General features: G+C 63.1%; 55 protein-coding genes and 1 riboswitch (2 of these 56 only partly in view). Of the genes, 27 read left to right on the forward strand and 28 right to left on the reverse strand.

Annotated elements, in window-relative coordinates; translation table 11 throughout:
- On the reverse strand, positions 1-93 hold the beginning of the coding sequence (locus AWB75_RS01335) for an SDR family oxidoreductase (protein ID WP_061122264.1). Its footprint begins 585 nt before the window's first position; 93 of the gene's 678 nt are visible here — the first part of the coding sequence; its start codon is at positions 91-93; its stop codon lies off the left edge, out of view.
- An 88-nt stretch (positions 94-181) separates the two neighbouring features.
- On the opposite strand from AWB75_RS01335, the gene AWB75_RS01340 reads away from it, so the two are divergent.
- The 3 genes from AWB75_RS01340 (at position 182) to AWB75_RS01350 (ending at position 1808) form a co-directional block, all read left to right on the forward strand.
- Positions 182-1057, forward strand: a complete 876-nt coding sequence (locus AWB75_RS01340) for an FAD-dependent monooxygenase (protein WP_268807804.1) — start codon at positions 182-184, stop codon at positions 1055-1057.
- Positions 1058-1144: 87 nt separating this feature from the next.
- Entirely contained in the window at positions 1145-1405 is a 261-nt protein-coding gene (locus AWB75_RS01345; protein WP_143746390.1) for a hypothetical protein, read from the forward strand.
- Positions 1392-1808 (forward strand): type II toxin-antitoxin system VapC family toxin, encoded by a 417-nt coding sequence (locus tag AWB75_RS01350; protein ID WP_061122266.1) that lies wholly within the window; start codon positions 1392-1394, stop codon positions 1806-1808. Before AWB75_RS01345 ends, AWB75_RS01350 begins: the two co-directional genes overlap by 14 nt.
- Positions 1809-1850: 42 nt before the next feature.
- Here AWB75_RS01350 and AWB75_RS01355 read toward each other — a convergent pair whose 3' ends face one another.
- Genes AWB75_RS01355 through AWB75_RS01370 form a run of 4 tightly spaced genes read right to left on the reverse strand, consistent with a single transcriptional unit; the run spans position 1851 to position 6129 of the window.
- The gene (locus AWB75_RS01355) at positions 1851-3056 is read right to left on the reverse strand and encodes an acetyl-CoA C-acetyltransferase (RefSeq protein ID WP_061122267.1); all 1206 of its coding nucleotides are present in this window, start codon (positions 3054-3056) and stop codon (positions 1851-1853) included.
- Complete coding sequence (gene can, locus AWB75_RS01360) at positions 3049-3837, reverse strand: carbonate dehydratase (protein WP_061122268.1); 789 nt, start codon at positions 3835-3837, stop codon at positions 3049-3051. The genes AWB75_RS01355 and can overlap by 8 nt, the downstream gene beginning before the upstream one ends.
- 24 nt (positions 3838-3861) lie before the next feature.
- Positions 3862-5664 (reverse strand): bifunctional isocitrate dehydrogenase kinase/phosphatase, encoded by a 1803-nt coding sequence (gene aceK, locus AWB75_RS01365; RefSeq protein WP_061122440.1) that lies wholly within the window; start codon positions 5662-5664, stop codon positions 3862-3864.
- A 42-nt stretch (positions 5665-5706) separates the two neighbouring features.
- A complete protein-coding gene (locus AWB75_RS01370) occupies positions 5707-6129 on the reverse strand; it encodes a MerR family transcriptional regulator (protein WP_061122269.1) in 423 nt (140 codons plus the stop codon).
- 105 nt (positions 6130-6234) lie between these two features.
- On the opposite strand from AWB75_RS01370, the gene AWB75_RS01375 reads away from it, so the two are divergent.
- The gene (locus tag AWB75_RS01375) at positions 6235-7308 is read left to right on the forward strand and encodes an MBL fold metallo-hydrolase (protein ID WP_061122270.1); all 1074 of its coding nucleotides are present in this window, start codon (positions 6235-6237) and stop codon (positions 7306-7308) included.
- Between the two features lie 4 nt (positions 7309-7312).
- On the opposite strand, the gene AWB75_RS01380 is transcribed toward AWB75_RS01375, so the two are convergent.
- The gene (locus AWB75_RS01380; protein WP_061122441.1) at positions 7313-8908 is read right to left on the reverse strand and encodes an ABC transporter substrate-binding protein; all 1596 of its coding nucleotides are present in this window, start codon (positions 8906-8908) and stop codon (positions 7313-7315) included.
- Between the two features lie 185 nt (positions 8909-9093).
- Positions 9094-9263, forward strand: a riboswitch (yybP-ykoY riboswitch).
- A 93-nt stretch (positions 9264-9356) separates the two neighbouring features.
- Here AWB75_RS01380 and AWB75_RS01385 point away from each other — a divergent pair.
- Positions 9357-10367, forward strand: coding sequence for a sodium:calcium antiporter (locus tag AWB75_RS01385; RefSeq protein WP_061122271.1), 1011 nt, complete (start codon positions 9357-9359; stop codon positions 10365-10367).
- A gap of 378 nt (positions 10368-10745) precedes the next feature.
- The gene (locus tag AWB75_RS01390; protein WP_061122272.1) at positions 10746-13037 is read left to right on the forward strand and encodes a tetratricopeptide repeat protein; all 2292 of its coding nucleotides are present in this window, start codon (positions 10746-10748) and stop codon (positions 13035-13037) included.
- Positions 13038-13305: 268 nt separating this feature from the next.
- Here the strand turns inward: AWB75_RS01390 and AWB75_RS01395 are convergent, their stop codons facing one another.
- The 5 genes from AWB75_RS01395 to AWB75_RS01415 form a co-directional block, all read right to left on the reverse strand.
- Complete coding sequence (locus AWB75_RS01395; RefSeq protein ID WP_061122273.1) at positions 13306-13689, reverse strand: hypothetical protein; 384 nt, start codon at positions 13687-13689, stop codon at positions 13306-13308.
- 26 nt (positions 13690-13715) lie between these two features.
- Positions 13716-15932, reverse strand: a complete 2217-nt coding sequence (locus AWB75_RS01400) for an FkbM family methyltransferase (protein ID WP_143746391.1) — start codon at positions 15930-15932, stop codon at positions 13716-13718.
- Positions 15933-16173: 241 nt separating this feature from the next.
- Positions 16174-16473 (reverse strand): hypothetical protein, encoded by a 300-nt coding sequence (locus AWB75_RS01405; protein WP_061122275.1) that lies wholly within the window; start codon positions 16471-16473, stop codon positions 16174-16176.
- A 21-nt stretch (positions 16474-16494) separates the two neighbouring features.
- On the reverse strand, positions 16495-18033 hold the full coding sequence (gene fliD, locus AWB75_RS01410) for a flagellar filament capping protein FliD (RefSeq protein WP_061122276.1): 1539 nt from the start codon (positions 18031-18033) through the stop codon (positions 16495-16497).
- A 182-nt stretch (positions 18034-18215) separates the two neighbouring features.
- Positions 18216-19331 (reverse strand): flagellin, encoded by a 1116-nt coding sequence (locus tag AWB75_RS01415; RefSeq protein WP_061122277.1) that lies wholly within the window; start codon positions 19329-19331, stop codon positions 18216-18218.
- Positions 19332-19572: 241 nt separating this feature from the next.
- Between AWB75_RS01415 and AWB75_RS01420 the strand changes: the two genes are divergently transcribed.
- Together AWB75_RS01420 and rpsU are read left to right on the forward strand one after the other, a co-directional pair.
- Positions 19573-20523, forward strand: a complete 951-nt coding sequence (locus AWB75_RS01420) for an aldo/keto reductase (protein ID WP_061122442.1) — start codon at positions 19573-19575, stop codon at positions 20521-20523.
- Between the two features lie 367 nt (positions 20524-20890).
- Positions 20891-21103: a 30S ribosomal protein S21 gene (rpsU, locus tag AWB75_RS01425; RefSeq protein WP_061122278.1), complete on the forward strand. Its 213-nt coding sequence runs from the start codon at positions 20891-20893 to the stop codon at positions 21101-21103.
- A gap of 119 nt (positions 21104-21222) precedes the next feature.
- Here rpsU and AWB75_RS01430 read toward each other — a convergent pair whose 3' ends face one another.
- The 3 genes from AWB75_RS01430 to AWB75_RS01440 all read right to left on the reverse strand — a co-directional run bounded on the left by AWB75_RS01430 (position 21223) and on the right by AWB75_RS01440 (position 23123).
- Positions 21223-21600: a hypothetical protein gene (locus AWB75_RS01430; protein ID WP_235011923.1), complete on the reverse strand. Its 378-nt coding sequence runs from the start codon at positions 21598-21600 to the stop codon at positions 21223-21225.
- A gap of 18 nt (positions 21601-21618) precedes the next feature.
- Positions 21619-22044 carry a hypothetical protein gene (locus AWB75_RS01435; RefSeq protein WP_061122280.1) on the reverse strand — a complete coding sequence of 142 codons (426 nt, stop codon included), beginning with the start codon at positions 22042-22044 and terminating at the stop codon, positions 21619-21621.
- Between the two features lie 473 nt (positions 22045-22517).
- Positions 22518-23123, reverse strand: a complete 606-nt coding sequence (locus AWB75_RS01440; protein ID WP_061122281.1) for a DNA-3-methyladenine glycosylase I — start codon at positions 23121-23123, stop codon at positions 22518-22520.
- Between the two features lie 112 nt (positions 23124-23235).
- Here AWB75_RS01440 and AWB75_RS01445 point away from each other — a divergent pair, with 112 nt between their 5' ends.
- Complete coding sequence (locus AWB75_RS01445) at positions 23236-24153, forward strand: BadF/BadG/BcrA/BcrD ATPase family protein (RefSeq protein WP_061122443.1); 918 nt, start codon at positions 23236-23238, stop codon at positions 24151-24153.
- Positions 24154-24186: 33 nt separating this feature from the next.
- Complete coding sequence (locus AWB75_RS01450; protein WP_061122282.1) at positions 24187-25023, forward strand: Cof-type HAD-IIB family hydrolase; 837 nt, start codon at positions 24187-24189, stop codon at positions 25021-25023.
- 47 nt (positions 25024-25070) lie between these two features.
- Here AWB75_RS01450 and AWB75_RS01455 read toward each other — a convergent pair whose 3' ends face one another.
- From AWB75_RS01455 to AWB75_RS01465, 3 genes are all read right to left on the reverse strand, one after another.
- Entirely contained in the window at positions 25071-25418 is a 348-nt protein-coding gene (locus AWB75_RS01455; RefSeq protein WP_061122283.1) for a hypothetical protein, read from the reverse strand.
- Between the two features lie 338 nt (positions 25419-25756).
- Positions 25757-26455 carry an aquaporin Z gene (aqpZ, locus tag AWB75_RS01460; protein WP_061122284.1) on the reverse strand — a complete coding sequence of 233 codons (699 nt, stop codon included), beginning with the start codon at positions 26453-26455 and terminating at the stop codon, positions 25757-25759.
- 264 nt (positions 26456-26719) lie between these two features.
- A complete protein-coding gene (locus AWB75_RS01465) occupies positions 26720-27784 on the reverse strand; it encodes a glycosyltransferase family 4 protein (protein ID WP_061122285.1) in 1065 nt (354 codons plus the stop codon).
- Between the two features lie 627 nt (positions 27785-28411).
- Between AWB75_RS01465 and flhD the strand changes: the two genes are divergently transcribed.
- The 15 genes from flhD to AWB75_RS01540 all read left to right on the forward strand — a co-directional run bounded on the left by flhD (position 28412) and on the right by AWB75_RS01540 (position 42601).
- Positions 28412-28735, forward strand: a complete 324-nt coding sequence (gene flhD / locus AWB75_RS01470) for a flagellar transcriptional regulator FlhD (protein ID WP_061122286.1) — start codon at positions 28412-28414, stop codon at positions 28733-28735.
- 18 nt (positions 28736-28753) lie between these two features.
- A complete protein-coding gene (gene flhC, locus AWB75_RS01475; RefSeq protein WP_061122287.1) occupies positions 28754-29320 on the forward strand; it encodes a flagellar transcriptional regulator FlhC in 567 nt (188 codons plus the stop codon).
- Between the two features lie 96 nt (positions 29321-29416).
- Complete coding sequence (motA, locus tag AWB75_RS01480) at positions 29417-30277, forward strand: flagellar motor stator protein MotA (RefSeq protein ID WP_061122288.1); 861 nt, start codon at positions 29417-29419, stop codon at positions 30275-30277.
- A gap of 25 nt (positions 30278-30302) precedes the next feature.
- Positions 30303-31301 (forward strand): flagellar motor protein MotB, encoded by a 999-nt coding sequence (gene motB, locus AWB75_RS01485; protein WP_061122289.1) that lies wholly within the window; start codon positions 30303-30305, stop codon positions 31299-31301.
- 65 nt (positions 31302-31366) lie between these two features.
- Complete coding sequence (locus AWB75_RS01490; protein ID WP_053567327.1) at positions 31367-31744, forward strand: response regulator; 378 nt, start codon at positions 31367-31369, stop codon at positions 31742-31744.
- A 49-nt stretch (positions 31745-31793) separates the two neighbouring features.
- Entirely contained in the window at positions 31794-34082 is a 2289-nt protein-coding gene (cheA, locus tag AWB75_RS01495) for a chemotaxis protein CheA (protein ID WP_061122290.1), read from the forward strand.
- A 17-nt stretch (positions 34083-34099) separates the two neighbouring features.
- Entirely contained in the window at positions 34100-34618 is a 519-nt protein-coding gene (cheW, locus tag AWB75_RS01500) for a chemotaxis protein CheW (RefSeq protein WP_061122291.1), read from the forward strand.
- A 28-nt stretch (positions 34619-34646) separates the two neighbouring features.
- On the forward strand, positions 34647-36476 hold the full coding sequence (locus tag AWB75_RS01505; protein WP_061122292.1) for a methyl-accepting chemotaxis protein: 1830 nt from the start codon (positions 34647-34649) through the stop codon (positions 36474-36476).
- Between the two features lie 97 nt (positions 36477-36573).
- On the forward strand, positions 36574-37497 hold the full coding sequence (locus AWB75_RS01510) for a CheR family methyltransferase (protein ID WP_061122444.1): 924 nt from the start codon (positions 36574-36576) through the stop codon (positions 37495-37497).
- A complete protein-coding gene (gene cheD / locus AWB75_RS01515; protein WP_061122293.1) occupies positions 37494-38225 on the forward strand; it encodes a chemoreceptor glutamine deamidase CheD in 732 nt (243 codons plus the stop codon). The genes AWB75_RS01510 and cheD overlap by 4 nt, the downstream gene beginning before the upstream one ends.
- Positions 38222-39313, forward strand: coding sequence for a protein-glutamate methylesterase/protein-glutamine glutaminase (locus tag AWB75_RS01520; RefSeq protein ID WP_061122294.1), 1092 nt, complete (start codon positions 38222-38224; stop codon positions 39311-39313). Before cheD ends, AWB75_RS01520 begins: the two co-directional genes overlap by 4 nt.
- Positions 39314-39364: 51 nt before the next feature.
- Positions 39365-39760 (forward strand): chemotaxis response regulator CheY, encoded by a 396-nt coding sequence (cheY, locus tag AWB75_RS01525; RefSeq protein WP_061122445.1) that lies wholly within the window; start codon positions 39365-39367, stop codon positions 39758-39760.
- A gap of 2 nt (positions 39761-39762) precedes the next feature.
- Complete coding sequence (gene cheZ / locus AWB75_RS01530) at positions 39763-40482, forward strand: protein phosphatase CheZ (protein WP_061122295.1); 720 nt, start codon at positions 39763-39765, stop codon at positions 40480-40482.
- A 253-nt stretch (positions 40483-40735) separates the two neighbouring features.
- Complete coding sequence (locus AWB75_RS01535) at positions 40736-41260, forward strand: DUF2844 domain-containing protein (protein WP_061122296.1); 525 nt, start codon at positions 40736-40738, stop codon at positions 41258-41260.
- A gap of 18 nt (positions 41261-41278) precedes the next feature.
- Positions 41279-42601, forward strand: coding sequence for a DUF3443 domain-containing protein (locus AWB75_RS01540; RefSeq protein WP_061122297.1), 1323 nt, complete (start codon positions 41279-41281; stop codon positions 42599-42601).
- A 60-nt stretch (positions 42602-42661) separates the two neighbouring features.
- Here the strand turns inward: AWB75_RS01540 and AWB75_RS01545 are convergent, their stop codons facing one another.
- The 4 genes from AWB75_RS01545 to argS form a co-directional block, all read right to left on the reverse strand.
- On the reverse strand, positions 42662-43435 hold the full coding sequence (locus tag AWB75_RS01545) for an SDR family oxidoreductase (protein WP_061122298.1): 774 nt from the start codon (positions 43433-43435) through the stop codon (positions 42662-42664).
- Positions 43436-43465: 30 nt separating this feature from the next.
- On the reverse strand, positions 43466-44110 hold the full coding sequence (locus AWB75_RS01550) for a thiol:disulfide interchange protein DsbA/DsbL (protein WP_061122299.1): 645 nt from the start codon (positions 44108-44110) through the stop codon (positions 43466-43468).
- A gap of 135 nt (positions 44111-44245) precedes the next feature.
- Positions 44246-45010, reverse strand: a complete 765-nt coding sequence (locus AWB75_RS01555) for an SPOR domain-containing protein (RefSeq protein ID WP_061122300.1) — start codon at positions 45008-45010, stop codon at positions 44246-44248.
- Between the two features lie 129 nt (positions 45011-45139).
- Positions 45140-46924: an arginine--tRNA ligase gene (gene argS / locus AWB75_RS01560; protein ID WP_061122446.1), complete on the reverse strand. Its 1785-nt coding sequence runs from the start codon at positions 46922-46924 to the stop codon at positions 45140-45142.
- 279 nt (positions 46925-47203) lie between these two features.
- On the opposite strand from argS, the gene AWB75_RS01565 reads away from it, so the two are divergent.
- On the forward strand, positions 47204-47530 hold the full coding sequence (locus AWB75_RS01565; protein WP_061122447.1) for a DUF1840 domain-containing protein: 327 nt from the start codon (positions 47204-47206) through the stop codon (positions 47528-47530).
- An 83-nt stretch (positions 47531-47613) separates the two neighbouring features.
- Here AWB75_RS01565 and AWB75_RS01570 read toward each other — a convergent pair whose 3' ends face one another.
- The 7 genes from AWB75_RS01570 to AWB75_RS01600 all read right to left on the reverse strand — a co-directional run bounded on the left by AWB75_RS01570 (position 47614) and on the right by AWB75_RS01600 (position 55381).
- Complete coding sequence (locus AWB75_RS01570) at positions 47614-47811, reverse strand: hypothetical protein (RefSeq protein ID WP_087086444.1); 198 nt, start codon at positions 47809-47811, stop codon at positions 47614-47616.
- Between the two features lie 175 nt (positions 47812-47986).
- Positions 47987-50704, reverse strand: coding sequence for a methionine synthase (gene metH, locus AWB75_RS01575; RefSeq protein ID WP_061122302.1), 2718 nt, complete (start codon positions 50702-50704; stop codon positions 47987-47989).
- 21 nt (positions 50705-50725) lie between these two features.
- Positions 50726-51796, reverse strand: a complete 1071-nt coding sequence (locus tag AWB75_RS01580) for a homocysteine S-methyltransferase family protein (protein ID WP_061122303.1) — start codon at positions 51794-51796, stop codon at positions 50726-50728.
- A 207-nt stretch (positions 51797-52003) separates the two neighbouring features.
- Positions 52004-52261 carry a BTH_I0359 family protein gene (locus tag AWB75_RS01585; RefSeq protein ID WP_035497483.1) on the reverse strand — a complete coding sequence of 86 codons (258 nt, stop codon included), beginning with the start codon at positions 52259-52261 and terminating at the stop codon, positions 52004-52006.
- A gap of 137 nt (positions 52262-52398) precedes the next feature.
- On the reverse strand, positions 52399-53187 hold the full coding sequence (locus AWB75_RS01590) for an alpha/beta fold hydrolase (RefSeq protein ID WP_061122304.1): 789 nt from the start codon (positions 53185-53187) through the stop codon (positions 52399-52401).
- A 99-nt stretch (positions 53188-53286) separates the two neighbouring features.
- Positions 53287-54474, reverse strand: coding sequence for a DUF3108 domain-containing protein (locus tag AWB75_RS01595; protein ID WP_061122305.1), 1188 nt, complete (start codon positions 54472-54474; stop codon positions 53287-53289).
- A gap of 94 nt (positions 54475-54568) precedes the next feature.
- Positions 54569-55381 (reverse strand): IclR family transcriptional regulator, encoded by an 813-nt coding sequence (locus AWB75_RS01600; protein ID WP_061122306.1) that lies wholly within the window; start codon positions 55379-55381, stop codon positions 54569-54571.
- Between the two features lie 101 nt (positions 55382-55482).
- Between AWB75_RS01600 and AWB75_RS01605 the strand changes: the two genes are divergently transcribed.
- Positions 55483-56210 carry the 5' portion of a fumarylacetoacetate hydrolase family protein gene (locus AWB75_RS01605; RefSeq protein ID WP_061122307.1) on the forward strand. The gene runs 259 nt beyond the window's last position, so 728 of the gene's 987 nt are visible here — the first part of the coding sequence; its start codon is at positions 55483-55485; the stop codon falls past the right edge of the window.

The raw sequence follows: 56210 nt of genomic DNA on the forward strand, positions 1-56210 counted from the left end.
CGTGGCGAGCACGCGCCAGCCGTCGCGGGCATATTCGCGCGCGAACTCGTGGCCGAGGCCGCGCGACGCGCCGACGATCAATACCGTTTTCATGAGCGATACGTTCCGTTGGTTGCCGACCTTGCGACTATAACGCGCGACCCGCTGTCGCGGCGCGCGCGCCGGCGGTTCGGCTATCGTTGTGCGCTATCGAATACGTAAGACCAGAAAGATGATGCATGCCGATGTCGTGATCGTCGGCGCGGGGCCGGCGGGTCTGTCTCTCGCGAATGCGTTGAGCGGTGCGGGTCTGTCGATCGTGCTGGTCGAGCAGCAGAGTCTCGATGCGCTTCGCGACCCCGCCTTCGACGGACGCGAGATCGCGATGACGCAAAAATCCGTCGCGTACCTGAAGACGCTCGGCGCGTGGGAGCGCATCGATACGAACGCGAAATCGCAGCTCGCCGACGCGCGCGTGTTCAATGGATCGTCGCCGTTTTCGATGAAGATCGGCCATGCGTTGAGCGGTCACGCCGAACTCGGCTGGCTCGTGTCGAATCATCTGATCCGGCGCGCGGCGTTCGAAGCGGTCGAGCATGCTCGCGATTCGGGCGCGCAGATTCGCGTGATGGCGTCCGAGCGCGTGATCGACGTGGATACCGACGCCTGCGGCGCGCGCGTGCGGCTCGACAGCGGCGCGACGATCACGGCGCAGCTCGTCGTGGCCGCGGACAGCCGGTTCTCGACGACGCGCCGCATGATGGGCATCGCCGCGCAGATGCACGATTTCGGCAAGTCGATGCTCGTGTGCTGCATGACGCACGAGGCGTCGCACGAACACGCGGCGTGGGAATGGTTCGGTTTTGGACAAACGCTCGCGCTCCTGCCGATGAACGCCGATCCGGAGAGCGGCGCGCATCGGTCGTCGGTCGTGGTGACGCTCGGCGCGCGCGAGATCGAGCGGCTGAACAGGCTCGACATCGATGAATTCGATCGCGAGATCGAACGCCGTTTCGAACGGCGGCTCGGCGCGACGCCATTCAAACGCGCGGTGGCGATGTCGTTGGCGGGTGAGTGAGATTTAGCCTATTTCGTTTGGATGACTAGGTATGTTTCAGGCGGGTTCGATAGAGTGACGGCTGTTGCAACGTCGAAGGAGCCGAATATGTCGGAAAACATCAACCAGACGGAATCTTCCTGGGATATCACTCCGGAAGAGCTACGTGAAATTCAGGAACGCGCTGCCAAAGAGCGGGAAATCGAACTCGAAGTCCGACGCCGCATGGGGCAAAAGGTCGACACGGACAATGCCGCGTTCATCGACGCGCTTATGAGCTTTCCGGCAGTCGATGTCGAAGACTGGATTTTCGATCGAAGTCTGGAGCGGGAGTTGATCGCAAAGGGAGAGCTGGATGTGTCTCGCTGACACGAACGTCATCAGCGAGACTCGCAGGGAAGAACGCGCGAACGAAGGTGTGCGCGCGTTCTTCCGTCGAAGCAAGCTCGAGGGGGAGGCCGTTCACCTTTCCGTCGTCACGGTCGCGGAGCTTCGGCGCGGCGTCTTTCGTCTGCGTCACAAAGGCGACGCGCGGCAGGCCGCGACGATCGAAGCCTGGACCGAAGACGTTTTCGAGGAGTACGCTAAGAACATTCTGATTGTCGACGAAGAGATCGGCAGACTTTGGGGCCGCCTTCGCGTTCCGCACGCCGAACCTGCGCTAGACAAGCTCATCGCCGCGACGGCGATGGTTCACAGCCTGACGGTCGTTACGCGCAACGAGAAGGATTTCAAGATCGCGGGGCTCAAGACGCTGAATCCCTTCGACTGAATCGCCCGGGCGTAGCGCACGCCCGGACCGGCAATCAAACACTCAAACCAGCTCCACCCCCATCGCCGTAGCCTCCCCGCCGCCGATACACAAACTCGCGACTCCACGCTGCGCCCCACGCGCCTTCAACGCCCCGATCAACGTGACAAGAATTCGCGCACCCGAAGCCCCGATCGGATGCCCGAGCGCGCAGGCGCCGCCATTCACATTGACCTTGTCGTGCGGCAGATCGTGTTCGCGCATCGCGGCCATCGTCACGACGGCGAACGCCTCATTGATCTCGTAGAGATCGACATCGCCCGCGCGCCAGCCGTTCTTCTCGAACAGCTTGCTAATGGCGCCCACCGGCGCCGTCGTGAACAACGCTGGCTCCTGCGCGAACGTGCTATGCCCCACCACACGCGCAATCGGACTCACGCCGAGCCGCTTTGCCGTCGATTCGCGCATCATCACGAGCGCTGCGGCGCCGTCCGATATCGACGACGAATTCGCCGCCGTCACTGTCCCGTCCTTGGCGAATGCCGGCTTGAGCGACGGAATCTTCTCGATATTGGCCTTGAACGGCTGCTCGTCGCGCCCGACGACGACATCGCCCTTCCTGCCTTGCACGGTAACCGGTGCGATCTCCCATGCAAACGAGCCGTCTTCGTTGGCCCGTTGCGCGCGCCGCAGCGATTCGACCGCGAACGCGTCCTGCGACTCGCGCGAGAACGCATACGACGACGCGCATTGCTCCGCGAACGTGCCCATCAGGCGGCCTTTCTCGTAGGCGTCTTCCAGCCCGTCGAGGAACATGTGGTCGAGCACTTGAGCGTGCCCCATGCGCATGCCGCCGCGCGCTTTGGGCAGCAGATACGGCGCGTTCGTCATGCTCTCCATGCCGCCCGCGACGATCACCTCGGCGGAACCCGCGAGCAGCATGTCGTGCGCGAACATCGCGGCGCGCATGCCGGAGCCGCACATCTTGTTGATCGTCGTGCAGCCGGTCGAAAGCGGCAGGCCCGCTCCGAGCGCCGCCTGACGCGCGGGCGCCTGGCCTTGTCCCGCGGGCAGCACGCAGCCCATGATCGCCTCGTCGATCTGCCCGGGCTTCACGCCCGCGCGTTCGATCGCCGCGGCAATCGCCGCCGCGCCGAGCTGCGGCGCGGTCAGCGCGGCGAAATCGCCCTGAAACGCAGCCATCGGCGTGCGCGCGGCCGAGACGATGACGATCGAATCCTTCTGCGGGTCTCTCTGTGTCTCACTCATGTTTCATCTCCTTGATGACGTCTTGAATGACGCCGGGAACGTCTCCGAGACGCGCCGCATCGGACGCGAGCACGTCGTTTTCCGTGGGATACTCGCCGCCGCGCGTCAATGCGGCGATGCACGACCGGTAAACCGGATCGATCTCCTCCTGAGCGCCGATCATCATGCCCATGTTGCGCAGGCGGCCGTCGTGCACGCCGTAAGTCCAGCCATGCACGGTGAGCTCCTGTCCGCGCGCCCAGGCGTCGTTGACGACGGTCGTGCGGCACACGTTGATGGTCTGCTCGATCGTGTTCAGCTCGACGAGCCGACGATGCCGCGCGTCGCCGAGCGGCCAGTCTTCGAGCAGCGCGGCGTGCTTTTCGCGCACGTCCTCGACGTGACGCAGCCAGTTGTCGGCGAGACCGACGCGCCGTCCGACGAGCGCCGCGCCCACGCCCGAGCAGCCGTAATGGCCGACGACCATGATGTGCTTCACCTTCAGCAGATCGACGGCGAACTGGATCACCGACAGACAGTTGAGATCCGAGTGCACGACCACGTTCGCGATGTTCCGATGCACGAACACCTCGCCCGGCGGCAGGCCGATGATCTCGTTCGCGGGCACACGCGAATCCGCGCAGCCGATCCACAAATACTCGGGCGTCTGCTGATGCGCGAGCCGCTCGAAGAATTTCGCGTCCTCGCCGAGCTTGTGCGCGACCCAGTTCTGGTTGTTTGCGAACAGATGGGCGAGGGGATTGGCGGCTTCGTTGCTGTGGTTGCTTTGGTTCATGTTCATTGAGCAATGCGGGGACGCGTGCGCTCAGGCAGCGCGCGCGTCCGGTCGGCCGGGCTTCTCGAAGCGCTCCGGATAACGGATGCAGAATCGGACGTCCCGGTCATAGGGAAAGAAGTCGGCGAGTTCGCCGCGCAGCAGTTGTTCCTTGTGATGCTGCCAGAGCGCGGGATCGAAGAAATCCGCGTGATGGCGCATGAACGCTTCGCGCACGCGCGGATCGCCAAGTAAAAAAGTGCCGTACGTCTCGGGAAAGATATCGTGCGGCCCGACGGTATACCACGGTTCGCCGGACATTTCGTCTTCCTCGAAGCGCGGCGGCGGCACTCGGCGCACGTTGCAATCGGTCAGGTACTCGATTTCATCGTAGTCGTAGAACACGACGCGACCGTGCCGCGTCACGCCGAAGTTCTTGTACAGCATGTCGCCGGGAAAGATGTTGGCCTGTATCAACTGCTTGATCGCATCGCCATACTCTTTGATGCCGTGATCGATTTCGTCGGCGCTCGCGTTCTGCAGGAACAGATTGAGCGGCAACAGGCGGCGCTCGATATACACGTGCCCGATGACGAGATTCTCGCCTTCGTATTCGATCATCGAGGGCGCTTCGTTTTCGAGTTCGCGGATGAGTGCGTCATCGAGACGCGCCACCGGCAGCGCGACGCTCGAATATTCGAGCGTGTCGGCCATGCGGCCCAGGCGGTCATGCCGCTTCACGAGCTGATACTTGTCCTGGATCTTCTGCCGCGTGGTTTCCTTCGGCGGCGGGAATGCGTCCTTGATGAGCTTGAACACATAGGGAAACGAAGGCAGCGTGAAGACGATCATCACGAGCCCCTTGATGCCCGGCGCCACGATGAATTTATCGCTCGAATGCGACAGATGATGCAGCAGGTCGCGATAGAAATCGTTCTTGCCCTGCTTCTGCAAACCCACCGACGTATAGATTTCCGCTTTCGGCTTGCGCGGCATGATCGTGGCGAGGAACTGCACGAACGCCGACGGCACTTCCATGTCGACGAGAAAGTACGAGTGCGAGAAGCTGAAGATGATGAGCACCTGCTCGCGCGACAGCAGCACGGTATCGAGCGCGAGCAGGCGGGGCGACGTGTGCCGTATCGCGATCGCGAAGGGCAGGAGCGCATCGCCGTTGATGATGCGCCCGACGATATACGCCGCCTTGTTGCGAAAGAACAGCGACGACAGCACGTGAATCTGGAAATTGGGCGCGGGCGTGAGATCGCCGAACGTGTCTTTCAGCGTCTGCATCACGCATTGCACGTCGCGCGTCAGGTCTTCGAACGGCGGCTCGAGCTGAAAGTTCGTGACGATGCGCTCGAGCGTCACGGCGAGGCCGTCGCGCTCCGGGTAATACGCGCGATACGTGGGCTTCGCGGCGGGTTCGTCGTTTTCGATGTACTCGGTGGAGATCGCCGGGCGCACGAAGATGAAATCGTTGTTGAAATACGAGCGATGCAGAATCTTGCAGCACACCGAGTTGAAGAACGTCTCCGCACATTCCGGCTGACGATGCGTCGTCAGCAAGCCGATGTAATGCAGCTTGATCTGCTGCCAGACGTCGTCGTCGATGTTCTCGGCGTCGTATTCGTCTTCGAGCAGCGCCACGCATTCCGCCACGCGATCGTCATACGACGTGATGCGGTCGCGCGCGAGCTGCTGCACCGCGTGCCATTCGGCGCGCTCGAACAGCGTCTTCGCCTCGATCGCGGCCTCGCGAAACACGCGATAGTGATGCTCGAAGCCTTCGAGTATCGTCTTGGCGACATCGAAGCCGATTTGCGACGAGAGCAGCTTGGGGAAGTGATTCATGTCGGCCATGCACTCCGCACGTTGACGTCAGCGCGTTTCAGGTCACGCGGCTTTCGGTTTGCGCGCGCGCTTCTCCATGCCCGCCGCGAGCAGCGCGCGTCCCTGTTCCTCGTAGGCGGCGAGTTCGGCGAGCGTCGTGTTCAGGTCTTCGAGCTGGCGCGTCAGCACTTCGCGATGCGCAGCGATCGTATCGACGAAAGCCTGAAGCTGCGTCGCGGTGCCGGTGGGCGAATCATAGAGATCGAGCAGCGTGCGAATCTCCGACAGCGTGAAGCCGAGCCGCTTGCCGCGCAGCGTGAGCTTCAGGCGCGTGCGGTCGCGCGGCGAATACACGCGCCGCAGGCCGTTCGCGCCTTCGCGTTTCGGCGCGAGCAGGCCCTGATCTTCGTAGAAGCGAATCGCGCGCGGCGTGATGTCGAACTCGCGCGCCAGTTCGGTGATCGTGTAGTGCGTCGGTTGAGTCATCGCGGGCGGACAGCGCAAAAGCGCGCGCAACGTTAGAATGGACGTTTACGTTATCGTCAACTTCGCCAGATTGCAATGCGGCGCAAACCCGGAGGCAGGCACCGAATGAACGCACTCGAACACCAGCTCGACTATGTTTTCGCCGACGCTTTGCCGGACGCGGGCGGCGTCAGGGAAGTGGCGCCGGGCGTGTTCTGGCTGCGCATGCCGCTGCCGTTCGCGCTCGATCACATCAATCTCTGGCTGCTGCGCGACGAGATCGACGGTGAGAAAGGCTGGACCATCGTCGATTGCGGCATTTCGAGCGACACGATCCGCGCGAACTGGGAGCGCGTGTTCGATACCGTGCTCGACGGCTTGCCGGTGCTGCGCGTGATCGTCACGCATTGCCATCCCGATCATCTCGGCCTGGCCGACTGGCTTTGCAAGGGCGCAGACAAAGCGCGCTGGAACGTGCGCCTGTGGATTTCGCTCGGCGAATACGCGATGGGCCGCGTCATGGCCGCCGGCGACGGCTCCAACGCCGGCGGCGAGCGCGCGGCGGCGCATTTCGCGGCGCATGGTCTGACGGACCCAGCCTCGCTCGACGCCTTGCGCAACCGTGACAGCTATTACCCGACGCTCGTGCCGTCGATTCCCGCGGAATACCGGCGTATCCGCAATGGCGATGTCATCCGGATCGGCGCGCGTGACTGGGAGGTCGTGACGGGTTACGGTCATTCGCCCGAACACACCGCGCTGTTTTCTGCAACGGACAAGCTGCTCATTTCCGGCGACATGGTGTTGCCGCGCATCTCGACGAACGTGTCCGTGTTCGCGATCGAGCCGGAAGGCAATCCGCTCGCGCTCTATCTGGAATCGCTCGGCCGGTACGAAACGATGCCCGCCGATACCCTCGCGTTGCCCTCGCACGGCAAGCCGTTTCGCGGCGTGCAGACGCGCATCGGGCAATTGCGGGAGCATCATCGCGCGCGGCTGGCGGAAGTGCGCGAGGCGTGTGCGCAGCAACCGTGCAGCGCCGCCGATATCGTGCCGATCATGTTCCGGCGCAAGCTCGACATTCATCAGATGACGTTCGCGCTCGGCGAAGCGCTCGCGCATCTGAACCTGCTCTGGCTCGATGGAACCTTGAAGCGTGAAACCGGCGATGACGGTGTGATCCGTTTCTCGCCGGCCTGATCACTTACTGCACTGAAACGGCGCCGAAATTCACGCGCCCGAACGGACTCACGCCATAACCGCTGACGTTCGCGCGCGTGAGCGCGGCCGCCGTCGGATAGACGAGCGGAATCCACAATGCCTGATCGTGGATGATCTTCTGCGCATCGACATACGCTTTCGTGCGTTTCGCGACATCGGGCGTAGCCTTGCCGTCTGCGATGAGCTTGTCGAGTTGCGGATCGCAATAACGCGCGAAGTTGATGCCCGACTTCACCGCATTGCAACTGAACAGCGGCGACAGGTAATTGTCGGGATCACCGTTATCGCCCGCCCAGCCCATGAACAGCATGTCGTGCTGACCTTGCTTGGCCTCTTTGATCAGCTCGCCCCATTCGATGATCTTCACCTGCGCCTTCACGCCGATCTTCGCGAGATCGGCCTGCAGCAGTTCGGCGCCGGCCTTCGGGTTCGGGTTCAGGACGCTGCCGTTCGGACGCACCCAGATGGTCGTGTCGAAGCCGTTCGGAAAGCCCGCGTCGGCGAGCAGCTTCTTCGCGTCATTCGCGGAATACTTGTACGCCGCAATCTTCTTGTCGTAGCTCCACGTATTCGGCGGATACGGATTCACGGCTTGCGTCGCCGTATTGTCGAACACGGTTTTCATGTACGTCGTGCGATCGAACGCCATGTTGATCGCCTGACGCACCTTTGGATTGTCGAGCGGCTTCTTCTGCGTGTTGAGCGCGACGAACGCCGTCATGAACGCGGGCGCTTCGCTGACTTTCAGCGTCTTGTCCTTCTTCGCATCGAGCACGTCCTGCGGCTTCGGCGACAGCGCGATCTGGCATTCGCCCGCCTTGATTTTCTGCGCGCGAACGGCCGCGTCGGGCGTGATCGCGTAGATCAGGCGATCGATCTTCGGTTTCGCGCCCCAGTACGACGGATTGAGGTCGAAGCGGATCACCGAGTCCTTCGTATAGCTCTTCAGCACGAACGGGCCGGTGCCGATCGGCTTGCTGTTCAGATCGGTTTGCTGGTTCGCCTTCAACAGCTTGTCCGCGTATTCCGATGAATAGATGGATGCGAAGCCCATCGTGAGAATCGGCACGAAGGTCGCGTTCGGCTCGTTGAGCTCGAATTTCACGGTGTGGTCATCGACTTTCGTCACGGCCTTGATGAGCTTCACGAGACCCATCGACTGCGCGTGCGGAAAACCGCTCGCGCCCGCGATCTTGTGCCACGGATTGCTGTCCGAGAGCATGCGCTCGAACGTGAAAACGACGTCGTCGGCGGTGAGCGGGCGCGTCGGCTTGAAGTAATCGGTCGTCTGGAACTGAACGTTCGGACGCAGATGGAAGGTGTAAGTCAGGCCGTCGCCGCTCACGTCCCACTTCTCGGCGAGCGAGGGCATGACTTTCTTCGTGGCTTCATCGTAGGAGACGAGCGTGTTGAAGATGACATCCGCCGATGCGTTGGTCGTCACGAGCGAATTGAACTGCACGACATCGAAACCGTCCGGGCTCGATTCGGTGCAGACGGTGAGCGGCTTGGACATCGCGAGCATCGGCGCGGCGAAGCATGCGAGGGCCGTAGCCGCGGCGAGGAGTTTGAAACGCATGAGATCTCCCGTGATCTTCATTCTTGTTCGTGGATGACGAGGGGCAGGCGGTGCAAGCGGCGCGCCCGGCGCGGCTAGCGTAGCGAATGCGTGCGCCTTCGACAACGATTCGATCGGCATACGCTTATGCGGCGCGCTTCGATGAAATGACGCGCGGCTTGCCGAAACGGGGCGCATCGGGCTAAACTTGCGCCGTCTTTGGGGAGTAGCCTTCCTTCGCGTGCGAAGGAGAACGCGTCAACATCCTCGGCTCTGCTGCCGTGGCGCGTTCGACCGGAACGGTTTGGCGAGACCATCGATGCGCTATGTCGTTCCTGGTCGGACGGGCGTGGCGCATCGTGGTTCGCTCGACGTCCGGCCGTGGAATCATCGTGTCCCCACAACTACAAATCCCCTGTCTTTCGCGCACGCTTGCGCGCCCAACGCATTTTTCGATGCGAGGTGCCGCATGACGATGCTCTTTCTCGAACTCGCGCTGATGCTCGCGATCATTCTGATCGCGTCGGAGCTGTTCACCAACGCGCTCGAACATCTCGGTGAGCGGCTCGGCATCTCCGAAGGCGTGACCGGATCGCTGTTCGCGGCGGTCGGCACGGCCTTGCCGGAAACCACCGTGCCGATCATCGCGTTGCTCGGCGGTACTTCCAGCCGCGCCGTCAACGAGGAAATCGGCGTCGGCGCGATCCTCGGCGCGCCGCTGATGCTCGCGACGCTTTCCACTTGCCTGATGACGGTCGCGATCCTCAAGTCGCGTGGTTTGCGCGGCAGGATTGTGCCGGAGCGCAGCGGCTTCGTGCGCGATCTCAACTTCTTCCTGATTGCCTTCCTGATCGCCTGCGCCGCGATGTTCGTGCCGCATCATGCGTGGCCGGTGCGCGCGATGTTCGCGGCCGGGCTCGTCGCGCTTTATGTCGTTTATGTGATTTCGACGTTCAGGGCGTCGGCGCGGCTCGTCGAGGGCGGGCACGGGACGGAGGCGCCCGAGGCGTTGTTTGCGTCGCGGCTCGGCATGCGGACTTCGCTCGGCTCGATCATGCTGCAGTTTCTCGTGGGCATCGTGCTGCTGGTGGGCGGCGCGAAGGGCTTCATTCATGGCGTCGAGGGCGTCTCGCACGCGCTCGGAATTTCTCCGCTGTTGCTGTCGCTCATCATCATTCCGATCGCGACCGAACTGCCCGAGAAGGTGAACAGCATTCTTTGGGCGCGACGTGGGAAAGACACGCTCGCGTTCGGCAACATCACCGGCGCGATGGTGTTTCAAGGGACGTTGCTGCCCGGCATCGGGATCATGTTGACGCCCTGGGAACCGCGCGTCGAAGTGCTGACGGGTGTGCTGATCACGCTCGCGGCGGCCGCGTGGTTGCGGCTCAATGCGCGGGTCAATGGCGTCGTGCTGTGGGCGCTGCTCGGCAACGGCGTGCTGTACGGCGCGTATCTCGTGCTGACGTTGGCGCGCTGAGGGCGCGCTGAAAAGAAAAATGCCCGCCGAAGCGGGCATCGAGGGCGAAGCGGCGCGCTGGCAAAGCCGGCGCGTTGTTCTCGTTGTTCTTGAGTTCGTTATCGGCGGGAGAAGAGAGAACTTTAGGGGCTTGGCGTTGTTTGGTATAAGCGCGCGGACCAGACCTGACCGGACGGACGAGCTATCGCGGAAAGTAGCACGGTTTCCTGCCTCATCTCCGCGCTTTGGATCGAGGTCGCCGATCGGATAATTTGTCCGACACCTTCTTCGGTCCGACACGGAAATCCATATGTCCGTCAGCGTACATTTGCCCTCTTCGGAGATGAAGATCCCGGTCAAGGCCGCACACTTGCGGTATTCCAAGTAACACAGAAGATTATGAACAGCCATCTGTCGATCGCCGAAGCCATCGCCCCTGCATTTCAGTCCGAGCATGATATCGTCGTCGCCCTGAAAACTGCACTACAGCATCAGCAAAACGGCGAATACGGTGATGCCGAGCGTTTGTATCACGGCATTCTGCAGGCAATGCCCGGTCAGCCGGACGCGAACTTTCATCTCGGGACGCTGTATGTTCAAACGGGAAGTCCGTCCAAGGCACTGCCTCACTTCGAAGCCAGCATCGGGGCAATACCGCAGAACGGTCAGTACTGGTTCGCCTATGTCAGCGCGCTGATCGAGGACAAACAGGTGCCGGCGGCCTGGATCGCTTTCGAGATCGGGCAGAAGCACGGACTCGAAGGTCCTTTGGCCGACCTCTTGGTCCGACGGATGACAGGTTCGGCGGAAGTGACCTTCGTGCCCGTCGCGGCGCCGCCGTCGGCGCCGATTCCCGATAACAAGACCAGGAAAGTTGGCGTGGCGGGAATCCGCCGCCTCACGGCGCACGAGATCAATCGCTTCTCGGCCGTGTTCAACAAGGGCCAGTTTGCGGACGCCGCAAAGCTTGCGCGCACGATGACGCAACGCTATCCGATGGACGGAATTTCATGGCGTTGCCTGGGCGTTGCGTTGAACCGCGATGGTCGGCATGCAGAATCCGTTGCACCGCTGAAAAGGTCGATCGAGCTGATTCCGGATGAAATTCAAACTCGCGTGCTTCTCGCCGATACGCTGGTCGTGCTGGGCCAGTTTGTCGAAGCAGAAGGCGAGTGCAAATCCATCATCGAAACCGCTCAGGATTGTGCCGAGGCTCACCGTATCATGGGCATCGCTCTCGGAGGCCAGGGAAGATTTCACGAAGCCGTGGCGTCGTGCCGCCGAGCCATAGAACTGGCGCCGTCTGCGTCGGGCACCTATGGGACACTCGGGATGCTGATGCTCGACGCAGGTATGATGACCGAGGCGGCCAAATATCTGCGCGATGCTATCGAGGTCAACCCCAACGACTTCGCATCCCACAGCAATCTTCTGTTCTGTCTCGTGCATCAGACGAACATAGACCAGAAGACTTTGCTCACCGAGCACCGGAATTTCGGCTTGCGCTCCGAAGGATCGGTTGCAAGGGTTCAGCCGAAAGCCAACGTGGATCGATCGCCCGGGCGACGTTTGCGAGTGGGTTTCGTCTCGGGCGACCTTTTTACTCACGCGGTGGCGTCGTATGTGGTTCCCGTGCTGAAGAGCCTGGCGGACGACCCAAGTCTTCAGATCTTCATATACCACAACCACATCGCCGACGACGCAACGACCGAGCGTATCCGCGGGTATTGTTCGCACTGGCGTCAGGTCGCGAGAATGTCCGACGAGCAACTCGCGCGGACCATACAAGCGGATGACATTGATATCCTCGTTGATCTCTCGGGCCATACCGGTCGCAATCGACTGCTTACCTTCGCCCGGAAGCCTGCCCCGATCCAGACGAGCTGGATCGGCTATCCGGCGACGACCGGGCTTTCGACCATCGACTACTATCTCGCCGACCGCTTTTGCGCGCCTGTCGAAATCGTGGCAGATCAATTCACCGAAAAGCTCGTCCATCTGCCTGCCATCGGTCCGTTCATCCCTACGGAAAACAGCCCGCCCGTCAATCTTTTGCCGGCCATGCATAACGGATATGTCACGTTTGGCAGCTTCAACCGCATCAACAAGCTTCGGCCGGACGTCATCGCGCTTTGGGCGAGAGTGATGCATGAAGTGCCGAACTCGAAAATGGTCATCGGCGCAATGCCAAGAGGGGGCGGTCAATCCGCCGAGGCCAACGTAACCGAATGGTTCGCCGGTGCGGGAATCTCGCAGGACCGGCTGGTATTCCGGCAGCGATCGAGCACCGCTGTGTACCTTCAGCAGCACCATCAGGTCGACTTGTGCCTCGACGCATTTCCTTACTCGGCTTCGACCACCACGCTCAACGCGCTTTGGATGGGCGTGCCCACCGTGACGATGGCCGGCGATTCTCTCGTGAGCAGAGCAGCGACGGGATGGATCTCACATGTCGGCCTGGATCGTTTCGTCGCGCGAGACTCGGACGATTTCGTTCGACTGGCCGCGTCCAATGCTACCGACCTTCCGGCGCTGAACGAAGTTCGCCAGAGCTTGCGCGATCGTTGCAGTCAGTCGGCGGTATTTCAGTCAGACGTGGTTGCCAAGGGCGTCTCTCGCGCATTCAGAATCATGTGGGAACGATGGTGCAATGGGCTCCCCGCTGCACATATCGACGCAGCGGGCGTCTGATCGACGGCTGAGAGCTTGCACGGACGCTTCGAAGTAGTCCGGCTGGCCGCGAGGAACGAGCGCGTTCCTCGCGGCCAGCGTCATTTTGAAATGACCCGGTCGAGTCATGCCTGGCACACTGCGGCCCCGCTGGTTGCCGCTCAGGCAATCTTCCGATAGAGAGGGCGCGCCGGATTTCCAGCGGAAGACGGCTCCGTCTCCAATATCTATGTCATCCTGACGAATGTGTGTCGATGCGGTCAATGACCCGAATCTGAGTCCGTCGCCCTCACAGCGTTCGGCGAGGGTTCGTCGGGACGAAGACGAGCGAAATCACTACTTCAACATCTCGATGCCGGGATGAGGCAAGGTCGTAGAAGGAAATCACGACTATGCCGTTCACCTCCGGGCCGATTTCGGATGCCGTGTCCGATACGAGGACAATGTCCGGCGTCGCGCCGGGACGGTCGGCGCGAACTCTCGCGAGGCGATCCCCGACGAGCAGGTTTTGCAGCCGGTATTGGCGGGTCGGGATAGCGGGAGAGCGCGTCGCGTAAACGGAAGACGGGCGCGGATTCCACATCCGCGCCCGTCTTCCCAATCGCTGTGCGTGCGTCTGCCGCTGTTCGCTATTGCGCCTTCGTTCCGCAAGCCGGCACACCCGATCGATCATCTCCGATGCCGGCGTGGGTCAACGATTCAAGCCAGGGCATTTGCCTCCACGATCGTGGATTTCGCCGGCACCGCTGCATCGAAGAATTGCAGATCGACCGCCATCAGATCCATCTCGTAGTAGAAGAAGACATAGCCCTGATCGACGAGATCGCTGGCGAGCGCGTCACGTTCTTCCCGGGACAAGTTCACTACCTCGATATTGATGACTTTCGGACGATACGCGGCGAAATCGAATTGCCGGAACACCCGGTAGTCGAATCCTTCCGTGTCGATCTGCAAGACGTCAATGTTCGACACGCCATTGCGGGCGATCACGGTCCGCAACGGCTGTCCTTCGACCATCTGGACGTGGACGTAATCTTTGTAGTCCTTCAATTTCGTGTCGCTGAAGGTGGACATGCCACCGAGCCAATGCGGCAGATTATGCTTGCGGATGGTCTCCTGCGTAACCCGATACAACGGGAAGCTGCCTGCCTGCTCCGCTATTGCGACGTTTTCGAAGATCAGTCCGGCTGAGCCGGCGTAGTTTGCCTTGAGCTGGCTCATCATGTCGGGAAGCGGTTCGACAAGAATCCCGGTCCAGCCGAACTGTTTCACATACGGATGGATCGGGTCATAGCTCTTGCCATCCATTGCGCCGACCTGGAGGAAACTGACTTTCTGGTTGCGCTCGCTGAGTATCCGGAAGATGTCTCCAGGCGTGTTCCAGGAAAGCCAGCCCTGCCGCTCCAGTACCGAACGCTTGTAATCCTGATACCGTCCCGCCGAGTGCTTGACCGTCGTCACCACCCAGGAGAACGCGTCGTCGGCATGGCTGATATCGAACAACTTCTTCCCGCCTTGCCACGACCCGGCGGGTGCGCCGGCCAGCACTTCATCGAAGGCGACCGAAAGACCGATCTGGTCCAGAAACCACAGTCGATTGTGCTGCGTCAGGTTGTGCTGAATGAATGCGGCGGCCAGACCAATGTAGCGGCGGCCGATTTCCGTTGCGTTGAGATAGACAAAACCGCCAGGCACTTTTTCCCAGAACGGCGCAAATGGCTGATCGGTGGAAATCACGTCAGCGTGCAGATCATGCTCGGCAACCCACTTCCGCCAGTTTTTGCGGAACAGACAATCGGCGTCCACGATCATCACCGGCGCGTCGAACATCTCGAGCAGTTGCGACGCGACCACGAAGCGGCGCGACGCGAAGTAAACTCTCGCTCCTTCCACCGTCCATACCGGTTCTTCGAACGTAGCGGTAATCGTCAGACTCGGGAAGCGTTCGTGCAATTGCGCCACATAGGCGCGAACGCTCGGATTCGGCGCATAGAGATGCAGATGAACGCACAGTTCATTGGCATTGGTTTCGTGCAACGAGCCTATTAGCCCGAGCGCATGGGTGAAGAAATAGTTGTCGTCGCATGCGATCAGAACGGTCGGGCGGCTGCGCGCACCGTCATCGGGGCGGAGAAGCCAATTCAATGAAGGCAGCGGGGCGCGCGTGGCTTCCGGCGCGGTGAGAATCGAAAAGTCGATCGGATCGGTCGGACGCTCGCCCAGCTTGTACGCGCACGCCATGCCCATCAGCGAAACCGTCGGATGGCGCATCTGAACGTTTGCCGCGAAGAGTTTTTCGAGGAATGGGAGCGCCGCTTCGTAGTCGCCCGCTATCGTCGCGACCATCGCCATGAGCATTTGCAGTGTCGATGACTTTTCGACCAGCAAGGGCGCCTGATTCAGCAGCGCCGTCATCGCTTCGATTTCGCCGATCCGATACAGCAACTGGGCGCCGATCACTGCATACTGCTCGGTGGGATCGAGGCTCAGCACGCGATTGACGCCGTTCTTGACGGCTTCGACGAGCGGACGCTGCAATTGCGTCTGCAGTCCGTCGCGAGAAGCGTCGAGCGCCAGGTTTGCCTGGGAAATGAGCAGCAGCATCAACTTGAGAGCTGCATCCTTGTTTGCGGGCAGTCCGGAGTGGACGGGCATCAGATGCTCGGCCAGAGCGGCGGTATCGCACGTGTTCAACGCCGTCTGAACGAGATCGCGCGGCAGGTTGCCGATCGCCGGAAAGGAAAATTCCCGGGTGAAAACATCCCGGTAATACTGATGCATTTTTTCGGCTGCTTCGAATTGCGACATCTGCGTCCCTCGACCGTTCGCTAGTGGGCGGTCGCCCGAAACGGGTAACCTGTGCAGCAAAATTCTAGCGAGGGTCGTGCACGGATAAAGCCTCGAACTGGAGGTCAAATCCGGGCCAATTCATGAGACGAGGCGTGACGCACGGCGGGGCACGCGTTGCTTGCGCACTGCGCCGTTCAACGAGGCGAAGCGCGCGAATGCAGTCCTGGCGCGACGTGACGTTTCGAGCGTGCGTGGCTTCACGCTCGTATTCGATGCGTGTCGCCGTAGGAGAAAGTCTGCACCGAAGCTGGCAGTGCCTGCGGTTCATCCGTTTCCAACTGCCGGCGACAGTGATGTGGAGTGAAGTTCAGAAGCGCGCCGCCTGATGATACCGCCCGGCCGCCTGCGCTTTGTCCATCGCGCGGCGGTATCCGGTCGAGAGCAGCACGTTCGCCGCTTGCGCCTGCGACATCATCGATTCGATGCTCGCCTGAATCTTCCGGATGGTGACGAGCGCGTCGGCGGATTGTTCCGCTCCGATCTGCATCACGAGCGGCGTGCGCGCCTGCGTGAGTTCGGCCGCTTTCACCCAGTCTTGCGCATCGACGGCCGCTTCGATCGCCTCGGTCAGCGCCCAGACATGCTGGATCAGTTCGTGTTGGTTCATGCTCGACTCCTGTGCTTGCGCTTACTTCGCGTTCGTGGCCATCGCGCCCGCGCTGTTTGTCCCGCCGAACAGTTGCGTCAGGTAGTTCGACTGCGTCTGCATTTGCGACATCAGCTTGTTGAGCGCGGTGAACTGCGTGTTGTACTGCGTGGTCAGTTCCTGCGTGTACGAAGTGAGCTGCGTCTGCTGATCCGAGATGCTCTTCAGGTCGGCGTTCAGCGCCGTCGTGCGGGCGTCGATGAGACCGCCCGTCGCCAGGTATCCCGTAAGGCTCGTGTTCAACTGCGCCGCGACGCCGTTGCTCTTGTTGAATAGCGAGGCTACGGTGCCGGGGTTGTTGGTGAGTGCATCGGTCAACGCGCCTTCGTCGGTTTTCAATGTGCCGTCCGGCTGCAACGTGATGCCGATGGATGCGAGGTTCACCTGGCTGGCTCCGCTGCCGATGCCTTTGCTGATCGTGCTCGAAATAGTGTTCTTGATTGCGTTCATCATCGAGTCGCCGAGCAGCGCGCCTTGCGAACTGGCCTTCGAGTCGTACGCCGTGAGCGACGCCGCGGTCGTGATGAAGTTGTTGTATGCCGTGACGAATGAATCGATAGTCGTCTTCTGGCCGCTGATGTCCTGGCCGATCGTCAGATGCTGCGTGGTGCCAACCGAATCCGACGTGAGCGTCATGTTGATGCCGGTGATCGCGCCTTTGATCGAATTCGACGCGCTCGCGATCGGGGTGCCCGCCACCGTCAGGTGCGCGTCCACGCCGGAGGTCGACTGCGTCCAGCCATTCGTGCTGTCGATGGTCGTGTGCTCGGGCACGGCGATCGTGCCGTTCGGATTGTTCGGGTCGGGATCGGTCGTGGTGGTCGAAGACGAAACTACGAGCTTGTTGATCGGCGGGTTGGTCGAACTCGCGTCCGGCGTGACACCGATGTTGATGGCATTGTCGAGACCCGTCGACGAGGAGCGCAGCACGAGGTGCGCGCCGTCCGTGCCGTTGACGATGGTCGCCGTGACGCCCGGATTGTCCGACGCCGAGTTGATGGCGGAGGCGATGCCCGAGAGCGTGTTGTTGCTGCTGTCGAGCGTGATCGTGCTCTGCTTGCTGCCGACCTTGATGGTCATCGTGCCGGAGCCGAGCGGGGCCGTCGTCGAGAAAACGCCGGACGTCAGCGACTGCGCCGACGCGATGTTGGTCACGTTGACCGCGTAGCTGCCGGCGACCGCGCCGGTGGTGGTGCTCGCCGTGAGACCCTTGCCGTCCGAGGTGGCCGTGAAGGACGACATGGCCGTGCCGTCGGCAAGCTTCGAGAGCGAGCTTTGCAGCAGCGAAAGCACGGACTTGAGCGAGCCGACAGCGGTGAGTTGCGTGTTGTCGGCCTTCTGCTTGTTGTTGAGCGCGTCGGTCTGTCCGGCGACCTTCGCATTCACGAGCGCCGAAACGAGCGAGTTCACGTCCATCGTCGAATTCGTCGAACCGCTGATGATCGACTGTGCAGCCTGTTGTACGGCGCTGTTCGGATCGACAGTGGTGCCCGATGTGGAGGTCGTGGCTACGGTGGTCATGTGTACTCCGTCCGTTTCGTATTGCGATCGTCAGAAATTGGGCGAAAAACGCTGAGTTCTCCGCAAACGCGCACCGGGAGACGAGCTCCCGGTGCGCTGACTTGCTTTCTTGCCGCGATGTTTCGTCATACGCGGCGCGCTTCAGTGGATCCGCGCACCGGTTACTGCATCGGCGAGATTGCTTAGCCGAGGAGCTTCAGCACTTGCTGGGGCATCGAGTTCGCTTGCGCCAGAACCGAAATACCCGCTTGCTGCAACACTTGAGCCTTGCTCAGATTCGCCGTTTCCTGCGCGAAGTTCGCGTCCATGATTTGCGACTGAGCCGACGACAGGTTCGTCGCTTGCGCCGACTGAGCCGACGCTACCGACGAGAAGCGATTCTGCGTTGCGCCAAGGCTTGCCTGAAGCGTGTTGATGGACGAGAGCGCGTTGTCGACCGAGTAAATCGCGGCTGCCGCACCACCGCTTGCGGAGACGTCGATGTTATTGACGCTCGGCACGTTCGATGCCGTGTTCAGGGACGCGAGTTCGGTGACTTGCGCGCCGGACGTAGGAACCGTACCGCCGCTGAATGCCCCGGTGTTGAGCGTGAAGTGACCGGCCGACGTCGAGGTGAACAGATTGGATCCAGTGAAAGCGTTTCCGGCGCTGTCGGTGAAGTTGAAGCCGCCGCTGCCGTCGGCCGTCACGGTCACCGAAGTGATCGTGCCGGTGCTGGCGTAAGCGCCGCTCGCGTCCAGCGTCAGGCCATCGATCTTGCCGATGACGGCATTCTTGGCCGGCGTGCCGATCGCGCCTGCCGAGACGTTGGCCGTCGACAGATCGACCGAAATGCTCTGACCGACGTTCGCGCCGACCTGGAACGACAGGCTGCCAGCCGAGCCGTCGAGCAGGCTCTTGCCGTTGAACGTCGTTTGCGACGAGACACGGTTGATTTCGCTGATACGCTGGCTCACTTCCTGTTGCAGCGCCGACTGGTCCGACGACGACAGCGAGCCGCTCGAAGCCTGCACGGCCAGCTGACGAATACGTTGCAGGTTGTCAGCGATTTGCGACAGGCCGCTGTTTGCCGTCTGAACGAGCGAAACGCCGTCGTTCGCGTTCGACACGCCTTGATTCAGACCGTTGATCTGAGCCGTCATGCGGGTCGCGATGGCCAGGCCGGCTGCGTCGTCCGCGCCGCTGTTGACACGCTTGCCCGACGACAGGCGGGTGATGGCCGACGACAATGCGTTTTGCGTGCCGTTGAGGTTCTGCTGGGCAACCAGCGAGTTGATGTTGCTATTGATACCGATCATTTTTGCTCTCCTGGGAGACTTTTGTCTGGCTTAGGCTTTGGCACCGAGGGTTGCCTGGCGGTCCTGCGCCCGGTGATAGCCGGCCGCCTACTTGTGGTTATCGGGCCCCTCGAAAAAAACTTAAGGCCCTGCGCAAGCGATTTGTGTAATGAATGCCTTCGTAAGCGTCTGCGGCGTCGGCAAGGCTCGCGTTTCGCGCGTATGCTTTTCGGTCCGTTCCTTTCGCGCATTCGGAGCACACATGCAGACACGCAATATCGGCACATCGGACCTGAAAGTGAAGCCGCTCGTCTTCGGCGGCAATGTGTTCGGCTGGACCGCCGACGAGCGCACGTCGTTCTCGATCCTCGACGCATTCGTCGATCACGGCCTCGATTTCATCGACACCGCGGATGTCTATTCCGCCTGGGTCGACGGACATCGGGGCGGCGAATCGGAGACGGTCATCGGCAAGTGGTTCAGGGACAGCGGCAAGCGCCACAAAGTCGTGCTCGCGACGAAGGTCGGCAAACTGAGCACGCGCGCCGGGCTCACCGCGGCGAATATCGCGGCGGCCGTCGACGATTCGCTGCGGCGCCTGAAGACCGATTACATCGACGTCTACTTTTCACATTACGACGACGAGCACACGCCGCTCGATGAGACGCTCAACGCGTATCAACAGCTCATCAAGGCGGGGAAGGTGCGGGTGATCGGCGCGTCCAACTACACGGGCGAGCGGCTCGGCGAGGCGCTGAAGACCGCGAAGGATTCGGGCTTGCCGGCGTATCAGATTCTGCAGCCGGAATACAACCTCTACGACCGCGAAGGCTACGAAACCGATCTCGAATCCGTGGCGGCAAAGCATGAGATCGCAGTCGTGCCGTATTACGCGCTCGCGAGCGGTTTTCTGTCGGGCAAGTACCGGTCGAAAGCGGACACGCAGCACAAGACGCGCGGCTCGCGCGTCGAAAAGTATCTGAATCCGCGCGGTTTCAGAATTCTCGATGCGCTCGATGAAGTGGCGAAGCGCAACGGCACGACGCCGGCCACGGTGGCGCTCGCATGGATGATCGCGCGCCCGAGCGTGACGGCGCCGATCGCGAGCGCGACATCGGTGCAGCAGCTCGAAAGCCTCGCCGCCGCGACGCGCCTTCAGCTCGCCCCGGAAGACCTCGAACTGCTCGACGAAGCCAGCGCGTGGCAGAAATAAATCTGTTGCATCAATGAGTTGGGCAGGCGCGCGCAGTTGGCAGCGGTGCGGTGTTCTGGTAACATCGCGCCCGAATCGAGAAATGTGCCCGATTTCCTGCCTTCGCCGCTGACAGTCGCTTACATCGGCACCGTCATCACAACGTGAAAAAGCGGCGGCGAACGGCTCCGAAATGCGCTTTCAAGTCCTTCTTCGAAGGCGCACGCCGCTCCCGCGGCTGAATCTCAAACTCTCTCTTTTCCGGCCTCCGTGGCCGCTTTGCTCGTGTCCGTCGCGCATATTTTGCATCCGGCGGACGATCGGAGTGCCGGGGCGCGGCGGTTTCATCGTCGCGCGCTTAGAAATACGTTTAGCAACCAGGATTTACATGACCACTATCGTCCTCAAAGAAAACGAGCCGTTCGATGTCGCGATTCGGCGTTTCCGCCGCACCGTCGAGCGCAATGGCCTGATCGCCGAACTGCGCGAGCGCCAGTCGTACGAAAAGCCGACCACCGAACGCAAGCGCAAGAAGGCCGCAGCCGTCGCGCGTCTGCGCAAGCGCCTGCGCAGCCAGATGCTGCCGAAGAAGATGCACTAAGGCATCGAGTTCGGGCGAGGCTTCGCTTCTCGCCCCTTTCTCGCCCCGAACGGCAAAACGGCGGTGCGACCCATAAGGGCGCACCGCCGTTTCGTTTTATGGTTCGGGTCGCGTCGAAATCAGACGAACGCGCGACGTTTGCCGAGCGCCGCGAGCAGCTCTGGCCACGATTCGATATCCGCGTAGTCGTGAACTTCTTCCAGTTCGATCAGCAGGTCGATGATGTTGGGATCGTACGCATTCACGTGCGACGCATAGAGCGCCCGTAGCAGCTTGCCGTCCTGCGCATGCCGATAGTAGGAAATGCCGACGCCCTCGAGCTCCGGCCGATACACGTCGTCGTGCACCAGCGAACCGATCGCGCACTTGCGGCCTTCCGGGCTGCGCAGCCGGCAGGAACCGTTATCGTCTTCCGACACTGCGCGCTGCGTCAGCAAGTGCTCGCTGACGCGCTCGTAAATGTCCTTCGGGCTCAACATCGTAATGGGGCTCAACATCACAGCACCTGCAATGGCTCAAGCAGCCGTTTTCAAACGATCGGCGGACAACCCGAACTGACGCGCGATCGACGTGAGCCGCTCGCGCCACTCCCACTTGCCGAACACGTCGTGCACGTTCTGCAGGCAGGAAAGCAATTCGACGGTATTGGGATCGAACACATTGATGCGCGCACGCAGCAGCGCGCGCCTGAGCGCCGCGACGCCTACATCCATGTACGCCGGAATCTGCTCGGGCGGTTTCGCGATATAGCGGATGGGTACGCCTTCCATCGCGGTGACGTAGTCGCGCGGCTTGATGAAGCTGCCGACAGGACAGCCGCCGCAGTATCCGCGATACGCGCCGCCGCCTTGCGGCAGCAACGCCGCTTGCCCTTGCACGAAAAGATGCTGTACCGCGCTGTTGAAAATCTCCTGATGGGTCAGGAAGTTCAAGCTTTTCATGATCTTCTCCCCTGCGCCCCTGCGCAGCGGCCATGCGTTGGAGTTCGAGAACCTGCACCTGTTGCATCTGTCGCACCGGAGCGGCGGCGTCGTTGCGAATGTGGCGCAACCTGAATCGGCGCCTGGCCGCCCGGATACTGCTTCGAGCACGACGGTTTCCCGGCCTGGGCGTGGGTCTCACAGCGCCCGATGTGCTCGCGTCGGACTTTTCTTCACTTAATGAACGGTCCGCACACCGTCAGTTATAACGGTTCGGTCCGGTAAAAAGGTGCGCCAGCGCACGCGAGGACCCCATTTTTACACGCACCGCACGATCGTGCAGCGCGGAAAAGCGGCCCCAAACCCTTGTAATTCGCGGCTGCGGACGTGCTTCACTGCAATAAAAACTGCTTCTATCGGGATTTACCCTGATTTTCGCGTTTCGCACTCAAAGACGTTGTCGAAAAGCAAAAATCCCCTCCATAGGAATGGCCTCATTGTGAGGATTTCGCGACGGTTTTACGTTTTGTCTTAGGTTTTCCTCGCGACCGGCAGCCGACCACGTGATCGTTGACCATGCCGGTTGCCTGCATGAAGGCGTAGCAGATCGTCGTGCCGACGAACTTGCAGCCGTACTTCTTGAGCGCGTGGCTCAAAGCGTCGGACTCGGGCGTGGATGCGGGCGTTGGGTTATCGGCGTCGCGCGGCGTATCGATGGTCTCGCCGCCCACGAACGACCAGACGAAGTTCGCGAACGAGCCGTGCTCCCGCTGGATCTGTTGCACGGCGCGCGCATTGGTGATGGCCGATGCGATCTTCGCCCGGTTGCGCACGATGCGCGCGTCCAGCACGATCCGCTCGACGTCCTTTTCGGTGAAGCGCGCCACCTTGTCGATTTCAAAGCCCGCGAAGAGCGCGCGATAACCTTCGCGCTTGTTGAGGATCGTCGACCAGGAAAGGCCCGCCTGCGCGCCCTCCAGCACGAGCATCTCGAACAGATGCTGATCGTCGCGCGACGGTACGCCCCATTCGTCGTCGTGGTACTGAATCATCGCGTCGGTGGTGGCCCAGGCGCAGCGGGTCTGGTCGGTGTCTGGCATGGCGAATCCTCGTTCTTTTTGAATCGCGTCAGCATAGCGGAACCTTCGCGCCGCGCCATCTATGCCGTTCGGCCGATTGGCGCGCGTCGCGGGCGCCGGTAAGCTTGCGGCCATGACTCAATTCCCACATTCGGCAACTCAAGGCTTTCTGCTCGGCATCGACGGCGGCGGAAGCGGTACGCGCGTGATTCTGGCCGACGCGCAAGGCAACGAACTCGCGCGCGCGAGCGGCGGTCCGTCGGGCCTCGGGCTCGGCGTCGAGCGCGCGTGGCAATCGATCGGCGAAGCGTGCCGGCGCGCGTTCGACGCCGGCGCGCTGCCCTTCGACTGGCGCCGCTGCGCGCTCGGCTGCGGCCTCGCGGGCGTGAACAACCCGGACTGGCTCGCCGCATTCCTCGCGGCGGCGCCGGACGTGCGCGCGCTGAACGTCGAAAGCGACGCCTACACGACCGTTCTCGGCGCGCACGGCGGCGAATCCGGCGTGATCGTGGCGCTCGGTACGGGCAGCATCGCGGCATCGCTGGACGAGAAGGGCGCATGCCACATCGCGGGCGGCTACGGCTTCCCGAGCGGCGACGAAGCCAGCGGTGCGTGGCTCGGCTTGCGCGCGGTGGTTCATCTGCAGCGTGTGCTCGACGGCCGCGCGCCGGAAGACGACTGGTCGCGCGCGCTGCTCGCGCTGACGGGCGCGACGGATCGCGACAGCCTCGTCGTGTGGCTCTGCAACGCGAATCAGACCGCCTACGCGACGCTCGCGCCCACGGTGTTCGAGTTCGGCGATCATCCGGTCGCGGCGCGGCTGCTCAAGCGCGCGGGGTTCGAGATAGCGCGGCTGGTCGCGGCGCTCGATCCCGCGGGCGCGCTGCCCGTCGCGTTGTGCGGCGGGCTCGCCGTGCCCTACGAGCCGTTCGTGCCCGCCGCGTTGCGCGAGCGCGTGCGCGCGCCGCGCGCGGATTCGGCAGCGGGCGCGCTCGAACTGGCGCGCCGTGCGGCGTCCGCGACGACGGCTCCCGACGACTCGCCGCGATAAAATAGCGACCTTTGCGGCATCACAAAGGCAGTCATGTACTCGGTCATCGCTACTGATCTCGACGGGACGCTCCTCAACAGCGACCATCAACTCGATCCCTTCACCGCCGAAACCGTGCGCACGCTGTCGGCGCGCGGCGTGCCCATCGTCATCGCGACGGGCCGGCATTATCGCGATGTCGCGGGTATCCGCGACGTGCTCGGCGTCGACGCGTACCTCATCACATCCAACGGCGCGCGCGTACATGCGCCCGGCGACGAGCGCATCTATTCGCGCGACCTGGACCCCGCCGCCGTGCGACGGCTCGTGCAGCCCGAACTCGCGGGCAGCGAGCGCGTCATCGTCAATCTGTTTGCCGACGACGCATGGCTCATAGATCGCCACGCGCCCGAACTGCTGGTCTTTCACCAGGATTCGGGCTTCAAGTACGAGGTGATGGATCTGCGCGAGCATGATGGCGACAACATCGCGAAGGTGCTGTATATCGGCGATCCGGCGGATCTGAAAGTCACCGCAGCGAATCTCGAGCGGGAGTTCGGCGACTCGCTCTACGTGACGTATTCGCTGCCGGACTGCCTGGAAGTCATGACATCGGACGTATCGAAGGGACGGGCGTTGCGCTTCGTGCTCGAACGGCTCGACGTAGACGTGGCGCAATGCGTCGCGTTCGGCGACAACATGAACGACATCGATCTGCTCGAAACCGCCGGGCATCCGTTCATGATGAACAACGCCAATCCCGATCTCATCAAACGCCTGCCGAACGTGCCGCGAGTGGGAAACAACTTCGAGGCGGGCGTCGCGCATCAACTGCGCAAGTTGTTCGGTATCCGAGACGAACTCGCGTCGCCGGGACAGACGCCCGACTGAGCGTCCGCCACGGCGGGCCGCCGGCATGCGCCGGCCGCCCGTGTCACTTATCCGCGATGTCCCCAGTTGTTGCCGTAACCGCCGTTGCCGTAAGCGCCGTTGCCGTAAGCGCCGTTGCCGTAAGCGCCGTTGCCATAACCGCCGTGGTTCCAGCCCGCGCGGTTCCAGCGGCCGTTGTCGTGGCCGTAGCCGTCGTGCCAGCGCGGCGCTTCATGGCGATAGTACGGCGCGCGGTACATCGGCGCCGCCGGACGCACGTACACCGGAGCGGGCGCCACGTAAGCAGGCGCGCCGAGGTTGACGCCGATGTGGAGATCGCTGTGGGCCTGAGCCGCTCCGACAGCACCGATTGCCAGGCCGGTCGCGACGAGCATTTGGGTGACGATGCGCTTCATTGTGTTTCTCCTTTAGGGCGACGTGTGTCGCATGAGTCCAATGTAAGCGCCCGCCGTCTTACAGGCGTCGACGAGTTGTTACGGTGTGCAAGGGCGGCGTAAGGGACGCGGAAAGGAGCGCGGAACGATGGAATAGCGGGAAGCCTTATCGGACGGGCGTCGCTCGCGCTGCCGGTTGCCGCAAAAATGGGTGTCGCAACAATTCATAAGCATGCTGCGTAATTCGGCATTACATTTGTCGCGCGCATTTAATCATTCGCACGCGCCGCATGGCGCAAAAACAAAAACGGGCGCATCGTGCGCCCGTTTTTGTTGCTGCGAGTTCGCTTCGAGTTTGCTTACTTCTGACGCGTCAGCGACGGATAAAGCACGCCCGCGAGGATCGCGCCGACGATCGGTGCGATCCAGAACAGCCACAGTTGATCCAGCGCCCAGCCGCCGACGAAGAACGCCTGGCTCGACGAGCGCGCCGGATTCACCGATGTATTCGTGACCGGAATCGAGATCAGATGGATGAGCGTCAGGCACAGGCCGATCGCGAGCGGCGCGAAGCCCTTCGGCGCGCGCTCGTCGGTGGCGCCGAGGATCACGAACAGGAAGAAGAACGTCATCGCGACTTCGCAGATCAGCGCCGCGATCATCGAGAAATGGCCCGGCGAGTGCTCGCCGAAGCCGTTCGCGGCGAACCCGCTCGTCGTGAAGTCGAAGGTCGGGTTGCCCGTCGCGATCAGGTAGATGACCCATGCGCCGAGCGTCGCGCCGATCACTTGCGCGGCGATATACGGCACGAGATCGCGCACCGGGAAGCGGCCAGCGGTCGCGAGACCGATGCTGACGGCCGGGTTCAGGTGGCAGCCGGAAACGTGACCGATGGCGTACGCCATCGTCAGCACGGTGAGACCGAACGCCAGCGCAACGCCTGCGAAGCCGATGCCGAGTTGAGGAAAGGCCGCGGCGAGCACGGCGCTTCCGCAGCCACCCAGCACGAGCCAGAAAGTACCGAAAATTTCAGCGCCGAGACGCTTCGACAAATGCATGATTCTGCCTACGTGAAAAGATGAAAGCCATTGATTTGAAACAAGAACGCGAGACGCGCTTGCGCAGCGGAGTTTAAGCGTGGTCTCTTTTGCGAACTGTCAAAAATGGTTGATCGGCTCTCAATTCACGGGCATCGAACCAAAACTTCGGATTGTTCCTTGTCGGGACGGCCTGATAAACGCTAAGCGCTTAATTCGGCACGAAAAAAAACCGCCCGGCAAGCGAGCGGTTTTCGATACAGCCTGAGCTGAAAGCGAGCGCGATCAACCCACCGCGACCTGGCGCAGCACCGGGCGCTTCGCGGCCTGGAGCATCGCGGTATAGGTTTCGACGTAGTTCTGAGCCATCGTCCTGGCGCTGAAGCGGCGCTCGAACTGCGCGCGGATTTCCGTGCGCGAGAGTTCGTCGAGACGTTGCAGCGCCCCCACGGCGCCGTGCACGTCCTCGCAGATGAAGCCCGTCACGCCGTGGTCGATCACTTCCGGCACCGAACCGCGGTTGAACGCGATCACCGGCGTGCCGCACGCCATCGCCTCGATCATCACCAGGCCGAACGGCTCGTTCCAGTCGATCGGAAAGAGCAGCGCCTTCGCACCCGACAGGAACTCAGGCTTCTGCGCCTCGTTGATCTCGCCGATGAATTCCACGTGCGCTTCCGAAAGCAGCGGCTCGATCGTCGACTTGAAGTATTCCTGATCGGCCTTGTCCACCTTGGCCGCGATCTTCAGCGGCAAACCGCTTTGCGCCGCGATCTTGATCGCGAGATCCGCGCGCTTTTCCGGGCAGATGCGGCCGAGGAACGCCAGATATTCCGGCTTCTTGTGCGGCTGCGGCGTGAGCAGTCCGTCCGGCAGACCGTGATAAACGGTGTTCAGCCAGTTCGCCTGCGGCAGCGGGGCGCGCTGGTTATCCGAAATCGAGATCACGCTCGCTTTCGTGAACGTGTTGAAGATCGGTTGCAGTTCCGGCAGGTCGAGACGGCCGTGCAGCGTCGTCACGAACGGCGTGTCCATCTGCGTGAACAGCGGGAACGGCATGTAGTCGAGGTGAAAGTGCAGCACGTCGAATTCGTGCGCGCGGGCGCGGACGTTTTCGAGCAGCAGCATGTGCGGCGCGAGCGCATCGCGGATCGTCGGATCGAGACGCAGTGCGCGCGGCCAGGCCGCTTCGAGCGTCGCCTTGGTTTGCGAATCGCCGCTCGCGAACAAGGTTACATCGTGGCCGAGGTCGACGAGCGCGTCGGTCAGATACGACACGACGCGTTCAGTGCCGCCGTAAAACTTCGGAGGGACTGCTTCGTGCAACGGTGCAATTTGTGCGATTCGCATAACGTGACTCTCCTGTTGTTTGGGCATCGCAGTCACGCTCCTGTCGAGCGCTCAACATGCCATCGGGCGGGCCGCGTGTGGTTATGACGCCGCCCGAGATCGCCCCGGAGATGCAAAGTACCGCACGACCGGGTTATCCCTTAATGCCCATTATCGGGATCGAGAGCGGCATTTCACGTCATTTTTCAATCGCTTATCGTTGTTACAGCGCGAAACATGTGCTGTTACGAAGTCAGAAATTGCACCGATGAGATCGATGTAGACGAGTCTGAAGCGTTGAAGCAGCCGCAGAACACAGGTCAGCAAGCCGCGATCCCGCTTCGGCGCGGCGCGCGAGCCCCGCCAAATCGAGGTGCAGCATTAAATCAGACGAATAGTTGCCGTTAATTTATAACCGTCGCTCGGCAACTCCCGCCGCTCGCGTGTAAGAAAACTTCCTACACGAAGCTTCGCGAAAATCCGTCGTTGCGTCGGATGTGTTGTCCGACAGGCGCGACTTTGCGCATCGGCGACAATCGAATCGAAACCAAACCACACGTGCGGGGCCGGATTCGCTTGTCCGTTGCGAATTCGCGCAAACGTTCCCCCGCCGGGCCTGACCAGCCACGTATCGATTCGGGGAAGAAGATGACGACCAGCAATACGAGTACGCTCGCGGAAATCCGCGAGGTGAACCTGTCGTACTTGCTCCTCGCACAGCGGCTCCTTCAGGAAGACCGCGTTTCGGCGATGTACCGCCTCGGCCTTTCCGACCAGGTCGCCGAGGTGCTGACCGCGCTGACGCTCGCGCAGACCGTGAAAGTGGCGTCGTCGAGCCATCTGCTATGCCGCTTTCGTTTCGACGATCACGCGATCCTCGCCTCGCTCGCCGACAAGGACAAGAGCGCGTCGCTCGCGCACGCTCACGCGGCGATCCTGCTGGCCGACGCTCCCGTCGAACAGATCGGCTGACGCGCGCGCGAACCGCCGATGGCGACGAAAAGCGTGGTCGCGGAAGTCCGCGAAATCACTCTGGCGATCGAGCTGATCGAGCTCGGCGCGCGCCTGCAATTGCTCGAAGCGGAAACGAGCCTGTCGCGCGACCGTCTCATCAAGCTCTATAAGGAGCTGAAGGGCGCGTCGCCGCCCAAGGGCATGCTGCCGTTCTCGACCGACTGGTTCATGACCTGGCAGCCGAACATCCATTCGTCGCTGTTTCACGCGATTTACCGCTTCATGGCGGACAACGACAGAAACCAGCCGACGATCCGCCCGATCGTGAAAAGCTATCGCCTGTATCTCGAACACGTGGCGCTCTACGGCGACGAGCCGGTGCTTTCGCTGACGCGCGCATGGACGCTCGTGCGCTACTTCGAATCCGGCATGCTCCAGACGAACGCCTGCACGCGTTGCCGCGGGCGCTTCGTCGCGCATGCGTACGATCGGCGCGCCGGCTACGTCTGCGGGCTGTGCCAGCCGCCGTCGCGAGCGGGCAAGACGCGCAAGGCCGCGTCGACACTCAGCGCCGCCGAGCGCGCGCCGCGCATCGCGGCCTGACACGGCGCGGCTTCATCACATCCTCAAAGTTTTCGGGTCGAGTGCCGTAAACCACTTAACGGCGGTCTTACCGCACCCAAACGTGAGGACTCGACTGTGCTGATTTTCATTGGATCGCTCGTGACATTGCTGTCCGTCTTCGGCGGTTACGCGCTCGAAGGCGGTCACCTTGGCGCGCTCATGCAGCCGGTGGAAATCCTGATGATCGTGGGCGCGGGCATCGGCGCGTTCATCCTCGGCAACAACGCCAAGACGATCAAGGCGACGATCCAGGTTCTCCCGACGCTCTTCAAGGGCGCGAAGTACGACAAGAGCATGTACATGGAACTGATGGGCCTGCTCTACGTGCTGCTCGCGAAGGCGCGCAAGGAAGGCACGCTCGCGCTCGAAGCGGATATCGAAGATCCGTCGAAGAGCCCGGTCTTCAGCCAGTACCCGAAGATTCTCGCGGATCATCACATCGTCGAATTCCTGACGGATTATCTGCGCCTCATGGTGAGCGGCAACATGAATGCGTTCGAGATCGAAAGCCTCATGGACGAGGAAATCGAAACGCATCACGTGGAGGGCGAAGCGCCCGCGCACGCGCTCACCAAGGTCGGCGACGCAATGCCCGCGTTCGGCATCGTCGCGGCCGTGATGGGCGTCGTGCATACGATGGCCTCCGCCGATCAGCCGCCCGCGATTCTCGGCGAGATGATCGCGCAGGCGCTCGTCGGCACCTTCCTCGGCATTCTCCTTTCCTACGGTTTCATCGGGCCGCTCGCGAACGTCGCGGAGCAGCGCGTCGCGGAGCAGACCAAGATGTTCCAGTGCATCAAGGTGACCATCCTCGCGAGCCTGAACGGCTACGCGCCCGCGATCGCGGTGGAGTTCGGCCGCAAGGTGCTGTTCTCGACGGAACGCCCGTCGTTCTCCGAACTGGAAGAACACGTGCGCCGGGTCAAGTCCAAGTGACTTCCCGATCGAGCGAGATACAGCGATGAGCAACGACAGCGAACGTCCCATCTTCATCAAGCGCGTGGTCGCCGGCAAGAAAGGCCATCACGGCGGCGCGTGGAAGCTCGCCTACGCGGACTTCATGACCGCGATGATGGCGTTCTTCCTGCTGATGTGGCTGCTCTCGTCGACGTCGCCGGTGCAGCGGCGCGGCATCGCGGAGTATTTCCAGATGCCGCTCAAGGCCGCGATGGTCGGCGGCAAGACCGTCGGCATGGACAACAGCATCCTCACCGGCGGCGGGCGCGACATTTCCAGCAACGAGCCGGGCGCGGCGCGCAAGACCTTCGGCAGCACACAGCTCGCGCAGCGCGCGTCGTCGGATGCCGACGAAGAACTGCTCAAGGCCGCGCAAGGCGAGCTCGAACGCCGCGAACAGGCGCGCCTGCACGACCTCCAGGTGAAGCTGATGGCCGCGATCGAGGCCAATCCGACGCTGCGCCAGTTCAAACAGCAGATTCGCATCGAATCGACGCAGCAGGGCTTGCGCATCGAGATCGTCGATACGCAAAAGCGCCCGATGTTCGCGCTTTCCAGCGACAGCGTGCAACCGTACATGCGCGACATCCTGCGCGAGATCGGCAAGAGCCTCAACGACGTGCCGAACCGCATCGTCGTGCAGGGGCACACCGACGCCGTGAAGTACGCGGGCGGCGAGAAGGGCTACAGCAATTGGGAGCTGTCGGCGGACCGCGCGAACGCATCGCGGCGCGAGCTCGTCTCGGGCGGCATGGACGAAGCGAAAGTGCTGCGCGTGCTCGGCCTCGCGTCGACGCAAAACCTGAACCGGCAGGACCCGATGGACCCGGAGAACCGGCGCATCAGCGTCATCGTGCTCAACCGCAAATCCGAAATTTCGATGATGCGCGACGACGGCTCGCCCGGCGCCACGCTCGACAACGGCACGGACGAAAAGGGCGCGCCGTCGACGGCGCTCGGCCAGCTCATCCCGGGCGTCGCGGCAAGGCCCGCGGCGCAGTGAGCAAATTCCCTGAAAAACGCTCAAGACTCGACACGTTTCGACCGTCATCACGGCAAGAGACAAACATGATCAAACACATTCTGGCAATCGACGATTCGGCCGCCATGCGGCAAATCCTCTCGGCGACGCTGGCGACGGCGGGTTATGAAGTGACCGTCGCGTCCGACGGCGAAGAAGGCCTGGAGTGGGCGCTCGCGGAGCGCTTCGATCTGGTTCTGACCGATCAGCACATGCCGGGCAGAAGCGGGCTCGATCTGATCGTGGCGCTGCGCGCGAATCACGCGTACAAGGCGACGCCGATCCTGGTCCTCACGACCGAGGGCGGCGAACCGTTCAAGGACGCGGCGCGCTCGGCGGGCGCGACGGGCTGGATCGAAAAGCCGCTCGACCCGGACCTGTTGACGGAGCTGGTCGCCGCGCTCTCCGAAGACACGCAGCACTGAACTGAAGTCAAAAGACAACTAGCGCCCACGCGCCGATGGTGACTCAAGCATGACACTCGACATTACCCAGTTCTATCAAACCTTCTTCGATGAAGCCGATGAGCTGCTCGCGCAAATGGAGCAACTGCTGCTCGTCCTGGATATCGCGAATCCCGATCCTGAGGACCTCGCGGCCATCTTCCGCGCGGCGCACTCGATCAAGGGCGGCGCGGCGACGTTCGGCTTTGCCGCGCTCACAGAAACCACGCACATCCTCGAATCCCTGCTGGACCGCGCGCGCAACAACGAGCTCGTCCTGCGCCGCGACATGATCGACACGTTCCTCGCGACGAAGGACGTGCTCTCGGATCAGCTTGCCGCGTATCGCGCGAGCGCCGAGCCGGATGCGGCCGCGGCCGCCGCGATCTGCGCGAAGCTCGAGCGTTTGAAGAACGAGAACGCCGCGGGCGCGGGCCAGGTCGAGCCGCCTTCCCTGCCGGGCACGCAACACGAAGCGAAGACCGCGAATGTCGCGCCGGCATACGAAGGCCCGAACGCGCCGCCCGCGCACGTGCTCTCGCAGGCGATGGACGTCATCGAAGACGACGGCAACTGGGACGGCGCGTTCGAGCTCGCCGATGCAACGAATGCAGGAACCGCCACCGCCGCGACGCCGGGGCACACCGGCGCGCCGGTGGCGGACGTTGGACCCCACCTGAAAATTACGCTACGGGGGGTGGGCGAGAAGGACCTGGCGACTCTGACCGAGGAGCTGGGCAATCTGGGAAGCATCGTCGGAGAGAAGAAGACGGACGCCGAGTACGTGGTTTGGCTCGACTCGGACGTCCCGGCCGACGATATCGTCGCCGTGTGCTGTTTCGTGATCGATGAGAAGCAGATCGCGATCGGCCGTGGCGATGCATCGGCGCCAGCCATCGAAGCGCAGCCGGCTCATGTCGCAATGACGTCGGCCGCGCCTGCGATGCAACCCACGCTACACGAGGAACCGAAGCAATCGCGGGCGGTGGCGCCTGCATCCGCGATCGGAAATGAAGTAAAAGAAGAAACGGCAGTGGCGGCGGCCGGTTTGAAAGACCCGACCGTCGCCCAGCCGTCCAAAACCGCAAGCAGTGACGCCGAGAAGAAAGCGCGCCCGCAAGCGGCCGCATCGGCGGAAGGCAGTTCGATCCGCGTCGGCGTGGAAAAGGTCGATCAGCTCATCAATCTGGTGGGCGAACTCGTCATCACGCAGGCGATGCTCGCGGAAACCACGAGCACCTTCGATCCCGCGCTGCACGACCGTCTTTTCAACGGCATGGCGCAGCTCGAACGCAACGCGCGCGACCTGCAAGAGGCCGTCATGTCCATCCGCATGATGCCGATGGATTACGTATTCAGCCGCTTCCCGCGCCTCGTGCGCGACATTGCCGGCAAGCTCGGCAAGGAAGTGGAGCTCGTCACGTTCGGTCAGGCGACCGAGCTCGACAAGAGCCTGATCGAACGCATCATCGATCCGCTCACGCACCTCGTGCGCAACTCGCTCGATCATGGCATCGAAACCGTGGAAGCGCGCCGCGCGGCGGGCAAGCCCGCGACCGGGCAGCTCGTGCTGTCGGCGGCGCATCACGGCGGCAATATCGTCATCGAAGTGAGCGACGACGGCGCCGGACTGCGCCGCGACAAGATTCTCGCGAAGGCGCAGAAGCAGGGCATGCAGGTCAGCGACTCGATGAGCGACGAAGAAGTCTGGCAGCTCATCTTCATGCCGGGCTTCTCGACCGCCGAACAGGTCACGGATATCTCCGGACGCGGCGTCGGCATGGATGTCGTGAAGCGCAACATCCAGTCGATGGGCGGTCACGTCGAAATCATGTCGCGGCAGGGCGCGGGCACGACGACGAAGATCGTGTTGCCGCTCACGCTCGCGATTCTCGACGGCATGTCCGTGAAGGTCGGCGACGAGATCTTCATTCTGCCGCTCAACTTCGTGATGGAGTCGCTGCAACCGGTCGCCGAAGACATCTACACGGTCGCCAACGGCGAGCGCGTGGTGCGCGTGCGCGGCGAATATCTGCCGCTGGTCGCGCTGCATCGCGTGTTCGAGGTCGTTGGCGCGCGCACCGAGCCGACCCAAGGCATCGTCACGATCATGCAGACGGAGGGCCGCCGCTTCGCGATGCTGATCGACGAGCTCGTCGGCCAGCAGCAAGTCGTCGTGAAGAACCTCGAAACGAATTACCGCAAGGTGCACGGCATTTCCGCCGCGACCATCCTGGGCGACGGCCGCGTCGCGCTGATCGTCGACGTGGCCGCGCTCAATCGCGATTCGCGCGCACAGCACGGCGCGCACACCCATTAATACCGAAGGAGTCTTTCATGGCAGACGTTCAATCGATTCTCACCGCTGCGCCTTCGCGACGTGACGCACAACACGCCGAGGCCGCGGGACAGGAGTTTCTCGTGTTCACGCTCGGCGCCGAGGAATACGGCATCGACATCCTGAAAGTGCAAGAGATTCGCGGCTATGACAACGTTACACGCATCGCGAATGCGCCGGGGTTCATCAAGGGCGTGATCAATCTGCGCGGCATCATCGTGCCGATCGTCGATATGCGTATCAAGTTCAATCTCGGCCGCGTCGAGTACGACAACCAGACGGTCGTGATCATCCTGAACGTCGCGCATCGCGTGGTCGGCATGGTCGTGGACGGCGTCTCCGACGTGCTCACGCTCACGCAGGAGCAAGTGATGCCCGCGCCGGAATTCGGCGGCACGCTCGCGACCGAATATCTGACGGGCCTCGGCACCGTGGACGGCCGCATGCTGATTCTGATGGACATCGAGAAGCTCATGACGAGCCGCGAGATGGAATTGATCGACACCGTCGCCGCATAAAACGCAATCTGGAAAGCAGGAAATAGCCATGCTGAAGAAGTTGTCGATCCGCACGACGCTCACGCTCGTCGGCCTGTTGTTCACCGGCTTCGCGGCGCTGATCGGCGTGCTTGCGCTGGTCGGGCTGAACGCCGCCGGTGCGTCGCTCACCTCGCTCGCGCAGGAAGACCTGGTCGCGATGCGCGCGCTCTCGGAAACGTCGTCGTATCTGCTGCGCTCGCGCGTCACGCTGGACCGCGTGCGCTCGCTCGCCGAAGCGGGCAATGTGGAAGAAGCGAAGAAGTCGATCGATCGCGGCCAGTATCTGCTCGACAAGAGCAACGAGAACTGGAAGCTCTATCTCGACACGCCCAAGCCGACGCTGCCGAAGGACACGCTCGACGCGCTCGTCACGCAACGCGAGACGCTCGTGAAGACCGGCGTGGAGCCGGAGTTCGCCGCCATTCGCGCGAACGACATGGCCGCGTACCACGCGATCGCCGACACGAAGATCAGCCCGATGTTCGTGAATTTCGATCGGGCCGTGACCGCCGCCGTCGCCGCGCATCAGGCGCATGCGGAAGGTTCGCGCGCGAGCACGGCGTCGCACATCGCGGCGCTCAACATGACGATCGGCGCGGTGCTCGCGCTCGCGGTGCTGATGCTGATCGGCTCGCGCATGGCGCTTTCGAGCCTGATCGTGAAGCCGATCAACGAAGCCGTCGATCACTTCGATCGCATCTCGCGCGGCGATCTCTCGCAATCCGCGCAAACGGACAGCAAGAACGAAATCGGGCGTCTGTTCGCGGGCATCGAACGCATGCGCGGCAATCTGACCGCGATGGTCGGCGCGGTGCGCCGCGGCTCGGAATCCATCGATGTCGGCGCGCATGAGATCGCGAGCGGCAACACGGATCTGTCGCAGCGCACGGAAGAGCAGGCGGCGTCGCTGCAGGAGACGGCGTCGAGCATGGAAGAGCTCACGAGCACGGTGAAGCAGAACGCCGACAACGCGCGCCAGGCGAGCCAGCTCGCGGTGAACGCGTCGGATATCGCGTCGCGCGGCGGTGAAGTCGTCGAGCAGGTCGTCGAGACGATGCACGCGATCGCGTCGAGCTCGAACAAGGTCGTCGACATCATCGGCGTGATCGAAGGCATCGCGTTCCAGACCAACATTCTCGCGTTGAACGCGGCCGTGGAAGCGGCGCGCGCCGGCGAGGAAGGACGGGGCTTCGCGGTCGTGGCGGGCGAAGTGCGCTCGCTCGCGCAACGCAGCGCGGCGGCGGCGAAGGAAATCAAGACGCTGATCGGCGATTCGGCAGCGAAGGTCGACAGCGGCACGGAACTCGTCGCGCGCGCCGGTCAGACGATGGGCGAGATCGTGCAGGCGGTGCGCCGCGTGACCGACATCATGGGCGAAATCAGCGCGGCGTCGGAAGAGCAGTCCGATGGCATCGAGCAGGTGAACCGCGCCGTCACGCAGATGGACAGCGTCACGCAGCAGAACGCCGCGCTCGTCGAAGAGGCGGCTGCGACTGCGGCATCGCTCGAAGAGCAGACGCGTCAACTGAAGGACGTCGTCGCGCAATGGCGCATTGAAAGCGCCGCGCCGGTGCGCGCTTCGAGCGCAACGGCGGCGGCGCGTCTTTCGCAGGCTGCGCGTGTCGAGCCTTCGTCGTCTGTCGTCGCGACGAAAGCCGAAAAGCACACGAAGGCCGTCGAGAACGCGAAAGTTGCGCCGGAAGCGGCCGTTATCAAAGAGAAGGAAGTGGTCAAGCCCGTCAGCGCCGCGAAGCCCGCGCCGCGCGTCGCGAAGCCCGCACCCGCATCGCGCGCCAAGGCGGCGACCGCCGACGACGGCGACTGGGAAACCTTCTGACACTGTCTGACACGAGAGGGCCATGCGAGTGCGCATGGTCATCCAATCAATCGCGAGGCGCGCGCGCGACGAACACGCCAAGGAAGCACGGAACATCATGACGGCAACGCGCAACGTGCGCATCGAACTGGCCGGCGGCGTACGCGGTCCGGAAGTCGAGCGCGATTTCGAATTCACGGCGGCGGATTTCGCCCGCATTCGCGAGCTGATTCATCGGCGCGCGGGCATCTCGCTGTCGGACCATAAACGCGACATGGCGTATAGCCGCCTCGCGCGACGTCTGCGCGCCTGCGGCATCGACACGTTCAAGCAGTATCTCGACCGCCTCGAAACCAACGACGACAACGCCGAATGGGAAGCGTTCGTCAACGCGCTGACCACGAATCTCACGGCGTTCTTCCGCGAGTCGCATCACTTTCCGATTCTCGCGGACTTCGTGAAGCGCAGGCAGCAGCCGTTCTCGGTGTGGTGCTCGGCGGCGTCCACCGGCGAGGAACCGTATTCCATCGCGATGACGCTCGTCGAAGCGCTCGGCGATCACGCCGCGCGTCAGTGCACGGTGTTCGCGAGCGATATCGACAGCCAGGTGCTCGCGAAGGCCGAGGCGGGCGTGTATTCGCTCGATCAGGTAAAGGCGCTGCCGATCGAACGTCTGAAGCGCTTCTTCCTGAAGGGCACGGGCTCGCACGCGGGCCTCGTGAAAGTGCGCCCCGAATTGCGCGCGATGGTGAACTTCGGCCGCGTGAACCTGACCGACGCGCGCTACGAGGTGAAAGGCCCGTTCGACGTGATCTTCTGCCGCAACGTGATGATCTATTTCGACAAGCCGACGCAAGGACAGGTGCTCTCGCGCTTCGAGCCGCTGATGAAGCCGGGCGCGCTCCTGTTCGCGGGTCACTCGGAAAACTTCACGTATGTATCGCAGGCATTCAGGCTGCGCGGCCAGACGGTGTACGAACTCGCGCGCGACATGAAGGTCACGAGCGGCGGCAAGCGCGTGCTCGCCGGAGAACCGGCATGAGCGCGCTGCCGATGGCGTCGAACCTGTATTTCGACAATCACTTCAAGAAGCAGGGCGTGAAGCTCTTGCCGAACGAGTTCTACATGACGAGCGAAGACATGGTGCTCGTCACCGTGCTCGGCTCGTGCGTGGCGGCGTGCATCCACGATCGCACGGCGGGCATCGGCGGCATGAATCATTTCATGCTGCCCGACGACGGCTCCGACGCGTCGCTCGCCGCTTCCGATTCGATGCGCTACGGCGCGTACGCGATGGAAGTGCTCATCAACGAGCTCATCAAGCGGGGCGGGCGGCGTGAGCGTTTCGAAGCGAAGGTGTTCGGCGGCGGCGCGGTGCTCGCGGGCATGACGACCATCAACATCGGCGATCGCAATTCTGAATTCGTGCGGCGCTATCTCGCGCTGGAAAAGATTCGCATCGTCGCCGAGGACTTGCAGGGCGCGCATCCGCGCAAGGTCGCGTTCATGCCGCGCTCCGGACAGGTGATGGTCAAGAAGCTCAAGACCGCGCATGACCCGATCGTCGTCGAGCGCGAGCAGGCGCTCGTGCAGCGCACGCCGGAAGAGCGCGCGGAGCGGCTCGCGAAAGCGCGTGCGCGCGTCGAGCTGTTTCAGTCGAATGCCAGGCCGCGCGTGGAGTTGTTTTCGACGAATACGAATGCAGCGAACGTCAAGCGCCCGCGCGCGGAATTGTTCACGTCGCGCCTGAAGACGGCGGAGGAAGCATGAACACAGCGCAAAAGATCAAGGTTTTGTGCGTCGACGACTCCGCGCTCGTGCGCAGTCTGATGACCGAAATCATCAACTCGCAGCCCGACATGCACGTGTGCGCGACCGCGCCCGATCCGCTCGTCGCGCGTGAGCTGATCAAGCAGCACAACCCCGACGTGCTCACGCTCGACGTCGAAATGCCGCGCATGGACGGCCTCGACTTCCTCGAAAAGCTGATGCGCCTGCGGCCGATGCCGGTCGTCATGGTGTCGTCGCTGACCGAGCGCGGCAACGAAATCACGCTGCGCGCGCTCGAACTCGGCGCGGTCGATTTCGTCACGAAGCCGAAGGTCGGCATTCGCGACGGCATGCTCGATTACGCCGAAAAGCTCGCCGACAAGATCCGCGCGGCGTCGCGTGCGCGCGTCAGGCAGACCAGTCATGCGGCGCCGGCGCAGACGCACGCGGCGGCCCACAAGCCCGCGCCGCACTTCAACAACCCGCTCGTGTCGACGGAAAAGCTCGTGATCGTCGGCGCATCGACGGGCGGCACGGAAGCGATCCGCGAAGTGCTCGTGCCGCTGCCGCCCGACGCGCCCGCGGTGCTGATCGCGCAGCACATGCCGCCGGGCTTCACGAAGTCGTTCGCGCAGCGTTTGAACGGCTTGTGCCGCATCACGGTAAAGGAAGCGGAGCACGGCGAGCGCGTGCTGCCGGGCCATGCGTATATCGCGCCGGGCCACGCGCATCTGGTGCTCGCGCGTAGCGGCGCGAACTATGTCGCGCATCTTTCCGACGCGCCGCCGGTGAACCGGCATCGGCCTTCGGTGGACGTGCTGTTCCGCTCGGCGGCGCAGCACGCGGGCAAGAACGCGATCGGCGTGATTCTGACCGGCATGGGCCGCGACGGCGCCGCCGGTCTACTGGACATGCAGCAGGCGGGTGCTTACACGCTCGCGCAGGACGAAGCGAGTTGCGTGGTGTTCGGCATGCCGCGCGAAGCAATTGCAATGGGCGGCGCAAGCGAGATCGCGCCGCTCTCTGAAATGAGCCGGCGCGTGATGGCGCGGCTTGCCTCGATGGGCGAACGCGTTCAGCGCGTCTGATTTTTGGATTGAATTCGCGGCGTCGCCGCATTGAGAACCAAGGGAGTAATGATGGACAAGAACATGAAGATCCTCGTCGTCGACGATTTTCCGACGATGCGCCGTATCGTGCGCAACCTGCTGAAGGAGCTGGGCTACGGCAACGTCGACGAAGCCGAAGACGGCGCGGCCGGCCTCGCGCGCCTGCGCGGAGGCGGCTTCGACTTCGTGATCACCGACTGGAACATGCCGAACCTCGACGGCCTCTCGATGCTGCAGCAGATTCGCGCGGACGCGGCGCTCGCGCATCTGCCGGTGCTGATGGTGACGGCGGAGTCGAAGAAGGAAAACATCATCGCGGCGGCGCAAGCGGGCGCGAACGGTTACGTGGTGAAGCCCTTCACGGCCGCCACTCTCGACGAGAAACTCACCAAGATTCTCGAGAAGTTGGCCAAAGCCGGGAGCTGATCTTGAACGATCTGACCACTGAACTCGCAGCGGCGGTCGCTGCCGTCGCCGAAGCCGAGGGCGATCCGTCGAGCGACCGCATCCTCGCGCGCATCGGCCAGTTGACGCGCACGCTGCGCGACTCGATGCGCGAACTCGGCCTCGACAAGCAGGTCGAAGCCGCGGCGCAAGCCGTGCCCGACGCGCGCGACCGTTTGAAATATGTCGCGACGATGACGGAGCAGGCCGCCGAACGCGCGTTGAACGCGATCGAGCTCGCCAAGCCGATGCAGGAAGCGATGCAGACCGACGCGCAGGCGCTCGACGCGCGCTGGGCCAAATGGTACGACGCGCCGCTCGCACAGGGCGAAGCGGGCGCGCTGCTTGCTGAAACGAGGACGTTCCTGCAAAGTGTGCCGGAGCGGACTCAGGCGACCAATGCGCAATTGCTTGAAATCATGCTCGCACAGGACTTTCAGGATCTGACCGGTCAGGTGATCAAGAAGATCACGGACGTCGTGTATCTGATCGAACAGCAATTGCTCGGCGTGTTGCTCGAGAACATCGCGCCGGAGCGCCGCGAGCAGTTCGCGGCATCGGCGGCGGCGTTGATGTCGTCGGCGGTGGCGAGCGGCAGTCCGGATAGCCTGCTCAACGGTCCGCAAATCAATCCCGAAGGACGCAGCGATGTCGTGCAGGATCAATCGCAAGTGGATGATTTGCTCGCAAGTCTCGGCTTCTGACACTTATTTGCAAATCAAGGTCATTTCGACGTACTCAGCGTTACAAGGGAACGCGAAGCGCATACCATTGCGCTTCGCGTTTTTTCCTATGTGCGCTTGCGAACGTTAGGGTTATTCCGTGCGGCTGGCATACTAGATAGTATTCGCGCCTCAACGAGCAGTGCGAAAAGCGGTGGCGCATCAGCCACGCAATCGTCAAGAGCCGGCCGCAAGCAGAGGGCGCGCGGCCGGCCGGTAACCGACAGGAGGCCCAGTGAAGGCACCGAAGCAATCCCGTCATGGGCATCTCGCAAGCGCGCTGGCAATCGTCGCCGGCGCATTGAGCGTGTGCGCCGCGGCACCCGCGTACGCGGTGCTCGGCGGCGAGCCGATGAGCGCGCCGCAAGGCGCCACGTCCGCGAAAGCCGTCGCGCGTGCGGCCGTCGCAAGCGGTGCGTCGAACGCATCGGCGGCATCGGCATCGAACTACACCGTGCGCTCGACGACCCTCGCGAGCGGCACCGTCGTCAACGAATATTTGTCCGCAGAGGGCACCGTGTTCGGCATCGCGTGGCATGGGCCGCGCGTCCCGGATCTCGCTGGCCTGCTCGGCAGCTACTTCCCGCAGTATCAACAGGGCCTGAAGGCGCAGCGCACCGCGCGCGGCGGGCGCGGGCCGGTGAGCGTGCAGGATTCGGGGCTCGTCGTGGATTCGGGCGGTCACATGGGCGCGTTCGCGGGCCACGCGTATCTGCCGCAATCGTTGCCGGCCGGCGTGTCCGCCAGCGATATCCAGTAAGCGACGGGAGACTTCAGTATGCATAGCAAGACACTCGGCCTTCCCGCCTCTTTCCAGCGACGCGGCGGCTTCGCCCGCTGGCTCGGCGTGCTTTGCCTCTCGGTCATGCTCGCCGCTTGCGGCGGTGGCGGCGACAGCAGCTCCAGTTCCGGCGGCTCGTCGGGCGGCTCGGGCGGCTCGGGCGGCGGTTCCGGCGGCGGTTCGGGCGGCGGCAGTTCGACCACCAGCACCGCGAACGCGCAGCCGATTCAGCCCAACGGCACGAACGCGGTGCCGATCAACGTCAACTCCGGCGTTGCGGGCTTCGTCAACATTCCGAACGTGTCGGTGACGGTGTGCGCGCCGGGCTCGTCTGTGTGTCAGACCATCGACAACATTCAGGTCGATACGGCGTCGTTCGGCCTGCGCATTCTCGGATCGGCGGCGCAGTCCGTGCTCGGCAGTCTGCCCAACTCGCGCGCGTCGAACGGCGGCCAGCTTGCCGAATGCGCGGGCTTCGCCGACGGCTACACGTGGGGCACCGTGCGCACGGCCGACGTGAAGATCGGAACCGAAGTGGCATCGGCCGTGCCGATCCAGATCATCGGCGACCTGAACGCATCGGCGGCGCCGACGGGGAGCAACGGCTGCCCGTCCGGCAACGACGAAAACAATGTCGCGGACATTGGCGCGAACGGCATTCTCGGCGTCGGCCCGCAGACGGTCGACTGCGGCAGCGGCTGCGTGAGCACGGCGCTCAACGCGATGTACTTCTCCTGTACCAACGGCGTGAACTGCACAGGCGTCACGGTGCCGCTCGCGCAGCAGGTCGCCAATCCCGTCACGAAGTTCGCGGTCAACAACAACGGCGTGATCGTGCAGTTGCCGCCGGTTCCGGATGGCGGCGCGGCGAGCGCGGCCGGGGTGCTGATCTTCGGCATCGGCACGCAGAGCAACAACGGGATCAGCGGCGTGACCAAGTACGGCACTGATCCCTATGGTGACCTGACCGGGACCTACAAGGGGCAGACGTACAAGACGTTCTTCGACTCGGGATCGAACGGCAACTTCTTCCAGGACAGCTTCCCGCTGTGCTCGAATACGAGCGCTTTCTATTGCCCGAGCTCGGAGCAGTCGCTATCGGCGACGATCCGCGGCACCGAAGGCAACAGCGCGAACGTGCCGTTCCAACTGGTCAGCGCGCGCACGCTGACGCAAGGCGGCGGCAATTTCGCCTTCAACAGTCTCGGGGGGCAATTGGGCATGTCGAACTTCTTCGACTTCGGCTTGCCGTTCTTCTTCGGGCGGCACGTGTATGTCGGTTTCGAATTGCCGAACAGTCCGGCGTATGTAGCGTTCTGACCGGTCACGCGGTCCCGCAAAGACAAACCGGCTGCGTTTTCGCGCAGCCGGTTTTTCGCGTCATTCGTTCGCGCGCGGCTTGCGCGGCGCGCGCTCGGCGAGCGCGTCGTAGACCCAGCGCGGCAGCACGTGCATCAGCATTCCCGCTATGCGCATCTGCCACGGAAACGTCGCGTAGCGGACCTTGCGCGCGATGGCGTCGGCGGTTTTCGCGGCGAAGCGGTCGGCGTCCATGAGAAACGGCATCCGATACGGATTGTGCGCGGTCATCTCCGAGCGCACGTAGCCCGGCGCGATCGTGACGACGGAAACGCCCAGCGGCCGCATCTCGACGCGCAGCGCTTCCAGATACTTCGCCACCGCCGATTTCGACGCGCTGTAGGCACCGCCGCCCGGCAGCCCGCGCACGCCCGCGACGCTCGCAATGCCGACGAGCGTGCCGCGCCGAGCGGCCGTCATCGACTCGACGAAGGGCTCGAACGTCGCGACCATGCCGAAGTAGTTCACGTCCATGACCATGCGAAAGGTGTCGAGATCGCCGTGGCCCGTCAGCGCGCCGCGGCTCATGCCCGCGTTCGCGATGACGATATCCGCCGCGCCATGTTCGGCGATGAAGCGGCGCGCGGCATCGGCGAGCGCATCGGCGTCGCGCACGTCGGCGGGATAGATCGAAATGGAGCTTTGCGGATGGCGAGCCGCGAAGGCGGCGAGGGCGTCGGCACGGCGGGCGACGAGGCCGAGCACGGCCCCGCGCTTCACGTATTCCTCGGCCAGTGCGAGGCCGATGCCGCTCGATGCGCCGGTGATGAAGACCTTCAGGCGAACTGCATTCATGCCGGCGCGGGAAGGGTTGTGACTCGGGTATTACTTCTTGTCGCGGGCTTGCTGAACGAGGAAGTCCATTACCTGCGTCGTGCCCGGCAGGCTGTTGGTCATCGCCGGACCGGTTTCATACTTGCCCTGCACGACCACGGTCGGCACGCCGTCGATCTTGTAGTCCTGCATCAGCTTGGCGTCGCGTTGCACGGCGCTTTGCGTCGAGAACGAGTTATAGGCGTCCATGTACTTCTTCGGATCGACGCCCTGCGTCTTGAGGAAGTCCGCCTGCGCCTGCGGCGTCAGCAGATAGTTCTTCTTGACGTGAATCTCGTTGAAGACGGCCGGCGTGACTTTCTCCGCGACGCCGAGCGCGTCGAGCGCGTGATACATCTTCGAGTGCGGAATGAAGTCGTCGCGGAACGCCACCGGCACGCGCTTGAACACGACGTCCGGCCCTTGCTTCTTCGCCCATGCCTCGAGGTACGGCTCGAACTCGTTGCAGTGCGGGCAGCCGTACCAGAAGAACTCGAGGACCTCGACCTTGCCCGCGGGCGCACCGGCCGGCTGCGCGGCCTGCAGCACCGTGTAGTCCTTGCCCGCGGCGGGGGCGGCCATTGCCGAACTCGCGAGGGTCACGGAAGCGGCTGCGATGCCAAGGGAAAGAGCCAACGCGCTAAACAGTTTTTTCATGATGGATGACGGTACGCAATGGGAGCGACGGTGCGAAAACAGGCCCATAAGTGGGACATACGACGCTTAAGCCACGCTTAAAAAACCGTGGATGCGCCCGCGCTTGCCGTGAGGAAAGCGCGAGGCGCGTTGACCTTATTGCTTCGAGAAACGGATGACGGCCGTATCGACACCCGCATCGGACAGGCGCTGGCGCGCGGTGTTCATGTCCTCGAACTTCGCGAACGGGCCGATACGCACGCGATAGTACGTCACGCCGCCCGCATCGCGTTGCGTGACCCGCGACTCGAAGCCCTGGAAGCCGAGGCGCGCGCGCTGCTGTTCGGCGTCCGCCTGCGTCTTGTACGCGCCCACTTGCAGGAAGTAGCCTGTGTTGGGCTCGCCGGGCGCGGGCGGCGTGGTCTTGGCTGTCGCCGCCGGCGCGGAGCCGCCCTTCGGAGGCGTGGCGTTCGCGTTGCTCGTCGCGTTCGGTGCGTTCGGCGTGGTTTCGGGCTTCTTCGCGGCCGTTGTGCTGCCAGATTTCGGCGCGGAAGCGGTGCCGGCAGAGGGCGGCACTTCGACGATCTGCGGCTCGTCGAGCATGCCCGACGACTGCGTCTGATTGTTGGTCTGGCCCGGCGCGGTGTTGGGCGGCGTGGGCTGCGCGGCTTGCGGCACCGCCTGGCCCGGCGTCTTGCCCTGCAGCGGACGATTCGGATCGTAGGGCTGCGCGGCGGACGGCGCGGAGTTGGCTTCGGACGGCGGCGGCGCGACCTTCGCCACGAATGGCGTTGGCGCGCGCGTGATGTAGAGCGCGACGATCACGGCGATCGCGAGGCCGACGATCAGGCCCAGCACGATGCCGATAAACGTTCCCCCGGTTTGCTTCGACTGCTTCGATGTGCGGCGTGGTGTTGCCATCGTATGAATCACCTGCGAGAAAGTCTTCTGGTTGGGCGACGATTATAGCGGCGGCTCAAGACAAGCCCGCGCCAGGCATCTGTCCGCGCACGCCGAAAATTCCTATTTCCGTGCGTGCGCGGCAGGGGTTTACATTTTTTGAGGAGCGGATACGCCGATGGTCGCAAGACCGTTTTCGAGGACCTGGCGTGTGGCCGCGAGCAGCGCGATGCGGGCAGTGCGCTCTTTCTCTTCGTCCACGAGCACGCGCTCCGCATTGTAGAACGAGTGAAATTCGCCAGCGAGATCGCGCAGATAGAACGCGACCGCGTGCGGCGCGAGTTCTTCCGCGGCGTGCGCGAGCATCTCGGGGAACTCGGCGAGCTTGTTCAGCAGCGCCATCGCGCGGTCGCTCGACAAGGGCGACAGGTCGGCCTGCGCCGCCTTCGAGACGTCGCCCGCATAGCGTTCCTTCCAGTCGTTCAGGATCGTGCAGATGCGCGCGTGCGCGTACTGCACGTAGTAGACCGGGTTCTCGTCGTTCTGCTTCAGCGCGAGATCGATGTCGAACACGAACTCGGTGTCGGCCTTGCGCGAGATGAGGAAGAAGCGCACCGCGTCGCGGCCGCGGCGGATGGTCTCTTCGTCGATCTGATCGGGCGCGGTTTCGTGGCCCGGCGTGAGGCCGCCCGACCATTCGATCAGATCGCGCACCGTGACGTAGCTGCCCGCGCGCTTGGAAATCTTCACTTCCTGGCCGTCGCGCATGACGGTCACCATCTTGTGCAGCACGTAGTCGGGATAGCCCTTCGGAATGCCGATGCCAAGCCCTTGCAGACCCGCACGCACGCGCGCGATCGTGCCGTGATGGTCCGAGCCCTGAATGTTGATGACCTTCGTGTAGCCGCGCTCCCACTTCGTCACGTGATACGCGACGTCCGGCACGAAGTACGTATACGTGCCGTCGGACTTCTTCATGACGCGGTCCTTGTCGTCGCCGTCGTCGGTGGTGCGCAGCCACAGCGCGCCGTCCTGCTCGTAGGTCTTGCCGGCATCGACGAGCGCCGCGACCGTCTTCTCGACGCGCCCCTCGTTGTACAGCGACGACTCCAGATAGAACTGGTCGAACTTCACGCCGAACGCGGTCAGGTCCATGTCCTGTTCGTGGCGCAGGTACGTCACGGCGAAATGACGGATGGCTTCGAGATCGTCGACGTCGCCCTTGCCCTTCACCGGCTCGCCGTCTTTCGCCGCGACGGTCTCGCCCGCCATGTAGTCACGCGCGATGTCGGCGATGTACTCGCCGTTGTACGCGGCTTCCGGCCATTCTTCGTCGCCCGGCTTGAGGCCGCGCGCGCGCAGTTGCGTCGATGTTGCGAGATTGCCGATCTGCACGCCCGCGTCGTTGTAGTAGAACTCGCGATGCACGTCGTAGCCCTGCGTTTCGAGCAGGTTCGAGAGCGCGTCGCCGAGCGCCGCCTGACGGCCGTGACCGACGTGCAGCGGGCCGGTCGGATTCGCCGACACGAATTCGACGAGCACGTGCCTGCCCGCGTCGCGCGTCGAGCGGCCGAACGCGGCGCCTTCGCCCAGCACCGCCGGGATCACGTCTTGCTTCGCCGACGCGGCAAGACGCAAGTTGATAAAGCCGGGACCCGCGACTTCCGCGCTCTCGACGAGACCCTTCGCAGCCGGCAGGCCGAGCACCGCATCGACGATCTGTTGCGCGAGCTGGCGCGGATTCGCGCGCAGCGGCTTGGCGAGCTGCATCGCGACATTCGATGCCACGTCGCCGTGCGCCGCGACCTTCGGTCGTTCGAGGACGATCGCGGGCGAGACGAAGGCCGCTTCGCTGGCGCCCTGCGTGGCTTGCGCGACCTGCTTGACCGCGTCGGTGAGGAGCGTTTCGAGAGTGTGTTTATGTGCGGGCAGCATGCTGAAAGTGATCCAGTGGAGCGAGTCCGATGGGTATGGCGATTGGCTGAAATTGGCGCGCGCCCAGAACTCAAAGACGCGAAAGAACGCCACTCGCCATGTCTGCGAGGCTTCGCGGACAGATAACCGTTTAGCCCGGTTTTATACCTACAAAGTGGGGATTTTAGCAGGTGCTAATATGTCGAATCAGGGTGTTGTCACGTTGTCAGGGAGACCGGCTAGTCTGCGCGTTTCGTTCGTAAACCGCCTATGACCCAACATAAGCAAAAGGACCATGCCATGCTGATCATATTCAAGACCTCGGCCGCACCGGATGTCATGATGCTGGAGAATCTCGCGGAGTACCTGCTCGGCATCATCGGCAAGCAGCTCACGGAGCGGGGCGTCATCACGCACGATGAACTGCCTTCGGCCATCCAGAAACTCGAAGCGGCCGTCGTCACCGACAAGAAAGAGCGCGCCGAGCACGACGGCCATTTTCACGAAGGCGAGGCAGGCCACGAGCCGCACGAGATTCCCATCGGGCTCGCGCAACGCGCGTATCCGTTCCTCGACATGCTGCGCCTCGCGCAGAAAGACAACACGGACATTCTCTGGGGCGTCTGAAATTCGCTGCGCTGTCAGGCACGGCCATGAACGAAAAAACCCGCATCGGCGACGACGCGGGTTTTTTCTCCGATGAAACCGGCTTACTGCGATTGACCGTTCGTCTCGGACTTCGGCGTGGCCGCTTTCTTCGGCTTCTTCGGTTTTTTCTTGTGCTCGGTCTGCGGCACCGAGTACGACGACGCGGTCGTGCTGCTGGCCGGCTGCGCGATCGCCGCCGGGCTTGCGGCAAGAACGGCGGCTGCGATCGCAACGCTTACGGCGGGCGTCAGCTTCTTCATGCGACTTATCTCCGTGACGAAAAATGCGTGTCCGTCGTCGTGACGGCGCATCGCAGCAGCAAGTCTACGGAAATCAAAAAATTCCCGCCTATTGCGTGGCGCTTTTCTTCGGCATCACGCGCCGCGTATGTTTTTCTCCAACGTTCTCGCGAAAGCCCTAGTAGCGCCGCATCGCTCAACGCTGCGGCGCGAGCGCGCGTTCGGCGTCCGACGTGGACATTGCCATGCGTTCGGCATAGCTCGCCAGTTGATCGTCGCCGATTTTGCCGACCGAGAAATACGTGCTGTCGGGATGCGCGAGATAGAAGCCCGAGACGCTCGCGGCCGGCAGCATGGCGAGCGATTCGGTCACGCTCATGCCGATTTCCTCCGCCTGAAGCACTTCGAACATATCGCGCTTGACGAGGTGATCCGGGCACGCCGGATAGCCCGGCGCGGGCCGCACGCCGACGTACTTTTCCGCGATCAGCGCGTCGTTGTCGAGTGTCTCGTTCGCCGCGTAGCCCCACAATTCGCGGCGCACGCGTGCATGCAGCGCTTCTGCGAAGGCTTCCGCGAAACGATCGGCGAGCGCCTTCAGCATGATCGCGCTGTAGTCGTCGTGATCGGCCTCGAACTGCCGTTCCTTTTTGTCGACGCCCAGGCCTGCCGTCACCGCGAAGAGGCCGATGTAGTCCTTCACGCCCGAGTCCTTCGGCGCGATGAAATCGGCGAGCGAGCGGTTCGGGCGCATGACGCCATCGACGACCGGACGCACGCCCTGCTGACGCAGATTGCGCCATGTCATCGCGACCTGCGAGCGTGATTCGTCCGTATAGATTTCGATGTCGTCGTCGTTCACCGTGTTCGCGGGCAGCAGCGCGATGACGCCGTTGGCCGTCAGCCAGCGGCCCTGAATCAGGCGCGAGAGCATCGACTTGCCATCGGAGAAGACGCGCCGCGCCGATTCGCCGACGATCTCGTCGTTGAGTATCGCGGGATAGGGGCCTGCGAGATCCCACGTCTGGAAGAACGGGCCCCAGTCGATGTAGTTCGCCAGTTCCGCGAGATCGTAGTTCTTGAACACGCGCCGCCCGATGAAACTCGGCTTTTTCGGCGTGTACGCCTTCCAGTCGATCTTCGTCCGGTTGGCGCGCGCCTCTTCGTAGGTGACCATCGGCAGCGCTTTCTTGTTGGCGTGCTGCGTGCGGATGCGGTCGTAGTCGCTCTTCAGTTCGTCGAGATATTTCGCGGCCCCTTCGTCCGACAACAGGCTCGACGCCACCGAAACCGAACGCGACGCGTCCGGCACGTACACGACGGGACCTTCGTAGTTGGGCGCGATCTTCACGGCGGTATGCACGCGCGATGTCGTCGCGCCGCCGATCAGCAGCGGCGTCTGCTTGCCGCGGAAATAGTCGTCGCGCTGCATTTCCGATGCGACGTATGCCATTTCTTCGAGACTCGGCGTGATGAGACCCGACAGGCCGATGATGTCCGCGCCTTCTTCCTTCGCTTTCTGCAGGATGGTCGCGCAGGGCACCATCACGCCCATGTTGACCACTTCGAAGTTGTTGCACTGAAGCACGACCGAGACGATGTTCTTGCCGATGTCGTGCACGTCGCCCTTCACGGTCGCGATGACGATCTTGCCCTTCGGACGCACGTCCGCGCCTGCATCGGCGAGACGCTTTTTCTCTTCTTCGATAAACGGAATCAGATGCGCGACCGCCTGCTTCATCACGCGCGCCGATTTCACGACTTGCGGCAGGAACATCTTGCCCGCGCCGAACAGGTCGCCGACGATGTTCATGCCGTCCATCAGCGGGCCTTCGATCACGTTGATCGGACGCCCGCCGGCCGCGTCGATCTTCTGCCGCACTTCTTCCGTATCTTCGACGATGAAGTTCGTGATGCCATGCACGAGCGCATGCGACAGACGCTGCTCGACCGGCTGATTGCGCCATTCGAGGTTCTCTTCCTTCTTCGCGGCGCCGGTCTTGAACTTGTCGGCGCTTTCGAGCAGACGGTCGGTGGAGTCCTCGCGGCGGTTCAGCACGACGTCTTCGACCATGTCGCGCAGATCGGCGTCGAGATCGGCGTACACGCCGAGCTGGCCGGCGTTCACGATGCCCATGTCCATGCCCGCCTGAATTGCGTGGTACAGGAACACGGTGTGAATCGCCTCGCGCACCGGATCGTTGCCGCGGAACGAGAACGACACGTTCGACACGCCGCCGCTCACCTTCGCGTGCGGCAGATTCTTCTTGATCCAGCGCGTCGCGTTGATGAAATCGACCGCATAGTTGTTGTGCTCTTCGATGCCTGTCGCGATCGCGAAGATGTTCGGATCGAAGATGATGTCTTCCGGCTCGAAGCCGACTTCGTTCACGAGAATGTCGTAGGAGCGCTTGCAGATCTGCGTCTTGCGCTCGAATGTGTCGGCCTGGCCTTGCTCGTCGAACGCCATCACGACCGATGCGGCGCCGTACCGGCGGATCAGCTTCGCGTGATGCTTGAATGCTTCTTCGCCTTCCTTCAGCGAGATCGAGTTGACGATCGCCTTGCCCTGCACGCACTTCAGGCCCGCTTCGATCACCTCCCACTTCGACGAGTCGATCATGATCGGCACGCGCGCGATATCCGGTTCCGATGCGATCAGATTCAGAAAGCGCACCATCGCGGCTTTCGAATCGAGCATGGCTTCGTCCATGTTAATGTCGATGACCTGCGCGCCGTTCTCGACCTGCTGGCGCGCGACGGCGAGCGCTTCATCGAACTGGCCGTTCAGGATCATGCGCGCGAACGCCTTCGAGCCGGTCACGTTCGTGCGCTCGCCGACGTTGATGAAAAGCGAGCCGTCGGTGACGTTGAACGGCTCGAGGCCGGAGAGACGCATCGTGTGGTCGGTCATATCGTGTATCTCGTTTCGATGTCAGGCGGCGTCGCGATATTGCGAAGGAAAGGCGCGCGGTTTCACCTCGGCCAGCGCCTTCGCGATCTCCGCGATGTGTTCCGGCGTCGTGCCGCAGCAGCCGCCCGCAATGTTCACGAGACCCGCCGTCGCGAATTCCTTCAGCAATCCCGACGTTACGTCGGGCGTTTCATCGAAGCCGGTATCGCTCATCGGGTTCGGCAGGCCGGCGTTCGGATAGCAGGACACGTACGTATCGCACAGCTTCGCGAGCTCCGCGATGTAAGGCCGCATCAGCGCCGCGCCGAGCGCGCAGTTCAGGCCGAAGGTGAGCGGCTTCGCGTGACGCAGCGAGTTCCAGAACGCCTCGACCGTTTGACCCGACAGAATGCGGCCCGATGCATCGGTCACGGTGCCCGAGATCATGATCGGCACGAGCTCGCCGGTATCGTCGAAAAGCTGGTCCAGCGCGAACAGCGCGGCCTTCGCGTTCAGCGTGTCGAAGATCGTTTCGACGAGGAACAGATCGCAGCCCGCGTCGAGCAGCGCCTTCGCCTGTTCGTAGTACGTGTCGCGCAGTTCATCGAACGTGACGTTGCGCGCGCCCGGATCGTTCACGTCCGGCGAAATGCTCGCGGTCTTGGGCGTCGGTCCGATCGCGCCCGCGACGAAGCGCGGCTTATCCGGCGTCGAATACTTGTTGCACGCTTCGCGCGCGAGCTTCGACGACTCGATGTTCATCTCGGCCGCGAGTGCTTCCATGCCGTAATCCGCTTGCGCGACGCGCGTCGCGCCGAACGTGTTCGTCTCGATGATGTCCGCGCCCGCCGCGAGATATTGCTCGTGAATCTCGCGGATGACCTGCGGCTGGGTGATCGACAGCAGTTCGTTGTTGCCCTTGATGTCGCGGCCGTAGTCCTTGAAGCGCTCGCCGCGATAGGCGGCTTCGTCGAGCTTGTAGCGCTGGATCATGGTGCCCATCGCGCCGTCGAGAATCAGGATGCGCTTTTGCAGCAGCGCGGGCAGCGCGGCCCCGCGCGTGTACGCGCGCGCGGATGCCGGAGATGCTTCGGGAATGGCGTTCTGGGTCATGACGGACGAGGCCTGCACCAAATGTGAAATAGCCTGACATTGTAGCCGCAGCGCGAAGCGGTCGCTGCCGCGCGCCGTGGGAGCGGCGGGCGAAAAAAACCCCGCCGTTGCCGGGGCGGGGTCTTCGGAAGTGGCGAGTGTCGCCTGAGCCGCAGGTCCGTGCGGCGGCGGGCGCGAGACGGCGGCAGGCCGCCCGCGCAGCGCAAATCAGTGAAGCACGACGGGCTGGTTCATCAAGATATCGAACTGGCCGAGGAATTCATCGACATCCTCGAGCGAAGGCTCTTCCGAGATCAGTTGCTGGACATGCTCACGGAACTTCGCCGCGAGCGCGCCGTCGATGAAGATCTCCCGCTGCGTGTTCTTGTCGACGATCTCGTAGCCGCCCGCCTTCATGGCGAGATGGTTGTCCTGCGGCGGAAACTCGACGACGCAATAGTTGGGGCTGTTGTAGATCATTTGCATGGCGACACTCCTTATTCCTTGTTTGCTCCGTGGCAATCCTGAATCGTAATTGGAGCGATTGGGTTGGAATTCAAGGGGTGGCCTCGATGTGATGCCGGTTGTACCGAGGCTTTCTTCTGCAGCAAAAACAGGAACAATCAGGCCGTTCCACGTAAAAAATCTCCCAGCAACGCCGAAAAGCGCTGCGATTCCTCCACGGGTGACAGGTGCGCCGCGTTGAGTAATTCGAATCGCGCGCCCGGAATCGTGTCTGCAACGACCTTGGAGGCAGCATGCGGCGTGCCAACATCGTGCTGGCCCGCGACGACCAGCGTGCGTTTGTTCACAGAGGCGAGCTTGTCACGCGCATCGAAACGGCTCACTGCCTCCGCGGCGCGCGCAAATCCTTCGGCGGGCGTGCGCGCGATCGACTCTCCGATCTGCTCGACCACTTCGGGATGCGCCTTGCGGAATTCGGGCGTGAGCCAGCGTTCGAGCGTCGCTTCCACGATACTCGCAGTCCCGTTTTCGCGCACGAATGCCGCCCTCTGCGCGAAGGTTGGGCGCGCGTCCTCGGGGATGAAGGCCGGCGCGCCGACGACCGTCAGCGTTTCCACCTTGTCCGGATGATTGATCGCGAGCTTCTGCGCGACCATGCCGCCGATCGACAATCCGACCACATGCGCCGAAGGCGCGCCGAGTTGGTCCAGCACCTGGGCGAGATCGTCGGCGAGGTCGTCGATCGTGAAGTCGTCGGGCGAGGCGGTCGTCTCGCCGTGGCCGCGCAGGTCGTAGCGCAGCACCGTGAATGCGTTGCGGAAGTAACCGGCCATCTGATCCCATACGGACAGATCGCCGGCCAGTTGATGGATGAAGACGAGCCAAGGGCCGCCGCCTTCGTTGTCGAGAACATAGCGTGTGTCGATGCGATTGATCGTCAACTGCATATCGGCTCCGTGAAAAATGCGGTTTGCGATGCTGTTTCCGATGACTGCGTTGAATGCGCGCTTTCGTCGTGCCCGGTGTCACGAAGTGTGACGGCGGCGTTACGGGTTGTCCGCCTGAGGCGTCTCAGGCGCGGCGAGCGCGGATTCGTCAGACGCACCTTGCGTGCCTGACGCGGTGTCTGGCTGCCGCGCGGTGGGCTGCGTGAGCGTGCCCGCCCAGAGCAGTTCGATTTGCATGCCGTTCGGCTCGGTTTGCAGAATCCGCACGGGCAGCCAGCCGATCGAAGGCGCGAGCCAGATGTCCAGCTTGCGACGGTCGCCTTCCTTGCGCGGCAGACGCGTGAAGTGGCGCGCCGTCGTGAAGCCGCCGCGCGCTTGCACGTTTTCATCGCCGACGGTTTCGATCGGCCAGATTTCGTTGCTGTCGTTATCCGCGACGCTGAACTGGCGCGTCACGCCCGGCGTGTATTTGTCCGGCGCGCCGCGCACGAGGCTGGCCAGTTGCATCACGACGCTGAAGCGGTCCTGCGCGCCGTCCGCGAGCGGCTGGTTCTGCGGTGTCTTGGTATAGACGATCTGCTTCGTTTCGCGATTGAAAATCGCGACATCGGCGGCGCGGCGGCCGCGCTGTTCGGAATATTGTTCCGGCGCGATGCCGAATCCGTCGAGATGACCTTTGCTGGAATACACATATGGACCGACGAAAGGCAGTGGAATCGAGACGACCATCTCGTAGCGCTGGCCGTCATTGATCCAGTGGATCGTGCCGGTCTGGTTCATCATGCCGTTGACGAGCGTGTCGTAACGTAGCTCGCCGCTGGGCGGGACGCTGAATTTGTCGCCGGATGAGGCTGCGGGCGTTGGCGCTGGCGCTGCGGCTGGCGTGGGTGGCGCGGACGCCGCGACGCCTGGAGCTGCGGCGGGCGCTTCGGGTTGCGGCGTCGTCGCGCTCAGAACCGGCGCGGGAGCGGGCGCGACGGCCTTCGGCGGCGTGTGCGGGGCAGCGGCGGGTTTCGGCGTGGCGGGCGCAGGTGCGGGCGGCGGCGGCGCGGGCGGCGCGATCGGCTTCGGCGTCAGCAATTCCACCTGCACGGGCGGCGCTTCAGGCGGCGCGTTCGTCGGCTGCCGATTGTGCTCGATCCACCGCATCGCGCTCCAGTGCAGGCCCGCGACGATCAGCGCGGCCAGCGCCCAGCGCACCCAGCGTCGTGGCGAGGCGGAATCGGCGGCGGAATCGGGCGGCTCGCCCGACGCGGGGTGAGGACGGCGGAATTGAAACAGTGGCATCGTGCAGAGTGAAAAGCGCGTAGGGCGGACAGGACGCGGGTCGGGCGAAAGGCGTAAGACACGCGCGATCCAAGCGATGTTCCTCGCCCTCGAATCAGTGCTCGCCCGCTTTGTAACCCAGTTCATACGACAGCCCGCGCGCGCATTCGCGTAATGCGGAATCGATTTCGCCGCCCCAGCGCGTGTCGAACGTGCCTTCGTGCCCCAACGCGATGAGGCCGAGCGCGAGCTCGCCGGTCGAATCGAATACGGGCGTGCAGAAGGCGTGGATCGTTGGCAGCAACATGCCTTCGACGCGCGCCGCGCCGTGCTTGCGCACATCCGCGAGAACGAGTTCGACATCGGCCATCGACTGCTTCGTGGCGGCGAGTTCGCGGTCGAGCATCGCCTGCGTCTTGCTGCGCGGGAGATAAGCGGCGAACAGCAGACCCGTCGCGGACGTGAGCAGCGGCATGACGTCGCCCAGCTTGAGCGATGCCTTCGCCGGATGGCTCGACTCCATCCAGTGCACGACGGTCGGCCCCTGATTGCCCCACACCGCGATGCCGACCGTCTGATCCAGCCGGTCGCGCAATTCCGCCAGCGCGATGCGCGCGAGCCGCACGCCATCGACGCGGGCGAGCCGCGCCAAGCCCATCTGCAACGCGAAGCCGCCGAGCTCGTAACGCCCCGACACCGGGTCCTGCGACGCGACGCCGAGCCGCAAAAAACTCACGAGGTAGCGATGCGCCTTCGCCGGGCTCATGCCCGCGCGCTGCGCGAGATCGCGCAGCATCATCGCGCGCGGCTCGCTGGTGAGCACGTCGAGCAGCCGGAAGCCGACTTCGATCGATTGAATGCCGGAGCGCGTTTTCTCTTCGGCGGCGTCATTGATGTCTTCGTCGTCTGACAGGGAAGTGGATTGCATGTGCAAAAAGGCCTATGCCGTCCGGCCGGGTGCCGGCGAGGGATTCACCATCGTAAAATAGATTTCCCTTAACGTCATCCCACGTCACCGACACTCGCTCCATGAAACTCGCTACCTTGAAGGACGGCACGCGCGACGGCCAACTGATCGTCGTATCGCGCGATCTGCGCACGGCGGCCATCGCCGATGGAATCGTATCGACGCTGCAACGCGCGCTCGACGACTGGACCTTCTACGCGCCGCAGCTCATGGAAGTCTACGAAGCGCTGAGTCTCGGGCGCGCGCGCAACACGTTTTCGTTCGATCCGAAGTCCTGCATGGCGCCGCTGCCGCGCGCCTTCCAGTGGGCGGACGGATCGGCGTACGTGAATCACGTCGAGCTCGTGCGAAAGGCGCGCAAAGCGGAAATGCCGCCCGAATTCTGGACCGACCCGCTGATGTATCAGGGCGGCAGCGATGACTTCATCGGTCCGACCGATGACATCGTCTGTGCGACGGAGTCGTATGGCATCGACTTCGAGGCGGAAGTCGCGGCGATCACCTCCGATGTCCACATGGCCGCGATGCCCGACGAGGCGCTGCGAAGCGTGCGCCTGCTGATGCTCGTGAACGACGTCTCGCTGCGCAATCTCATTCCCGCCGAGCTCGCGAAGGGCTTCGGCTTCTTCCAGAGCAAGCCCGCCACAGCGTTCTCGCCCGTCGCCGTCACGCCCGACGAACTCGGCGACGCGTGGCGCGAAGGCCGCGTGCATCGTCCGATGGTCGTGCACTGGAACGGCAAGAAGGTCGGTCAGCCGGATTGCGGCACCGACATGGTGTTCCACTTCGG

It is taken from the genome of Caballeronia catudaia, from assembly GCF_001544755.2.
GTDB lineage: Bacteria > Pseudomonadota > Gammaproteobacteria > Burkholderiales > Burkholderiaceae > Caballeronia > Caballeronia catudaia.

What these genes read in the sequence shown, in the direction of transcription:
- AWB75_RS01540 (WP_061122297.1), top strand. Translation starts at nt 41,279, where the DNA reads ATGCATAGCAAGACACTCGGCCTTCCCGCCTCTTTCCAGCGACGCGGC.
- AWB75_RS01585 (WP_035497483.1), bottom strand. Translation starts at nt 52,261, where the DNA reads ATGCAAATGATCTACAACAGCCCCAACTATTGCGTCGTCGAGTTTCCG.
- rpsU (WP_061122278.1), top strand. Translation starts at nt 20,891, where the DNA reads ATGACCACTATCGTCCTCAAAGAAAACGAGCCGTTCGATGTCGCGATT.
- cheW (WP_061122291.1), top strand. Translation starts at nt 34,100, where the DNA reads ATGGCAGACGTTCAATCGATTCTCACCGCTGCGCCTTCGCGACGTGAC.
- AWB75_RS01345 (WP_143746390.1), top strand. Translation starts at nt 1,145, where the DNA reads ATGTCGGAAAACATCAACCAGACGGAATCTTCCTGGGATATCACTCCG.
- AWB75_RS01355 (WP_061122267.1), bottom strand. Translation starts at nt 3,056, where the DNA reads ATGAGTGAGACACAGAGAGACCCGCAGAAGGATTCGATCGTCATCGTC.
- AWB75_RS01505 (WP_061122292.1), top strand. Translation starts at nt 34,647, where the DNA reads ATGCTGAAGAAGTTGTCGATCCGCACGACGCTCACGCTCGTCGGCCTG.
- AWB75_RS01390 (WP_061122272.1), top strand. Translation starts at nt 10,746, where the DNA reads ATGAACAGCCATCTGTCGATCGCCGAAGCCATCGCCCCTGCATTTCAG.
- AWB75_RS01455 (WP_061122283.1), bottom strand. Translation starts at nt 25,418, where the DNA reads ATGAAGCGCATCGTCACCCAAATGCTCGTCGCGACCGGCCTGGCAATC.
- AWB75_RS01465 (WP_061122285.1), bottom strand. Translation starts at nt 27,784, where the DNA reads ATGCGAATCGCACAAATTGCACCGTTGCACGAAGCAGTCCCTCCGAAG.
- AWB75_RS01445 (WP_061122443.1), top strand. Translation starts at nt 23,236, where the DNA reads ATGACTCAATTCCCACATTCGGCAACTCAAGGCTTTCTGCTCGGCATC.
- AWB75_RS01395 (WP_061122273.1), bottom strand. Translation starts at nt 13,689, where the DNA reads ATGATCGATCGGGTGTGCCGGCTTGCGGAACGAAGGCGCAATAGCGAA.
- AWB75_RS01440 (WP_061122281.1), bottom strand. Translation starts at nt 23,123, where the DNA reads ATGCCAGACACCGACCAGACCCGCTGCGCCTGGGCCACCACCGACGCG.
- AWB75_RS01405 (WP_061122275.1), bottom strand. Translation starts at nt 16,473, where the DNA reads ATGAACCAACACGAACTGATCCAGCATGTCTGGGCGCTGACCGAGGCG.
- AWB75_RS01450 (WP_061122282.1), top strand. Translation starts at nt 24,187, where the DNA reads ATGTACTCGGTCATCGCTACTGATCTCGACGGGACGCTCCTCAACAGC.
- can (WP_061122268.1), bottom strand. Translation starts at nt 3,837, where the DNA reads ATGAACATGAACCAAAGCAACCACAGCAACGAAGCCGCCAATCCCCTC.
- cheD (WP_061122293.1), top strand. Translation starts at nt 37,494, where the DNA reads ATGAGCGCGCTGCCGATGGCGTCGAACCTGTATTTCGACAATCACTTC.
- AWB75_RS01435 (WP_061122280.1), bottom strand. Translation starts at nt 22,044, where the DNA reads ATGAAAAGCTTGAACTTCCTGACCCATCAGGAGATTTTCAACAGCGCG.
- AWB75_RS01555 (WP_061122300.1), bottom strand. Translation starts at nt 45,010, where the DNA reads ATGGCAACACCACGCCGCACATCGAAGCAGTCGAAGCAAACCGGGGGA.
- AWB75_RS01570 (WP_087086444.1), bottom strand. Translation starts at nt 47,811, where the DNA reads ATGAAGAAGCTGACGCCCGCCGTAAGCGTTGCGATCGCAGCCGCCGTT.
- aceK (WP_061122440.1), bottom strand. Translation starts at nt 5,664, where the DNA reads ATGAATCACTTCCCCAAGCTGCTCTCGTCGCAAATCGGCTTCGATGTC.
- AWB75_RS01370 (WP_061122269.1), bottom strand. Translation starts at nt 6,129, where the DNA reads ATGACTCAACCGACGCACTACACGATCACCGAACTGGCGCGCGAGTTC.
- aqpZ (WP_061122284.1), bottom strand. Translation starts at nt 26,455, where the DNA reads ATGCATTTGTCGAAGCGTCTCGGCGCTGAAATTTTCGGTACTTTCTGG.
- AWB75_RS01375 (WP_061122270.1), top strand. Translation starts at nt 6,235, where the DNA reads ATGAACGCACTCGAACACCAGCTCGACTATGTTTTCGCCGACGCTTTG.
- AWB75_RS01520 (WP_061122294.1), top strand. Translation starts at nt 38,222, where the DNA reads ATGAACACAGCGCAAAAGATCAAGGTTTTGTGCGTCGACGACTCCGCG.
- cheY (WP_061122445.1), top strand. Translation starts at nt 39,365, where the DNA reads ATGGACAAGAACATGAAGATCCTCGTCGTCGACGATTTTCCGACGATG.
- AWB75_RS01490 (WP_053567327.1), top strand. Translation starts at nt 31,367, where the DNA reads ATGATCAAACACATTCTGGCAATCGACGATTCGGCCGCCATGCGGCAA.
- AWB75_RS01430 (WP_235011923.1), bottom strand. Translation starts at nt 21,600, where the DNA reads ATGTTGAGCCCCATTACGATGTTGAGCCCGAAGGACATTTACGAGCGC.
- AWB75_RS01565 (WP_061122447.1), top strand. Translation starts at nt 47,204, where the DNA reads ATGCTGATCATATTCAAGACCTCGGCCGCACCGGATGTCATGATGCTG.
- AWB75_RS01550 (WP_061122299.1), bottom strand. Translation starts at nt 44,110, where the DNA reads ATGAAAAAACTGTTTAGCGCGTTGGCTCTTTCCCTTGGCATCGCAGCC.
- motB (WP_061122289.1), top strand. Translation starts at nt 30,303, where the DNA reads ATGAGCAACGACAGCGAACGTCCCATCTTCATCAAGCGCGTGGTCGCC.
- AWB75_RS01350 (WP_061122266.1), top strand. Translation starts at nt 1,392, where the DNA reads ATGTGTCTCGCTGACACGAACGTCATCAGCGAGACTCGCAGGGAAGAA.
- flhC (WP_061122287.1), top strand. Translation starts at nt 28,754, where the DNA reads ATGGCGACGAAAAGCGTGGTCGCGGAAGTCCGCGAAATCACTCTGGCG.
- AWB75_RS01380 (WP_061122441.1), bottom strand. Translation starts at nt 8,908, where the DNA reads ATGCGTTTCAAACTCCTCGCCGCGGCTACGGCCCTCGCATGCTTCGCC.
- AWB75_RS01385 (WP_061122271.1), top strand. Translation starts at nt 9,357, where the DNA reads ATGACGATGCTCTTTCTCGAACTCGCGCTGATGCTCGCGATCATTCTG.
- AWB75_RS01415 (WP_061122277.1), bottom strand. Translation starts at nt 19,331, where the DNA reads ATGATCGGTATCAATAGCAACATCAACTCGCTGGTTGCCCAGCAGAAC.
- AWB75_RS01420 (WP_061122442.1), top strand. Translation starts at nt 19,573, where the DNA reads ATGCAGACACGCAATATCGGCACATCGGACCTGAAAGTGAAGCCGCTC.
- flhD (WP_061122286.1), top strand. Translation starts at nt 28,412, where the DNA reads ATGACGACCAGCAATACGAGTACGCTCGCGGAAATCCGCGAGGTGAAC.
- metH (WP_061122302.1), bottom strand. Translation starts at nt 50,704, where the DNA reads ATGACCGACCACACGATGCGTCTCTCCGGCCTCGAGCCGTTCAACGTC.
- AWB75_RS01600 (WP_061122306.1), bottom strand. Translation starts at nt 55,381, where the DNA reads ATGCAATCCACTTCCCTGTCAGACGACGAAGACATCAATGACGCCGCC.
- AWB75_RS01595 (WP_061122305.1), bottom strand. Translation starts at nt 54,474, where the DNA reads ATGCCACTGTTTCAATTCCGCCGTCCTCACCCCGCGTCGGGCGAGCCG.
- AWB75_RS01510 (WP_061122444.1), top strand. Translation starts at nt 36,574, where the DNA reads ATGACGGCAACGCGCAACGTGCGCATCGAACTGGCCGGCGGCGTACGC.
- AWB75_RS01590 (WP_061122304.1), bottom strand. Translation starts at nt 53,187, where the DNA reads ATGCAGTTGACGATCAATCGCATCGACACACGCTATGTTCTCGACAAC.
- AWB75_RS01580 (WP_061122303.1), bottom strand. Translation starts at nt 51,796, where the DNA reads ATGACCCAGAACGCCATTCCCGAAGCATCTCCGGCATCCGCGCGCGCG.
- cheA (WP_061122290.1), top strand. Translation starts at nt 31,794, where the DNA reads ATGACACTCGACATTACCCAGTTCTATCAAACCTTCTTCGATGAAGCC.
- argS (WP_061122446.1), bottom strand. Translation starts at nt 46,924, where the DNA reads ATGCTGCCCGCACATAAACACACTCTCGAAACGCTCCTCACCGACGCG.
- fliD (WP_061122276.1), bottom strand. Translation starts at nt 18,033, where the DNA reads ATGACCACCGTAGCCACGACCTCCACATCGGGCACCACTGTCGATCCG.
- AWB75_RS01545 (WP_061122298.1), bottom strand. Translation starts at nt 43,435, where the DNA reads ATGAATGCAGTTCGCCTGAAGGTCTTCATCACCGGCGCATCGAGCGGC.